This is a genomic window from uncultured Thiohalocapsa sp. (assembly GCF_913063425.1).
GTDB lineage: Bacteria > Pseudomonadota > Gammaproteobacteria > Chromatiales > Chromatiaceae > Thiohalocapsa.
In genome coordinates this window covers 1-57,671 of the sequence record NZ_CAJXYK010000014.1, presented here as the reverse complement: position 1 = coordinate 57,671, position 57,671 = coordinate 1, and the positions used below count along the sequence as shown (strand labels likewise).

The window sequence follows — 57,671 nt, the reverse complement described above, 5'->3', positions numbered from 1 at the left end:
TGTCGTGCACGATGTTGTCGTACCAGCTGTAGGCGTACTCCACCTCGCGGGCGAGGGCGAAGTCCGGTGCGTCCGACGGCGTGAGGCCGCCTGCGCCTTCGACACCGGCGATGGTGGTGCCGTCCTCGCTCAACCGGTACACGGCAGCGACGGAAATGCCGTAATCCTTGCCGATGATGCTGTAGCAGGTGTTGACGTAGGAGGGCACGCCGGGCTCCTCGCCGTTCAGCAGGGCCACCACGGCGGCGGCGGCCACCTTGCCCTGGCTGTTGGCGGAATAGCCGGACTTGGGCATGGCTGTGGCGATGGCGGCGTCGCCGATGACGTGGATGCCCGCATGCTGGGTGGACTCGAAGGTCTTCATGTCCACCGGGCACCAGCCGCTGTCGTCCGCCAGACCAGCGTCCAGCGCGATCTGCCCTGCCGCCTGCGGCGGGATCACGTTGACCACTGCGGCCTTGTACTCGTCGAAGTTGGTGTAGACGGTCATGGTCTCCGGGTCCACCCGGTTGACGCCGGCGTCCGGCCCGGGCTGCCATTCGATCATGCTGTTGTCGGTGCCGAAGCCGTACAGGCGCTCCCAGCCCTGGGTGAACAGGCCCTGCTTGGAGAACTTCTGCTTGCTGTCGAGGATCATGACCTTCGACTTTGGCTTGGCCTCCTTCAGGTACAGCGCGATCTGGCTCGCGCGCTCGTAGGGTCCGGGCGGGCAGCGGAAGGGGTTCTGCGGCGCGGCGATGATCACCAGGCCGCCGTCGTCCATGGCCTCCAGCTGGCTGCGCAGGAGCTTGGTCTGCTCGCCGGCCTTCCAGGCGTGCGGCATCTTCTGCGCCGCGTCCTTGCTGTAGCCCTCGATCTTGTCGTAGAGGATGGAGATGCCCGGGGAGACGATGCAGCGGTCGTACGGAAACTCACCGGAGGCGGTCTTGACGACCTTGGCCTCGGGATCGATGGCGGTGGCGGCCTCGTGGACGACCTTGATGCCGCGGGCCTTGAGGCCGTCGTAACCGTGCTTGATGTCATCCAGCTGGCGGACGCCGCTGATGACCTCGTTGCTCATGTAGCAGGTGTAGTAGTCCTTGTTCGGCTCGATGATGGTGACGTCGATGCTGTCGTCCGCCATCTTGATGTACTTGGCCGCGGTGGCTCCACCGGTGCCGCCGCCGACCACCACGACCTTCTTGCCCTGGCCCAGGGCAATGGTCGGCGCGCCGAGGGCGCCCACCGCCGCGACGGCGCCGGTGGCTTTGACGAAATCACGTCTGTTCATGCTCATGTGGCTGGTCCTCCTGCTCGCTTATTCGTCGTCGTCATCGTCGCCGGCGCCGAAGCTCTCGAAGTCCGTGTACGCGGCGTAGAAGGCGTAGAGGGCGGCGAGACTCTCTTCGCCCTCCGCTTCCAGCATGCGCTCCAGCTTACGGCCCATCTTCTTCGGCAGGATGCGCCGGTCTTCGCGGAAGTCGCTCATGGCGTACTCGACGTAGGGCGTCCACTGACCGGCGAGGATGTAGTAATCCTCTTCATCCGGCACCGGCTTGCCGCCCTCGATGTGGCACCTTTCGCAATACTTGTCATGCAGCTCGGCACCCTTGTCCACCAGGGCTTGGTCGAACTCCTGCTCCGCCGGCTGGAACTGCTGGCTGTGCAGGTACTCGCCCATCAGCTCGTACTCTTCTTCGGTGTAGCCGCGGGCGATGCGGCCCATGATGGTGGAGTAGGTGTCCTCCTCGGCGAAGGCGACCATCATGTCCACGAAAACGTAGGGGTCCATGGCGGCGATGGTGGGCGAGGCCGGGCCGACACTGTTGCCGTTGGTGCCGTGGCAGCCGGCGCAGGTGTCCACCAGCATCTTGCCCGTGGGCATGTCGTCGTCGGCCATGGCGCCGGCGGACAGGCCCAGGGCCAGTGCGCCGCTCACAAGGGCCGTTATCATCGTTGCTTTGGCCATACTTCCTCCTTCACGGAATGATCAGGCTTTGCGGATCGGGCGGAGGTGCGACGCTCCGCCATGCCGGACTGCGGAACCGCTCGCGGTCGCATGATCCGTGCATCTGGGCACCGGTGCAGCCCCGGCTGGGGCTGAGCCACTGGTGCTGCACCATTTGGGCTGAGCCATTGGTGGGCTGAGCCATTGGTGGGCTGAGCCATTGGGGCTGAGCCATTGGGGCTGAGCCATTGGGGCTGAGCTTAGGGTTGAGCCTAGGGTTGAATCAGGGCGGTTACGGCCTCGTCGTTACCGCTCACCCGTGCCAGGTCCGCGGCGGTCCTGCCCTCGGCGTCGGTGAGCTCGGGGTCGGCGCGGTGCTCCAGCAGTGGGGCGATGAGGTCGTTGTGTCGGGTGGCGACGGCTTCGCGCAGCGCGAAGTTGCCGTCGTGATCTTTGATGTTCGGGTCGGCGCCGTGGGCAAGCAGGGTCCTTGCCACAGCCGCATCACCGCGGTTGGCGGCCCAGATGAGCGCCGTGGCGCCGAGGGCGTCGCGGGCGTTCACGTCGGCGCCGTAGGCGAGCAGCGTCTCCACCGTGTCCACGTGGCCGGCGTCGGCGGCGATGATAAGCGCGGTGGCCGCCTCGTTGTCGCGGGCGTCCACGTCGGCGCCGGCGTTGAGCAGCAGCTGCACCACGTCCGTGTGGCCCCGGACGGCGGCCTGCATCAGCGCTGTGCGGCCATCCTTGTCGGCGGCCTTGGGGTCTGCGCCCCGGAAGAGGAGCTGCTGCACCATCTGCGCGATGCCGTAACGCGCGGCGATCATCAGCGAGTCCCAGCCGGCGCGGGTACGGTCGTGCACGTTGGCGCCGCGCTCGATGAGCAGCGCCGTCAGGCCGATGTGGCCGTTCTCGGCGGCGAAGGTGAGTGCCGTGCAGCCGGCGGCGGTGCGCGCGTTGACGTCGGCGCCGTGATTGAGCAGCTGCGCGGTGGTGTTCAGGTTGCCGCCCTCCACGGCGAACATCAGCGCCGTCTTGCCGAAGCGGCTCGCGGCATTCACGTCGGCGCCGGTGGCGAGCAGCGTTTCCACCTGGTGCGCGTCGTCGATCATTGCGGCGATGCGCAGGTCCTTGCCGAGGTCGCCGTCGTGATCCCCAGCGATATCGCTCCGTGCCGCCTCCGGTGAACGGACCCGGCTCCCGGCCTGCACACCGTCGTCAGCGCTCGTCGCCGGTGCCTCGGCGAGCGCGGGGCCGGTGCCGAGGGCAAGGGTCAGTGCCAGTCCCGGGGCCAGCTTGCTCAGGCCGTGACGCAGGCCGTGGCGAGCACGTCGCGTGATCGACGCGCGGGGGCCGGTGGCGGCATCGGTGGCGGCGCTCATGCGTCGTCGTCCGGCTCAAAGGGCTCCAGGTGCACGACACCGGTGTGGCAGTCGATGCAGGTCTGTCCCTTCTCCTCCGCCCGGGAATGGCGGCTGCGGGCGGAGCGCCCCTGCTCGGAGAGGTCCATGTTGCCGAACTCGTGACAGGAGCGACACTCGCGGGAGTCGGACCGGCGCATCTTGTCCCAGACCCGCGTGGCCATGTCCCAGCGGTGGGCTTCGAACTTCTCCGGCGTGTCGATGGTGCCGATGATCTCGTGGTAGACGTCCTTCGCCGCGATGACCTTGGTGATCATCTTCGGCACGAAGGGCTTCGGCACATGGCAATCGGCGCAGGTGGCCTGAACGCCGGACTGGTTCTTGTAGTGAAGACTTTCCTTATATTCGTTGTAATTGATTTCCATGGTGTGGCACGAGACGCAGAATTCCATCTCGTTGGTGTAGGCCATACCGGCGTTGAAGGCGCCGGCAAAGGCCACGCCGAAGACGAACAACAGGACAACTGCAATGAGCTTGCCTAGGCGACCCCGGGTGCTGCTGCGGCCGCGCCGGCCTTCTTGCGCAGACATGCGAATCCTCACTTTGGCGGTGGTGACCTCGGCGATGCTGCCGTGGTGGTGTAATGCCGGGCTCGATGGGGCGGGGAGCTGCGGCTGACCCGTGATACCTTGTCGTCGGGTTCTTTGTTGTCAGTCGCCGTGGATACTATGACATCCTGCGGCCGTTGCCAACCTGGCTTGTGGTGGCCCTTCAGGCCGCCCCGGGCTTTTGCTCAAGACCCCAGAGCCCCTCCCGGGAGCCGTCCACAGGCACCATTTCAGGCGCCGCAAGCGTGAGGTCGGCGGCGCCGCGCCGGCTCCGGAGCCGCCTGCGGATTCGGCCCATGACCGGCCGGGCCCCCGGGGGCAGGGAACCCCTGCGGTCCCGGACCCAGGGCCTGACCTGAGTGGCCGCGGCGCCGGCCCGGAGCACCCGTCCCCAGCCTGCCGACTTGTACCGACCCGCCGTTCCGAGAGGCCCAGATGTCGTCCCTCGAAGCCCTGCAGCGCCGCTTTGCCGCGCTTAAAGACAACAAGCTCTTCGAAACCTTCGTCGTCGTCGTGATCGTCGTCTCGGCGCTGGTCATCGGCGCCAGCACCTATGACGTAAAGCCCCGCGTGCTCGCGGTGTTCAACGTCCTCGACGTGGCGGTGACGCTGTTCTTCCTCGCGGAGATCACGGTGCGGATGCTCGCCGAGGGCAATCTGCGCCGGTTCTTCTCGCAGGGCTGGAACGTCTTCGATTTCATCATCGTGGTGGCCAGCCTGATCCCGGTGGAAGAGAGCCAGATGGCGCTGCTCGGCCGGCTGCTGCGTATTTTCCGGGTATTGCGCTTGGTTTCCATCATCCCGGAGCTGCGCGTGCTGCTGAACGCCTTCGTCAGCGCCGTGCCGCGCATGGGCTATGTGTCGTTGCTCATGTTCATCATCTTCTACATCTATGCGGCGGTGGGCAGCATCCTGTTTCACGGCATCAATGAAACGCTCTGGGGCAACATCTCCATTGCCATGCTGACGCTCTTTCGCGTGGCCACCTTCGAGGACTGGACCGATGTCATGTACGAGACCATGGCGGTCTACCCGCTGAGCTGGGCCTACTACCTGAGCTTCATCTTCGTCATCGCCTTCATCTTCCTGAACATGATGATCGGTATCGTGCTGGAGACACTTCAGAAGGAGCACGAGCGCATGGACCGGCTCAACGGCACGGGCGAGGCGGGGGAGGTGCACTGGATCCGCGAGCACACGGAGGCCATGGAGGGGCGGCTCGCGCGCATCGAGCAGCTGCTGCGCGCACAGCAGCGCGGTGGGGACGGAGCGGCGACGACGCGCGGGAGCTCGGATGCCGAGCCCGGCTGACCCGGCCTCAGTCGGCCCAGAGCTGCAGGGCGTTGCGCAGGCCGAGCCGGTCGAAGGCCGCCCGCCCGACGCCGGCGGCGCGGGCCTGCGTCAGCATGCGGTCGATCTGCGCCTCGGCGCGCAGCCAGTCGGCCTCGGCGCCCCCGGGGGCGAAGCGGCGCCGCTCGGCGAGGTAGTACGCGGCGACGGCGATCATCTCGGCGCGCTCGGCGGGTGTGGGGTCGAGGGGCGGTGCGCCATTGTCGGCGCGTGCGGCTGGGTGCTGGCCCATGGAACATCGGGTCGGCAGTTCGGATAGACAGGCGCGATTATGCCAGCGCCGGCGTCCTCGGTTTCCCTGTCATCAGCGCCGGCATCCCCCGGGCGCGGTGCGCGCGCAGATGAAGACCCTGCGCCTGCGCGGTAAGATGCGCGGCTGCGCGGCCCGGCGCGCCGATCCCGACCGCCCGGTACCGCCGCCCAGGCCGGCGGCGCCGCAGTATCCGCATCCTGCCCCGAGGGTCCGATTGCATGACTGAACCGACGTCGTCCATTGCGGAGCGCCTCAAGCCCGTGCGCGCGAGGGTCAAGATCTGGCTCGGCATCGCCTGGCACTGGCTCGGCGTTGCCGCGCGCAAGACCTGGATCGTGCTGAAGCGCCTGCCCATCGCCGCCTACAGCTTCGCGCGGGCGCTGGCGGATGCGCAGTACGCGCGCCTGCTGACGGATCTCTACGTGGACGGCGCCAGCTCCCTGCCCGGCCCCCTGCCCGGCCGCGGTGCGGGCGCGCGGCCGCCGCCGCTGCCGCAGCCCGCGGCCAAGCTTCAGGAGGCCCCGCCGGACTCGGCGCTGGTGCTGCTGGGGCTGCTGCAGAAGGAGGGCCGCTTCGTGGATTTCCTGCAGGAAGAAATCACCCACTATTCGGACCAGGAGATCGGCACCGCCGCCCGGGTGGTGCACGATGGCTGCCACAAGGTGTTGAAGGACTATCTCAGCATCGCCCCGGTGCGCACCGAGGCCGAGGGCAGCCAGGTGACGCTGGAGCGCGGCTTCGACCCGTCCGCCGTGCGCCCCATCGGCAATGTCGTGGGTGAGCCCCCCTTCACCGGTGCGCTCATGCACCGCGGCTGGCGCGCCACCGAGGTGCGGCTGCCCAAGGTGACGGGCAGCCGTGACGTGCGCATCCTGGCACCCGCGGAGGTGGAGCTGTGAGCAGTCGCTTCGCCATCGGTATCGACCTCGGCACCACCCATTCGGCGCTGTCCTTCGTCGAGATCGCCAAGTGCGAGGGCGAGGAGGTGGAGCAGCAGCTGATGCCCATCCCGCAGCTGGTGGACCCGGGCTCGGTGGAGGAGCGGCCCATGCTGCCGTCCTTCCTCTACCTGCCGCACCCGGAGGAGTTCCGGCCCGGCGACCTCGGCCTGCCCTGGCCGGCACCGGCGGAGCAGGTCATCGGCGAGCTCGCGCGCAAGCAGGGCTCGAGCACGCCCATCCGGCTGGTCTCCAGCGCCAAGAGCTGGCTGTGTCATCCGGACGTGGACCGCAAGGCGCCCATCCTGCCGCCGGAGGTGCCGGAGGAGATCCCGCAGGTGTCGCCGCTGGAGGCGAGCGTCGCTTTTCTCACTCACCTGCGGGAGTCCTGGAACGGCCTGCACGGCTTCGACCCACTGGGTGAGCAGGAGGTGACGGTGACGGTGCCGGCCTCCTTCGACCCCGCCGCGCGGGAGCTCACCGCCGAGGCCGCCCGCGCCATCGGCATCGAGCACCTGGTGCTCCTGGAGGAGCCGCAGGCGGCCCTGTACAGCTGGGTCAACGACAGCCGGGGCCGCTGGCGGCACGACGTCAAGGTGGGCGACATCATCCTGGTGGTGGATGTCGGCGGCGGCACCAGCGACTTCTCCCTCATTGCCGTCACCGAGCAGGACGGCACCCTGGAGCTGACCCGCGTCGCCGTCGGCGAGCACATCCTGCTCGGCGGCGACAACATGGACCTGACGCTGGCGCACCTGGTGAAGCAGAAGCTCAAGGCCCAGGGTGTGGAGCTGGACCGTTGGCAGCTCCAGGCCCTGACCCACGGCTGCCGCCAGGCCAAGGAGATGCTGCTCGCGGACGACAGTCTGGAGGCCGTGCCGGTGGTGGTGCCGAGCCGCGGCGCCAAGCTCATCGGCGGCAGCATCCGCACCGAGCTCACCCGGGCCGAGGTGGCCGCCGTGCTCATCGACGGCTTCTTCCCGGAGGTCGCCGTCACCGAGCATCCGACCCAGCGTGCCCGCGGCGCGCTCACCAAGGTCGGGCTGCCCTTCGCCCAGGACCCGGCCGTGACCCGCCATCTGGCGGCCTTCCTGTCCAGGCAGGCGGGCGCCACGGAGGACCTGGAGGGCTTCGTCGAGCACGCGCACTGGGCCACCTTCCTGCACCCCACCGCCATCCTCTTCAACGGCGGCGTGTTCAACGCCGGCGTGCTGCGCGAGCGGGTGCTGGACGTCATCAACAACTGGCTCGCCGCCGAGGACGCCCCGCCCGCACGGCTGCTGGAGGCGCGGGACCTGGACCTCGCCGTGGCCCGCGGCGCCGCCTTCTATGCCTATGTGCGCAAGCACGGCGGCGTACGTATCCGCGGCGGCACGTCGCACTCCTACTACGTCGGTGTCGAGCGCAGCATGCCCGCCATCCCCGGCATGGAGCCGGAGCTCCAGGCGCTCTGCGTCGTGCCCTTCGGGCTGGAGGAGGGCTCCGAGCCCGTCTCCGCGCCCCAGGAATTCGGGCTGGTGGTGGGCGAGCCGGTGCGCTTTCGCTTCTTCGGCTCCAGCGTGCGCCGCGAGGACCAGGTGGGCGACCTCCTGGAGGAATGGCCCGAGGACGAGCTGGAAGAGCTGGAAGAGATCCAGACCAACCTGCCGGCGGAGGGCCGCAAGCGCGGCGAGGTGGTACCGGTGCGCCTGCGGGCCTCCGTCAGCGAGGTCGGCACCCTGGAGCTCACCGCCCTCCCGCTGGTGGGGGACGAGGGGCCCTGGCAGGTGGCCTTCAATACCCGCGGCCAGTCGGGGGAGTAGGGCAGTGCGCTGTTGGCGGGCGGCGGGTCTGCCGGCGCGCCAACCTCTTGTCGGCGCCGGGCGCGGCCCTGCATTGGCGGGCTTCCCATGACCATCCTCGTCGTCGGCGGCACCGGGGCCACCGGGCGCCTGCTGCTTGCCGAGCTGCTGTCCCGTGGCGAGCGCGTCCGGGCCATCGTCCGCTCGGCGGACGCGCTGCCCGACGGACTCCGCCGCCATACGGGCCTGGAACTGGCGGTGGCGAGCCTGTTGGACCTCTCGGACGCGGCACTCGCCGAGCGGGTGGCGGGCTGCCGGGCGGTCGCCTCCTGTCTCGGCCACCGGATGACCTTGCGCGGCGTCTTCGGGCCACCGCGCCGGCTGGTGACCGACGCGGTCCGGCGCCTCTGTCGGGCCATCGAGGCCGGCGACCCGTCTGTGCCGGTGCGCTTCGTGCTCATGTCCTCCGCCGGTGTCGCCCACCGCGATCTCGACGAGCCCCGCGGCGCCCGCGAGCGCCTCGTCCTCGCGCTGCTGCGGGCGCTGGTACCGCCCCATGCCGACAATGAGCAGGCGGCGGAGCGCCTGCGCACCGACATCGGCCCACAGCATCCCCGCATCGAGTGGGTCGCGCTGCGTCCGGACAGTCTCGTCGATCGGGACGCCGTCAGCCCCTACGACCTCCACCCCGCGCCGACCCGCAGCCCGTTGTTCGACGCCGGCGCCACGTCCCGCATCAACGTCGCCCATTGCATGGCCGCGCTGATCACCGACGATGCCTTGTGGGCCACCTGGCGGGGACGGATGCCGGTGCTCTACAACCGCGATGCGGCAGCCGTCCCTGGAACAGGTTGAGCCTGCCTGCGCTGAAGCAACTCAGGCCCGGGTTCCGCGCCCGCCTGTCGTGCGATGTCCCGAGAATTGGCTATGGTTGTTCAGGCGTCTGCAACCACTGCCCCGGAGCCCCCTGCCATGTACAGCTCGATTCGCCGCTACCAGCTCGTCAAAGGGCATCCGGACCTCCTGCGCGAGAAAGCGGATGCTGTTCTCATGCCCAAGCTCAGTGCCCTTGACGGCTTCGTCAGCTATCAGGTCATCGTCACCGGTCTCGGCGGCGACGGTCTGCCGGGCGTCGTCACCGTGAGCGTGTTCGAGGATGAAGCTCAGGCCAAGGCCTCCAGCCGGCTCGCCGCCGACTGGGCACGGGAGATGAGCGGGGTGTTTGCGCTTCAGAAGCTCGGCGAGGAGTCCGGCCGGATCATCAGCCGCACCGGTCCGAACTAGCGACCTGGGCCGCAGAGACGCTTTGTAGGCTGGGTAGAGCGCAGCGAAACCCATTCGGGGTGTTGGAGCGACCGCAGTCGGCTCCGACGCGGGGGCGTCGGAGCCGAATGTGGGGATTGGTCGGTCCGCCGGCGCCCTCAGAAGGCCGCGCCGGGGCTCGCTCCATCGCGGCAGGCGCTCTGAATGGCGCCGGCGGCGCTCACCCCCGCAGCACAGTCGGCGGACGGCGGCAGCGCCAAGGGCACGCCGATGAGCGTCAGCGCCAGCCCGCCGCCGAGGTAGGCAAAGCCGAGGGCCAGGGCGTTCAGCGCTCGCCGGCGTTCCTCCGCATCGGGCGCACTCGCCTCTGGGCCGCGGAAGAGGCCACCGCGGGCGATGAGGTGCAGCAGGCCGCGGCGCGATGCCCTGAGGCGCATGGCGCCGAAGAGCATCAGGCCAAGGCCGCCGAACATGAGGATCTTGCCAAGTGTCTCCATGGGCCAAGCCGCGGTCGCTCAGAGTGCTGCCGGGATATTGTGTCGCCGGCGCCGGATGCTGTCTATTCGGGCTCAAGCCGCCGGCCGGCGCTTGCGTGCCGAGAGAAGCCGGCGGGCAACGCGCTCGGCGCACCGGCGGCGGCTGAGGCGGGTGGTGCGGTCGCGGGCGCGAAAGTCGGGCGCGCCGACGGCATCGTTCAGCAGGCCGAAGTGGTTGACGCCGTCGAGCCATTCGATCTCGGTGGCGAAGGCCTGTGCGAGCCGGCTCAGGGCCGCGCTGTCGATGACGCCGTCTTCGGTGCCTGCCAGCAGGCGCACGCGCTGGCGGCGGCGGTTGGGCGGCTGCCAGGGCTCGCGCAGGGTGGAGGCGCCGAGCAGGGCGATCTCCAGCGACCGGCCGTGCGTCGGCGCGTCGAAGCCCGCGGCGAGCGCCCAGCCGCCCAGGCTGTAGCCGAGGATGCGGATCGGTGGGACCTTCGCGCCGCCGCGGCTGCGCGGCGGTGGCGGCAGGCTGTTCCGGGCGAGACCCCGCGCCGGCAGCCGGCCGCTTCGCAGGCGCCGGACGGTGCGCATGGGCTTGCCCAGCTCGGCGGCGTCGCCGGCGAAGAGCCTGGGCCAGTGGTAGTCCAGCGTCAGCACCGCGGCGCCGGCGGCGGTGAGGGCGGCCAGCAGCTGCGGATAGTCGCCAGGGCGGGTGAGGGCGCCGGGGCTGAAAATGATCCAGGGCGGCGCGCGCCTCGGGGTGTGCAGTGCCGCCCCAGGCGCGCTGTCCGCACCGGCCGTGCGTGGGCTCCGCAGCGCGCGGTGACTGATCAGCATACGCCCCAGGCCGGGCAGGCGCAGGCGCCGGTGGCGGACCATGCCGCGGCCCGGTGCCGGGTTGGGGCGTCCGAATCTGCCGGTCATGGCGCGGGGCGCGGCTGGGCTGGGTGGGGCGACATCGGGTGAATATAGACCGCTCGGGAATAGACTGCTCGGGGCTGTACCAGCGCTTGGCCTTGACCAAGAGGCGACATCCTTCGAGGTTGCCGGCGGCGCAGACCAGGGGGCGGAAGGCGCCCGCCGTCGATGCTGTCGTTGGGTAAGCACGGCGACACGGGATCGCGTTAGTATCTGCGCCCGAGATGACCATCCGGAGAAGCCCGATGCAGTCCGCCCGACAGACGGCCTAATGCGCGGACGCCCGACGCGCTCGGTGCCAAAGCGCGCTGGGTGGGCTTGCCACCCATGACTCGCTCATGTAAGCGGCTGATTGCCAGGCTTGGCTGCAGGCGTGGCTGGCCGTTACCCGATGGACCGAAACACTCGGCGTGGTCCGGCCGCGGACACGGCTGCCTGCGCCACCGCGCCGGGGGCGTCAGCGGCCGGCACAGTCGGAACGGGACCTCACACATGAGAGGCTCCGCTGGTTCCCAAGCTCTGCTTGGGAACCGGGTCGGGAAGCTCTGCTTCCCGGGCTCAAGCAGAGCTTCGTGACCGCATTCCCAAGCAGAGCTTCGGAACGAGTTGAACGCGCTCGGCACGCTCGCGGGTCAGCAGCAGGGCGCGGTTGCGGGCGGGGTCGGCGGTGGGGCCAGGCATCGGTCGGTTGCTCCGCGAATCGGCGCTCCAGCTCGGCAAGGTCGCCGATCTGGTCCCGGCCGGCCTGTTGCCAGGCCTGCCGGGGCTGGGTCTGGGTTGCGGCATTGGCGGCTCGCAGGATCCGCAGGAAGCTGCCGAGCGCGATGCCCAGGCTGTGTCGGTCGTTGACCCCCGCGAGGCCGCCGATCGCCTTCAAGGCCCATGCTCCGGCAGCGGCAAAGTCGCGCTGTGCCTTGGCGATCATGCCGAGCTGGTGGTAGGCGCCGGCCAGCAAGTCCTGATCATCTCGCGCCTCGCAGTGGTCCTTGAACGCCTCGAAGAGCCGCCCGGCGGCGGCGAGGTCCCGGAGGTTCTGGGCATGGGCGGCGAGGGATTGGGTCAGCGCCGCGACGTCCCGGTCCATGCCGAGGGCCGCCGCCAGCGCCAGCGCCAGGGCCTGGTGGAAGCTCCCGCCGTGGACCGCGAAGGGGCCACGCTGCTCGTACAGCTTCTTCGGCGCCAGCCGATCGGCATAGCGGCCCATGAAGTCCACGAAGGCCCGCCGCGCTGGCTCCGGCGGCGGATAACCCTCGGCGAGGAAGCCGCTCAGCGCTGGGTGTAGCTGGTGGATGCCCTGGCCCTGGTGCTGCAGCAGCCCGCCGGCCTCCAGTGCGGCGATGCATTGCTCCAGCGTCGCCCGCGGCAGCGGCGTGCCAGCGGCCTTGGCCATCTGTTCCAGATCATCGATGTCCAGAAACCGCCGGTGCGGCCCGATCAGCGCCAGCAGCGGGGCGTAGGCGTCCGGCAGCCCGGCGTCCAGCAGGTGCAGCGCCGCGAAGATGCGCCGCGTGCTGTCGTCGCCGTCGGCGCCGGTGAAGGCGGCCTCGAGTTCGGCGTGCAGTTGCTTGGGCGGCGTGTCGGCCAGGCGCAGCAGCACGGCACGAATGCCCAGCGGGTGGCCGTCCAGGGCGTCGAGGACCTGCTGGAAGTCCGTGTCGGCGCGGTCGGGCGACGGACGCGAAGGGGTCATCGGCGCGGGCGTCGATGCGCGCGGACTGGCAGGCGTTGAGCACCATGATGGGGAGGCGGTGCTCGCCGAGCAGGGCGGTGAGCTTGGCGGCGGGGATGGGGTCCGGCGCGGCCGCCGCGTCCTCAAAGATGAGCCGGCCCTCGACGCCGCGGAAGCTGTGGGGTGTGCCGCCGTGCCCGGTCGTGCCGGAGGCCGGGCCATAGCCGCCGTGGCCGTCGAAGTGGACGATGTGGTGGCGGCCGGGGTGGCGGCGCAGGTGCGCCTGGAGCTGCGCGAAGGTGGGCGGGCGCAGCACGTCCACGCGCACCGGCAGGCCGCGGGCCTGCACCTGTTCCACCAGCGGGCGGGCCAGGGCGTGGTAGCCGACGTCGTCCTCGCCGCAGGGGCGGGCGATGACCAGCAGGATGTGGTAGTCCAGGAACTGCTCCAGGTACCAGGTGAGGTCCGCGAGCAGGTGGCTGTTCGGCCGGCCCGGCACCTGCACCTGGTCCGGGGCGGCCAGCTCGGCCTCGGCGCCGGCCTCGCCGTCGGGGCGCAGGACCCGGGAGCGGTGGTCGGCGCTGTGGCGGGTGATGAGGGTGTGCATCGTTGGGCGTCCCTGTGTTCTGCTGTGCTTGGCGGTATCGGGTGCTTCGGCGCGGTGATGATCGATGTCGGTGGCGAGGGCGGCGGAGAGCTGGCTGAGCGCGGCTGGGTCGATGACGCCGTCCTCGGTGCCGGCGAGCAGGCGGATGCGCTGCCGGCGGCGGTTGGGCGCCCGCCAGGGCTCGCGAAGGCTCGAGGTGCCAAGCAGGGCGATCTCCAGCGCCCGGCCGCGGACGGGCGCATCGAAGCCGGCGGACAGCACCCAGCCGCCGAGGCTGTAGCCGAGGATGCGGATCGGCGGGCCCTGTGCACTGCCGCGGCGCCGCGGTGCCGACGGCAGTCCGTGCCTGGCGATGCCCCGCGCCGGCAGCCGGGCGCTGTCAAGGCGCCAGACCGCGCGCAGGGGGTTGGCGAGCTCGGCAGCATCGCCGGCGAAGAGCCTGGGCCACTGGTAGTCCAGCGTCAGCACGACGGCGCCGGCGGCGGTGAGGGCGCCGAGCAGCGCCGGGTAGTCGCCGGGGCGGGTGAGGGCGCCCGGGCTGAAGATGATCCAGGGCTGCGCGCGCCCAAGAGTGCGCAGGACAGCGGCGGGCGGTGGCTGATCAGTACACGGCCGAGCCCGGGGAGCTTGAGGCTGCGGTGGCGCACGGGGGCGCGGCTGCAAGCAGGGCTTAAGCCTCTGAATCTGCCTGTCATGGGGCGTGGCGCTGGGGTGCTGCGTGTCGCGACATCCCCGGAATCGTATACTGGAGTGGAGCGTCTGCATGGCTGGCGGCGACCCCTTTGCGGGTGAGTGAGTCCCGGACGCCGTCCCGCGCACGCCCTGCGGAACATCCATCATCGTGGAAAGGCCATGACCGCCGCGACATTCTTTGCAGTAGTGATCTTCGTGGGGATCGGCTTTGCGATCCTGTTCATTCTGCTGTTTAAAGACTACCGCAAGGGGTCCGGCATGTTGCGGGCCTGGCCTCCCGAAGTCCGGATCGAGTTCGACCGGGACTGGAGGCGCGGCGCCCTCAGCCCTGCACAGAATCGCCCCGCGGCCGGCAGCGCGCCGCGTCGCCGTTGGCTGGAGGCGAAGGGCATGCGCTGGTACTACCCGCTGGACGGCCGGAGCCTCATCTATCTCGGGCGCCACCAGGACAACCAGGTGGTGCTCAAGGACAAGGCCGCGGATGGGCGTCAGGCTGTCATCTATTGGGAAGACGGCCGCTACAAGATCAACAACCTCTCTGTACGGAGCCACACCCGCGTGAACGGTCGGCCGATCACCAAACAGAATCTCGGCGACGGCAACAGCATCACCATGGGCGGCACCGTCTTGGTCTTTCGCGATTGCGGCGACGCCGGCGGCCGGCGCAAGCCGGCACGGCGCTGATTCGCGCTGCACCGGGAGCCGCTATAATCCGCGCCTGTATCGGCAGGAGCCGTCGCGAAGCCCGCTGCGCGCAGGCGGGCCGACGGGCTGTGACCGGGAGCGGCTGCGGTAGGAGGCAAGGGCGTTGGAGCGGAGCAAAGACAAGTTCACCATCGGGCGCGACCGCGGCTGTGATATCGCCATCGCGGACGAGACGGTCAGCACATGGCATGCAGAGCTCAGCTTCCTCGGTGACGGCAAGCTGCTGCTCACGGACTGCAAGAGCCGCAACGGCACCTACCGTGTGCTCACGGACGGCAGCGAGGTACCGCTGCGGCAGGAGCTGGTCTCGCCGCTCGATCGCATCCGCTTCGGTAACGTCAGCATCGGCATGCGTGAGCTGCTGGAGTCTCTGCGCATGAAGTACCCGCAGCTCGGCCAGCCTGTCGGCAACGCGGCAGCGCCGCGGCCACCGCCCGCCGCCGGGCACCGGGAGCTGGAGCGCTGCGAGTGCGGACGGGTCAAGGTCGTAGGCTCGCCGTGCCCGGGCTGCGGCGCATGAGCGATCTCTGGGAGAAGCCGGACCGCCTGCTGGTGCTGCCGCTCGCCTTGCTGGCGGGTGTGCTCTTCGTCACTGCGCTGTCGCTGGCACTGCCGGCCGGCAGTGGCCCCGCGGTGTTGCTGCTGGATCGGCATGCGGTGCCGCCCGCGCATTCGCCCTTCGTGTATCCGTTCACGGTGCAAAACCTGATGCACCTGCTCTTCTTCGTCGGCCTCGGTGAGCTCTTCGTGCGCTGGCGCATCGCCGAGCGCGAGCTGGCGCTCACCCATGCCGGGCTGCTGCCGCAGGAGTACCGCACCGTGCTCGGCGTGCACAACCTCGCGCCCATCCGTGCCGCGGTGAAGCATCGCTACGACGAGGAGCACGGTTTTCTGCCGAGCCTGGTGGATCTCTGCATCCTGCAGTTCATGGCCAGCCGCTCCGTGGACCAGACCGTGAGCGTGCTGAACAGCAGCCTGGAGCTGATCCAGCACCGCCTCGACCTGCGCTACGCCCTGCTGCGCTATCTGGTGTGGGTGATTCCCACGATCGGCTTCATCGGCACCGTGGTGGGTATCGCGCTGGCTCTGAGCCAGATCGACCCGACCGCCACCGAGCAGCCGCTGGCCGACATCGCGGCGGCGCTCGGCATCAGCTTCTACACGACGCTGGTGGCCCTGATGGAGAGCGCCGTGCTGGTGCTGCTGCTGAACCTGGTGCAGGCGCGCGAGGAGTCCGCCCTGAACCGCGCCGGCAACCAGACGCTGACCAACCTGATCAACCGACTGCACGTGGGCGACGCAACCGCCTGAGGGAGCGCTGTCCCCGGACTGGGCGACAACGGGCGGGGCGACAAATTACTGGGCTCGATCTAATGACCGCGCCCGATGAATGGGCGATAATCCCGACGGACAAGGAATGACAGGGAGCTTCCGCATGTCACCAGTTGACCCCGCCATCCTCTGTCCCGGCTGTTTCGTCGCGCCGCTTTCGGCGGGTGTCTGCGGGTACTGCGGCTTTGATCCACGCGAGCCGCGACCGCCGAGTGCCATCGGTCTGGGTGCGCTGGTGGGCAATCAGTTCCTGCTGGGGCGGGTGCTCGGCAAGCCGGGCGGCTTCGGCATCACCTATCTCGCCTTCGACCGTGAGGATGGCCAACGCGTGGCGCTCAAGGAGTATATGCCGCGCGATCTGGTCGTACGTGCCGCGGACGGCAGCACGATCCTGCCGCAGAGCCAGGAGGAGGGCGATCTGTTCCGCCACGGGCTCGGCCAGTTCGTGCGCGAGGCCCGCACGCTCGCGCAGCTGCATCATCCGAACATCGTCGGCGTGCGCCGGTTCCTGGAGGCCAACGGCACCGCCTACCTGGCCATGGACTACTATCGTGGTGTGTCCCTCGCGGAGTATCTTGGGGCGCAGCCTGACGGCCGTGTCCCCGAGCACACCGCGCTGGCATTGATGCAGCCGGTGCTGGACGGGCTGCGTGCCGTACATGCCCAGGGCTTTCTGCACCGCGACATCAAGCCCGCCAATATCTATCTGGCCAAGATCGAGGGTGGCGGCGTCAACCCGATCCTGATCGACTTCGGCGCCGCGCGCACGGCCATCGGCGAGCGCTCGCGCTCCCTGTCGGTGGTGGTTACCGACGGTTACGCCCCCTTCGAGCAGTACCATCGGCGCGGTCGCCAGGGGCCGGCCACCGACCTCTACGCCGCCGGTGCCGTGCTCTACCGCATGCTCACCGGCCGCACGCCGCCGCCCGCACCGGAGCGCATGAGCCGGGATACCCTCGAGCCCGCCAGCCGCTACGGCATCTCTGCCCCCGTGAGCGATGCCATTGGGCATGCGCTGCAAGTCGAGGCGTATCAGCGCCCGCAGACCGTGCAGCTGTTCCAGCAGGCCCTCGCCGGTGCGGCACCGCCGCCGCCGGTACGGCACGATCCGCCGGCTGCCGCGTTCCGGTCAGAGGACACCGCCGATGCCGGCGCCGGCGGCAGCCAGCGCTCGCAGGCGTTCTTTCCCCGCTTGTGGCGGGGCGACTTTGGCCTGGCGAAGACCTTCTGGCTCTACCTGGTGCTGGTGTCGGTGCTCGTGGGGTTCGCACTGAACCTCGTCGAATCCCTACCGGTCCTGCTGCTCGTACTCCTGCTGTTCACTGCCTACCGCGTCGTCGCATTGGTCGGCACCTGGCGGGCCGCGGACCGTTTCACGGGCAGCAAGGTCTGGGGCGTGCTCTCCAAGCTCGTTGTCGTCGGCGATGTCGCCATGACGCTCTGGGGCTGGGTCGCGGTGCTCACGCTGCTGGGCGAGCTCTGAGGCCCCGAGCATGTTCGAGTCCTGCACCGCCGACCTCTGTCCGGGCTGCTTCGACGCCTCGCGCGGCGACGCACCCCGTGCCGTCTGCGGCTTCGACGCTGCGGTGACGCGAGCGCCCAATGTGCTGCGCCCCGGTACCCTGCTGCATGGGCAGTTCATCATCGGCCGGCTGCTCGGCCGGCTGCTCGGCCGGCTGCTCGGCCGGCTGCTCGGCAGGCCCGGCGGCTTCGGCATCACTTACCTCGGCTTCGATCGCCACCTCGAGACCCGGGTCGCCATCAAGGAGTATCTGCCGCGGGCTCTGGCCGTGCGTGCCGCTGACGCTGCAACGATCGTCGCCCACAGCGCCGACGAGCCGAAACGGCTGCGGCACAGCGCGCAGAGGCGCAACGCCTGCGTGCGCTGCGTGCAGAGATGGAGGCCTCCGCAGCTGAGCTGCGCGCCGAGGCCGCGGCGCGAGAGCGCGAGCCCGCCGAGCGCCGCGCTGCCGAAGCAGCGCCCCTCGCTGCCCTCGCCCGTGAGCACGAGGCCGAGGAGGCGCGCCTGCGCCGACTGCGCGAGCAGCGTGGGGCGGAGGAGCGTGCAGGTCAACACGCCGGCGACGATCCTGCTGCGTTGCGGTGCGCTCGTCGCCGAGCTCGTCAAGCGGACGGCGTGTGGCGAAGCTCGCGCCGGGGGAGGTGGTGCAGTGCGATCGCCTGCTGGAGGGAGAACGCCTTACTTCGGGCAGACACTGGCTGCACTGCCCGGACGCGAGTGGATATATCTATGCTTCCCTCCTCATTGCGGACTGAGTTGGGCGTTCGCCCGTCCCCACGCACCGCGGAGAGATGCACACGCACCGCGCTGCGGTGCCCATCAGCCGAGGACCTGACCGATGACCGAACAGGAGCTTGCAGAGATCTGCCCCGGCTGCTTCACGCCGCGTGACGCAGCCGTATCCGATAACGGCCCATGCGCGCGCTGCGGCTACGATCCCGCCACCGATCGGCCCGGCAACGCGCTGGCACCCGGGACCCAGTTAGCTGGCCAGTTCGTCATCGGCCGCGTGCTCGGCAAGCCGGGCGGCTTCGGCATCACCTATCTGGGTCTCGACCGGCACCTGCAGACGCGGGTGGCGGTGAAGGAGTATCTGCCGCGGGATCTGGCCATGCGGGGCGCCGACAGCAGCACCATCATGGCCCACACGGTCGAGGAGCAGACGCTGTTCGGCTTTGGGCTGGCGCAGTTTCTGACCGAGGCTCGTACGCTGGCGCAGCTGGATCACCCCAACATCGTCCGGGTACGCCAGTTTTTCGAGGCGAACAACAGTGCCTACCTGGTCATGGACTACTACGAGGGCGTGTCGCTCGCCGAGCACCTGGCAGCCCAGCCGGGAGGGCGTATGGCCGAGCCGGCAGCGCTGGCGCTGATCCAGCCGGTCCTCGATGGCCTGCGGGCGGTGCATGCGAAGGGTTTCCTGCACCGCGACATCAAGCCGGCGAACATCTACCTGGCAAAGAGCGATTCCGGTGGCGTGCGGCCGATCCTGCTCGACTTCGGCGCCGCGCGTCAGGCGATGGGCGAGCGCTCCCGCTCGCTGTCGGTGGTGGTGAGTGACGGCTATGCGCCCTTCGAGCAATACCACCGCAAGGGTCGGCAGGGCCCATGGACGGATATTTATGCCGGCGCTGCGGTGCTCTACCGGGCGCTCACCGGCCAGGCCCCACCGCCGGCCAACGAGCGCATGGCCGAGGACGAGCTGAAGCCGGCCAGCGACTACGGCGTCTCCTCTGGTGTGAGCAGCGCGCTGGCGCGCGCGCTGGCGATGCAGGCAGACGCCCGCCCGCAGACGGTGACCGAGCTCCAGCAACTGCTGCGCGGCATGCCGCCGGCGGATGAGTGGATTGAGCTGCCGTTTCCGCCGCCGGAGCCGGCGCAGAAGGGCGCAGCCGCAGGCGGCGCACAGCGGACCACCGCGGCGGCAACGCGCCCGAACCGGGCGCCGCGGGCAAGCGGTGATGCGCGCCCGGTGGTCGGCGCCGCCGCGGCGGCGGACCGCTCCCGGCGCTCGCCCTGGCTCGTGGCGCTGCCGCTGCTGGCCCTGGCGTTGGCGCTGGCGACGCTGCTCGCGTTGCAGCAAGCGCAGCATCCGGGGGCGCTGACACCCGCAACCGCACGCTCGGCCGACGTTGCGGTGCCGGACCTGGCAGCGGCGTCCGACACCCCGCCGTCGCCCGTGCCCGGGCGGCGCGCGCCGGTTGACGAGCCTGCCGAAGTGGCCGCGCTGCGCCGGCGGGCGGAAGCGGGGGATGCGGGCGCGCAGAACGATTTGGGCGTGCATTACGGGCGCGGTGACCGCGTGCCCAGGGACGACGCGGAGGCGGCGTACTGGTATCGGCGCGCAGCGGAGCAGGGCGACGCGACCGCACAGTACAACCTGGGCCTGATGTACGCGAACGGCCGGGGCGTCGTTCAGGATGATGTCGAAGCCGTCCGTCTGTACCGGCTGGCCGCCGAGCAGGGCGACGCACAGGCGCAGAACAACCTCGGCTGGATGTATGAGATGGGTCGCGGTGTCGCCGCGGATCCGGCCCAGGCGGTCGCTTGGTATCGGCGCGCCGCCGACGGCGGCGATCTGGACGCGCGGACCAACCTCGGCTGGATGTACGAGTCCGGCCGCGGTGTCCGCGAGGATATGGAAACGGCGGTCAGACACTACCGGCTTGCCGCCGGGCAGGGGCATGCCCGCGGCCAGTACCTGCTCGGTGAAGCCTACTTTTATGGCGCCGGCGTAACGAAAGACCGCGCCGAGGCGGTGCGCTGGTACCGGGCCTCTGCTGAGCAGGACCACCTCGACGCCCAGTTTTCCCTGGGCTACGTCTATGAGCGTGGCGAAGGCGTCGCAGAGGATGAGGCGGCAGCGGCGACCTGGTACCGCCGCGCCGCGGAGCAGGGCCACGCGGATGCCCAGGACAGCCTGGGCAGCCTGTACAGGTACGGGCGGGGTGTCCCACAGGACGCCCGAACGGCTGTCAGCTGGTATCGCCGGGCCGCCGATCAGGGCAATGCCTGGGGGCAGTACAACCTGGCGGTCATGTACGAGCTGGGTTCGGGCGTGGCCCAGGATTATCGTCGCGCCTTCGAGCTGCACCGACAGGCCGCGCAGCAGGGTCTCGCGCACGCACAGGACAGCCTCGGCACGCTCTATCGGGACGGTGACGGCGTCGCCGCCGACGACGCCGAAGCGGTTGTCTGGTATCGGCGTGCGGCGGCGCAGGGAAACGATTGGGGGCAGCTCAATCTGGGCCTGATGTACAAAGCCGGACGGGGCGTTGCGCAGGACGACGCCGCGGCTGCGGACTGGCTGCGCCGGGCGGCGGAGCAGGGTCTCGCGCTGGCGCAGCGCGAGCTGGGCGTCATGTACTATTTCGGCCGGGGGGTCGCAGAGGACGAGGGGACCGCGGCGACCTGGTTCCGGCGCGCCGCGGAACAGGATGACGCCACGGCGCAGTTCAATCTCGGTGTCCTGCTGGAGCGCGGTCGCGGCGTCCCTGAAAGCGACGCGGAAGCGGCGGCATGGTACCGGCGCGCCGCGGAGCAGGGGCATGCGGGCGCACAGTACAACCTCGGTGTGCTGTACGAGAATGGTGAGGGGGTGCGCCGGGACCGTCAGGCCGCTCTCGACTGGTACCGCCTCGCAGCCGCACAGGGTGATGCCGACGCGCGCCGGGCCGTCGCTGCAATGGAGTCCCCGTAGCCGTGGCCGTAATGGGCAGTCGGGTGCGCGACGACGCGCCGCTCCGCACAGGCCGGGAACAGGTGAAAAATCCGATGCAGACTTGGCGTCTCCGCAGGGACCGGCAGGGCATCGCCGCTGGATGGCGGTCTCGGTGCCGGGCGGGCTGGATGCGATGGATCGTGCTCGGCGCCTGCGCGCTGAGTGCCGCGCCGGTGCCGGCGACCAGCGACCGCGTCCTGGCCCACATGGATGCCGCGACCGTGCGCGTCATCTGCGTGCAGCCGCAACGTGGCGGTATCGGCACGGGCTCGGGCTTCGTCATCGGACAGCGCGGCGGGCGCAGCCGACACGCCGCGACCAACTGGCACGTGGTGGAATGCACCGCCGACGGCGGGCGGGCGGCGGTACTGGTGGGGCCGGGCCGGGAGAACATCATCGACGCACGGGTGCTTGCCCATGATGCGCAGCGCGACATCGCGCTGCTGGAGACGGCGCAACCCCTCGGTCGCCCGCCGGTGCGCTTTGCTTCCGCGGACACCGCGCGCAAGCTCGACCCGGTGCGGGCGTACGGGTTTCCTGGCGCTGCCGACGACTCGGAGGGGGTGCGCGGTGCAGACTTCTTCGATCCCACCGCCGACACCGGTGTCGTGAGCCGCGTCTATCCGCCGTCCACCGACCCGCGCGCGGCCCGGCTGCTTCAGCACAGCGCCGGCATCAACCCCGGCAACTCCGGCGGGCCGCTGTTCGATGCCTACGGGCGCGTCCTCGGCATCAACACGCAGAAGGCGCTGACCGCCGTGGTGATGGTCGGCAATGACGGCGAGCCGGAGCTCGGCCGGGTGCCGCTGGGCGATAACATCGGCTGGGCAGTGGCGGCCGATGAGCTGTTCGGTCTCCTGGACCGCCATGCGATTCCGTACCAGGTGATCTACGGCCGTGCCGGGGCGCTGACGGACCTATGGCACCGCGAGCCCCTGGTGGTGGTCGCGCTTGCGCTGCTGCTGGTGCTCTCGGGTGCTGCCGTGGGGCTCGCCGCCACCCGCCGCGGGCGCGCGGTGGTGCGCGAGGGCGTGACCCGGGCGCTGTCGGGCACCTCGCGCGCACTCCGCAAGCCCCCGTCCGGGCGGGATCGGCCGGCCGCCGCCGCTGCGGTGCCCGCCCCCGGCAGCGGCGCCCCGGTGCTGCGCGGCGTGAACGGCCCCTATGCCGGTGTCGCCCTGCCGCTCAGCCGAGGACCCATCGCCATCGGCCGCGACCCGGCGCTCGTGCAATTGGTGATGCCGCCGGAGCGCACCCTTGTCAGCAAGCGCCATGCGCTGGTCCGTTACGATGCCGGGCGCCGCGTCTTCAGCGTCGAGGACTGTTGGTCATCCCACGGCACGCTCATCAACGGCAAGCCGATCCCGTCCGGCCAGCCGGTGATCCTGCGCCCGGGGGAGCGCTTTCACCTGGCCACGGCCGAAATCGTCTTCGAGGTAGGCTTCGCATGAGCAGACTGGCCTTCACCACCGCCCGCATCAGCCATGCGGGTGGGCGCGAGTACAACGAGGATTGCTGCGCTTACCGCGGTGCCTGCTGGGTGCTCGCCGACGGCCTGGGCGGTCATGGTGGCGGTGAGGTGGCCTCGCGGCTCGCGGTGCAGAGTGTCCTCGGCACGCTCGCCGATACGCCGCCGTTGGCGGGCAGCATCGAGCAGGCCGTGCAGGCGGCAAATCGGGCGCTGCACGCCGAGCAGCAGAAGAGCCCGGCCCTGGAGCGGATGCGCACCACCCTGGTGATCCTCGTGAGCGACGGCAGCGCGGCACGTTGGGGGCACGTCGGCGACAGTCGGCTGTATTACTTCCGGGGCGGTCGTCTGGCGGCCCAGACGGAAGATCACAGCGTGCCCCAGGCGATGGTGAAGGCGGGCGAGATACGCGCCGCAGACATCCGCCACCACGAAGACCGCAATCGCCTGCTGCGCACGCTCGGCAACGACGAAGAGCCGCGCCCGACTTTGGTTCCCGCGCCGGTGCCGCTCGCCCCGGGCGATGCCTTCCTGCTCTGCACAGACGGTTTCTGGGAATATGTCACGGAGACGCAGATGGAGATCGAGCTGGCCAAGGCCGCCGACCCTGATACCTGGCTGCGCAACATGACGCGGCGCCTGGTGAAGCAAGCCGAGCCGGAGCATGACAATTACACGGCGCTTGCCGTGTTCGTGCACTGAGCGCCGGGTCATGCGTGCGCGCAACCGCGACATCAGCATCTTCAATCTGTCGATGCTGGATGTGATCACCGGCGCGATGGCCGCCTTCTTGATCATCATGGTCGTGCTGCTGCCCTACTACCGCAAAGAGCACATCGACTATCAAGCCATCATCGCCGACCTGGAGCGCCAGCTCGCCACCACCGGCGCCGAGGCGGCGCAGCTGCGCCGCCAGCTGGCGCAGGCCGAGGCGCGCAACGCAGAGCTGGCGCGCAGGCTGGCCAAGACCTTCCTGGTGCTGTACGTGCGCTGGAGCACGCGGGACGACGTGGATCTGCACGTCATCGACCCGAGCGGAGCGCGCTTCTATTTCGAGCGCAAGATCATCGCCGGCCGGCCGGGGGTGCTCAGCGAGGACACGCTGGTGGGCCCCGGCAACGAGGTCTGGGAGGTGCGGGATGCGCCCCCCGGCGATTACCGGATCGAGGTGCAGCTGTTCGAGGTCAATGATCCAGGCCGGGTCGCGCTGGTGCAGGGGCGGGTGTTCCACCGTGACGGCAGCAACGCCTTTCCGGAAGTGCGTCTGTCCCGGGAAAAGCAGATGAAGGTGGTCGCCACCATCAACATCGCGGCAGACGGCTCGGTGACCCTGCGCTGACGAAGGGCATCGATATTGACAAGCCGCAAAGGCGCCGCGCGTCGCATCGATTCGGGCTTTCATTAAACCGGCTGACGCAATACCATTCCACACACAAAGTGTCGCAATCACACGGAGTACGCATCATGGCGCAAGTTGCCTGCGGTAAGGGCCATTTCTACGACGACCAGAATCACTCGAGCTGTCCGTTCTGTGGTGTGGACGGCGTCGAGCTGAACATCCCCCCCACGGTCCGCTCGCCCAATGTAGCACCGACGGCGCCGGCCGGTGGTGTCGCCCGGCCCGCCGCCGGCACCGCACCCATGCCCGACAACGCCCGCACGCGCGCGGCCCGCGACATCGGCGAGCCACCGAGTGACGACACCGAGCCGACGCGGGCGGTCTGGAACAAGCGCCTGGGCGGCATCGACCCCGTGGTCGGCTGGCTCGTCTGCATCGAAGGGCCGGATAAGGGCCGGGATTTCCGCATCCACACCGAGCGCAACTTCATCGGCCGGGATCCGTCCATGGACATCGCCATCGGCGGTGATGCGAGCATCAGCCGCCTGAACCACACCGTGGTCAGCTACAACCCCAAGAAGCACAGCTTCAGCATCGCGCCGGGCGATGCACGGGGGCTCACCTACGTCAACGAGGATGAGCTCCTCGCGGCGCAGGCACTGACGGCGTACGACGTCATCGAGCTCGGCGCCAGCAAGCTGCTGTTCGTGCCGTTCTGCGGAGATCGCTTCACCTGGCCGGTGGCCGACGACACCTCCAGCTGACCCATCCAGCGCCGGCGCGCCAATGCGCCGCCGGCGATGCGCCGTTCCAAAGGGAGCTTGTGATGCCGGCGATCAACGCTGCCGCCGACCTCTGCCCCGGCTGCTTTGCCGCCCCCGCGACCGCGGGTGCCTTTGCCGTCTGCGGGCACGACCCGCGCGCGCCGCGGCCCGTTGCTGCGCTGCCGGCGCAGGCGGTGCTGAACGGGCAGTTCATCGTCGGGCGCGTGCTCGGCAAGCCCGGCGGCTTCGGCATCACCTATCTCGGCCTCGACCAGCAGCTGCGCACCGCCGTCGCCATCAAGGAATATCTGCCGCGGGATCTGGCTATGCGCGGCGCGGACGGCACCACGGTCGTGCCGCAGAGCGCCGAGGAGGACCAGCTCTTTCGCTATGGGCTCGCGCAGTTCCTCGAAGAGGCACGTACCCTGGCCAAGCTCGACCACCCGAACATCGTCCGGGTACGGCAATTCTTTGCGGCGAACGGCAGCGCCTATCTGGTGATGGACTACTATCACGGCCTGTCGCTCGCCGAGTACCTGGCCCGCCAGCGCGACGGGCGCCTGCCCGAGCAGACCGCACTGGAGCTGATTCAGCCGATACTGGATGGCCTGCGCACGGTGCACGCCAAGGGCTTCCTGCACCGCGACATCAAGCCCGGCAACATCTATCTGGCGCGCACCGATGCCGGCGGCGTGCGCCCGATACTGCTCGATTTCGGCGCCGCGCGCAGCGCCGTGGGCGAGCGCAGTCACTCCCTGTCGGTGGTGCTCTCGGAGGGTTACGCCCCGTTCGAGCAATATCACCGCAAGGGCGCGCAGGGGCCCTGGTCGGACGTCTACGCCACCGCCGCGGTGCTGTATCGGACCATCACCGGCACGACCCCGCCCAGTGCCACCGAGCGCATGTCGGCCGACACCCTGGCGGACCCGGCCACGCTCGGCGTCTCGCCGGGGGTGGCGGCGACGCTGCGCCGCGCCCTGGCATTGACCCCAACGGAGCGCCCGCAGAGTGCGCAGGAGCTTCAGCAGAGCCTGCGTGGTGAGCGCGACGGACACGGCGGCGGCGACTCCGGGCAGGCGGGCGAGTCGCCCCGGGGGCTGGACGGTCCGCCGATCCAGGCGAGCGATCACAGCCCGGCGAACCGCGCGCGGCTGCGCAAGGCCTATGCGGCGGTGATCGGGCCGCAGAGCACCGAGCACTACCTGGAGCGCTTCGAGCGCTTCGAGCACCAGCCGCCCCTGGCGCGCATCCGCTGGCACTGGCCCGCCTTCTTCTTCAACGTCTTCTGGCTGCTCTATCGCAGGATGTGGCTCACGGCGCTGGTGCTGGTCTTCGTCGCCCTGACCGTGGTCGGCTTCGCGATGGAGATCGCCGCTGCTTTCACGAGCCTCAGTGTTGAGCAGACCGGCACGGTCGCGTATCTCACGTCGTCGGTCATCTTCAACCTCGTCCTGCCGATGTATGCGCACGCGCTCTACTACGACCACGCGCGGCGGCAGATCGCGCGCAGCGCAAGGCGCCACGCCGGCGCCAAGGCCCAGCTGAAGGCACTCCGGGCCAAGGGCGGCACCAACATGATCGTCGTCTGGCTGATCATCGTGGTGCCCATCATCGGCTTCATCGGCGCGACAGCGATCCTCTCCTATCTCGACTATCAGCAGCAGGCGCGGTTTTCGTACGCCCTGCCCAGGCACGGAGCGACATCATGACCCCACACCCACCCAAGCGCACATGGACCCGCCTGGCCGCCTGCTGGCTGATCGGGCTGCTTGCCGTCGGCGCGGCGGCGCAGGCAACCGGGCAAACCCCCTCGAATCCGGCGGCGCCTGCTGAGATGGGCATCTCCCAGGCGACCTCCCTCGGGCCGGACATCACCCTGTATCTGGACGTGCGCGCACAGAACGGCCGCTTCGTGCGCGGCGTCAGCGCCGACCGACTCAGTGCCAGCGTGGGTGAGCACCCGGCCGCGGTGGGCAACGTGGAGGCGTTCGACACCACCACCGGCGGGGTCTTCTACCTGTTCCTGGTGGACATCTCGAAATCCCTGACAGAGAACGAGTTCGCCAAGATTCGGCAGGCGCTCAGCGACTGGGTCAATCGGCTGCGCCCGCAGGACCGTGTCGGACTCATGACCTTCGGTGAGGCCGTGGAGGTGGTGGTCAGCCCAACTGCCGACCGGGCCACGCTGCGGGACGCCATCGGGTCGCTCGCCCCCACCGACAACAAGACCGCCCTGCATCACGGCCTCGCCGAGGGCATCAAGCTGGCTGCGCGCCGCCACGGCGCGGACCTGCCCGAGCGGCGGGTCATCGTGACCCTCACCGACGGCGTCGACGACGCGCCGGATGGCCTCGGCAGCCCAGGTGTGCTGTTCGACCTCCTCGACGAGGAGCACATCCCGATCTACGCCGTCTTCTATGCCACGCGCTCGCACGGGTCCGATGAGGTCACCGAGGGCCTCAACGCCCTGGGCGAGTTCTCACAGCGCTCCGGCGGCGAAATCATCGACGGTCGCGGCACCACGGATCTGCCAGCCGCCTTCAGTGACCTGAATCAGCGCATCATGGAGGTCTACAAGGTCGCGCTGCGCTGTGGCGAGTGCCCGCTGGACAACGAGCCGAGGCCGCTCTTGTTGACACTCCAGAGCGACGGGTTCGAGCTGCAGGACCGCATCGATCTGCGTCTGACGCCGGATCCGAATCCGCCCATGGAGGCAGAGCCCCCGCCGCCCCCGCCACCCACATGGCTTGAGCTGTACTGGCCCTATCTCGCCGCGGCTGTTGTGGTGCTCCTGCTGCTGCTGATCTGGCTGGTGCTACTCCTGCGTCGCCGCAAGGCCGCCGCCGCAGACGGCTCGGAGGATGACGACCTGGCCTACGACCGGAGCCCCGACGGCGGTGCAGGCCATGGCCCGGATCTGCCCGCCGACGCCTTCGATCTCGGTCCCGCGCCACCGCCGGTACCGCCGGCGCCCTTCCAGCCGCCGGCGCAGACGCCGACGCCGCAGCCCCCACCACCGCCTCAGCCGCAGCGGCCGGCGAATCCGCCGTACCGAGGCCCCACCGCGAGCGTGTCCCTCGCCATCATCGGCGGGCCACGCAGCGGCGAGCGGGTAACGCTGCGCCTCGCACCGGATGCCGTCATCGGCCGCGCGCCGAGCTGTGCCCTGTCCCTCGGCGACGACCCCGAGGCCTCCAGCCGGCACGCACGCATCGAGGTCCTGGCCATGGAGAAGCAGCGCATCGTGCTGCGCGACCTCGACTCCACCAATGGCACCCGCCTGAACGGCGTCAATGTGCAGGGCGCGCAGCCGCTCAGCAGCGGCGACCTCATCGGCATCGGCCAGAGCGAGCTGCGTGTCAGCCTGTGACCAGGCGCAACCTCAATCCAGTGACACCGCGGAGAGAACATGGACATCAGACCCGGTAACGCCTGGTGGCAGGGCCGCCGCCAGGAGCAGCAGGACGCCTTCGGCTTCGCCGGCTTCGACGATGCCGTCCTGCGTACCCATGGCGGCGTCCTGATGGTGCTCGCCGACGGCATGGGCGGCATGAGCGGCGGTCGCGAGGCGAGCCGCATTGCCGTCGAGCACTTCATGGCCGCCTACCGGCAAAAGCCGGCGCAGGAGGATATTCCGACGGCGCTGGAGCGCGCCCTGGCGGCCGCCAACCGGGCGGTGTACGAGCTGGCCCTGACCCGCGAGGGGGAGGGCGAGGTGGGCACGACCCTGGTGGCCGCCGTCGTGCACGAGGGCAGCGTGCACTGGATCAGCGTCGGCGACAGCCGGCTCTATCTCTACCAGGCCGCCGGTGACACCCTGACGCTGTGCACCGAGGACCACACCCAGGGCAACGAGCTGCTCGAGCAGGTGGCCCGTGGTGCCCTGACCCGGGCCGCGGCCGAGGCCGACCCCGACTTTCACGCGCTGGTGAGCTTCCTTGGCCTGCGTGATATCCCGAAGGTGGACCGCAGCGTCCGCCCGCTGCCCCTCACGGCCGGCGACCGCCTGCTGCTGGTGAGCGACGGCGTCTACGGCACCCTCGCCGAAAGCGACATCGGCATGCTGCTGCGCGACGAGGCCCAGCACGCCGCGGAGGCCCTGATCCGCGCTGTCAAGGAGCGCGCCGGAGCAGGTCAGGACAACGCCACCGCGACCGTCATCGCCTTCGGCGACGCGCTCCCGCCGACGCGCATCGCGCATGCGCCGGCGCTATCTGCCGGCACGCGCAGCACCGCCGCCCCGGCTCCGACGCAGCGGCGCCGACGCATCGGCAAGGGCCTCACCCGAGGCATTGCGGCGCTGGCGTTGTTGTTGATTGGCATCGGTATCGGTTTGTATCTGAGCATGCCGCTGGCGCCGCCGCCTGAGCCTGCTGTCGGTGAAGTTGATGAAATGGAGGCGGGCACCGTGCCCGAGCCGCCGACAGAGACTTTCTATCTGGATCCGCCGGATGAAGATGAGGCCGGGGAGGCGCCGCAGCAGGCCGAGGGTCCACCAGCGGAAGAAGAGGCAGGGACTGACTCGCAGTCGAGAGACGCCCAGCCGGAAGGACCGCAGTCGCCGCCGCGCGAAGCTTTGGACACACCACCCGGCGCACTGACGTTGGATCAGCCCGAGCATGACCAACAGACGCCTTCCGAGCGGGAGTCAACCGCGGCGCCGCGAGGACAGCCGTCCCATCGCCGCGACGTGCCCGTGACGCCGGCGGCTCAAGCGCCGGAGCCGCCCAAGCCGCCGGCACAGTCCGTCGACGGCAAGACCGAATCGGGTGGTCCGCCGGTCGAAGACCGGCGCCCGCTGGAACAGTCCGATCAGCCGAAAACGGAATCCGCCGCTGAGTCCGAGCGCAAGCGCCGCTGGTGGTGGCCGTTCGGGGGTAGGAACAGCGACAAGGAAGGCAACCCGCCAGACGACGGCTCAGGCAGCGACAGTGATGCGGCGGACTCCCCATGGATGGAGAACTTCTAACGTTGATCCGCCATGCCGGGGAAGAGCCGCACCGCCCTGTGGGTCGGTCGCTCCTTCGGGCCGCGTCGGAACGCCGCGGTACCGCGCTGCGGTGCATCGGGCCGAAGTAGGGGGCGCAGCGCGCCCGGGTAGGGCTTCACGCAGCGCGCGGGAACCAGGAGGACGCACGAGATGACGCACAGGGCCTTTGCAAATCTCTGCCCGGCCTGCTTCCGCAACACGGGGTCGGCCAGCCCCTGCACGCATTGCGGCTTTGATACCCACACGCCCCGGCCGGCCAATGCGCTGCCGGCGGGCAGCCTGGTCAACGGGCATCTCATCATCGGCCGCGTGCTGGGCAAGCCGGGCGGCTTTGGCATCACCTACCTGGGGCTGGACCAGGGCCTGCGCACGCGGGTGGCCGTCAAGGAATACCTGCCGCGGGACCTGGTCACGCGGGGCCCGGACCGGACCACGATTCTCCCCCACAGCCGTGACGATGCGGGCCTGTTCCGCTACGGCCTCAAGCAGTTCCTGATCGAGGCGCAGACCCTGGCCCAGCTTGACCACCCGAACATCGTCCGCGTACGCCAGTTCTTCGAGGCCAACGGCAGTGCCTATCTGCTGATGGACTACTACCGCGGGCTGACCCTGGAGGATTATCTGGCACACCAGCCGGACGAGCGCATGCCGGAGCCTAAGGCGCTGGCGCTGATGCAGCCGATCCTGGACGGGCTGCGCGCGGTTCACGCCCAAGGCTTCCTGCACCGGGACATCAAGCCGGCGAACATCTATCTGGCCAGGATGGAGGGCGGCGGTGCCCGGCCGATCCTCCTGGACTTCGGCGCCGCCCGGCAGGCGGTGGGCGAGCGCAGCCGCTCGCTGTCCGTGGTGCTCACGGCCGGCTATGCGCCCTTCGAGCAGTACAGCCGACGCGGACGGCAGGGCGCCTGGACCGATGTCTATGCCGCCGCGGCCGTCCTCTATCGCATGGTCACGGGCCGCGCGCCCGCCGAGGCCGCAGAGCGGCTGCCGGACGACACCCTGATCCCGGCGGCACAGCTTGGTGTGTCGCGGCCGGTCAGCGCTGCGCTGGCCCTGGGGCTCGCGGTGCGCGCCGAAGACCGGCCGCAGACGGTTGAGGACTTGCGGCGCCTACTGCGCGATGCCGGGCACGGGGTGTCACCGGCGCCGCCGGCACGATACACCGCGCCCGCGGGTCTTTCAGCGGCAGCAGGGCAGGGCGCGGATCTGGCGCTGGCGGACCCGCCGCCCCCCGGCCCGGCGCAGCAGCCGGTCAGTGCCCTGGCCGGGCCGCATCCGAGTCTGCCCCAGGCGCAGGTGGTACAGCGTGTCGATCCCTATGCGCCTCCAGCGGCGGATCTGGTGGGAGGCGGCTCCGGCGCGGCGGTGCGGCTGCGCCGCGAATACCTCTCGCACGAGGCCTCGGTGCGGTCCGTGCGGCTGTTGTACTACCTCGGCGGCGGTCTGATGGTCCTCACCGCCCTCATGATGCTGATGGCCGGTGCGGTGGACGGGGAAGGCGCGGGCGTCGTCGCCGCCCTCTTCTTCGGTGCACTGGCGATGCTGGATTTCTACATCGCCTCGGGCATCGATCAACTGCGGCCCTGGGCGCGCAATGTCGCGACCATCTTCTCCGTCATCGGGCTGTTGTCCTTCCCCGTGGGCACACTGCTGAACGGGTACATCCTCTATCTGTTCTACTCGGACAAGGGCCAGTGCGTCTTCTCCGAGCGGTATCGGCGCGCGGTAGCGGCGACACCGCAGATCAAGTATGAAACACCGCTGCTGGTGAAGGTGATCGGCGCGCTGCTGCTGGGTGTGCTGATCCTTGGGATCATCGCCGCGGCGCTGGCGTGACGGGGTCAGACGGAGAGCGAGCGACCATGAGTGATACGGAGCAGGAGACCCGCTGCTTCGGCTGTTTCGCGGAGAAGGCTGGGGTCAATCCCTGCCCGCAGTGCGGCTTCGACGAGACTGCGCCACGCGCGGCCAATGCGCTGCCGCTCGGCACAGTGCTCGCGGATCAATACAGCGTCGGGCGCGTGCTCGGCAAGCCGGGCGGCTTCGGCATCACCTATCTCGGCTTCGACCGGCATCTGCAGACCACAGTCGCCATCAAGGAGTATCTGCCGCGCGATCTGGCCACCCGCGGCGGCGACGGCAGCACGGTGCTGCCGCACACCCTGGACGAGCAGAGCCTGTTCGACTATGGCCTGAAGCAGTTTCTCGCCGAGGCGCAGACACTGGCGCAGCTTGACCATCCGAACATCGTCCGGGTGCGCCAGTTCTTCGCGTCCAACCGCAGCGCCTATCTGGTCATGGACTACTACCGCGGTGTCTCGTTGGCCGAGCACCTCGACAGCCAGCCCGCCACCGACGGCCGTCGCCGGTTGCCGGAGGCGGCGGCGCTGGCGCTGATGCAGCCCATCCTCGACGGCCTGCGCGCGGTGCACGACAAGGGCTTTCTGCACCGCGACATCAAGCCGCAGAACATCTATCTGGCGCAGACCGACAGCGGCGGCGTGCGGCCCATCCTGCTGGACTTCGGCACCGCGCGGCTGGCCATGGGCGAGCGCTCGCGCTCCATGTCCGTCGTCATCAGCCCGGGCTTCGCGCCCTTCGAGCAGTACCACCGCAGCGGCAGGCAGGGCCCGTTCACGGACATTTACGGTGCCGCGGCAGTGCTCTACTGGATGCTGACGGGGCTCACTCCGCCGGAGGCCACCGAGCGGGTGCATGCCGACGATCTGGCGCCCGCCGCCAGCTTCGGCGTGTCCGCCGCGGTGAGCACCGCGCTTGCCCGCGCACTCGCGATGGATCCGGCGGCGCGCCCGCAGACGGTGGTGGCGCTTCAGGCCCAGCTGCGCGGGGCGACGCACGCGGACACGGCCGGTGCCGGCACCGTACACGCGGCTGATGTCGGGGCAGAGGGGATGCCGCCGCCGGAGCACTTCGCGCAGCTCGCCGCAAAGGCGTCCCAAGCATCGCCCGAGCCACCGCGCTCCAGCAGCACACAGCGCGACGCCGCGGCGCCCGCCGGGCCGCGGCGCGGTGCCGACGCTGCCAGGCGCATCGCCGCCGCCGCCGTGGTCGCCGCGCTCCTTGCCGGCGGCGGCTTTGCTGTCTGGCAGGGGTATCAGGAGAGCCGGGCCAACACGGATGCCGCAGCCTTCGCGGCGGCGCAGCGTGAGGACACCGCGGCCGCCTACCGCGCCTACCTCGAGCGTTGTGCGGCTGGGGGGTGCGGCCATCACGCCGCCGCGCGCGCGCGGCTTGCGGCGCTGGAGGCGCAGGCCGACCGCGACCAACAGGATGCCGCGGCCTATGCGACGGCCCGCGCCGCCGACAATGCCGCGACCTACCGCGCCTATCTGGAGGGCTGCGAGGCGTACGGCTGTGGCCACCGGGACGCCGCCCAGGCGCGGATTGCGGCCCTCGCCGATGCCGCCCGCGAGCGCCGCGATCGTACCGCCTTCGGCGCGGCGCGCGCGGTGGGCACAGCGGCTGCCTATCGTGCTTATCTGCGCGGCTGCGCCGCGGACGGCTGCGGCCACCGTGCGGATGCGGAGCAGCAGCTCGACAAGCGCCTTCGCGAGGACCGGGACGACGCCGACTATGCGCGCGCCCGGGCCGATGACAGCGTCCCCGCCTACCGGCGCTACCTCGAGGCCTGTGCGGCCAACGGCTGCGCTCACCGGGTCGACGCGGAGCGCCGGCTTGAGCGCCTGATCGCGGCCGCGGCGACGAGCCGCTGCCGCGGCGGCTACCTGAGCGCAGCCCAGCTGCGCGCATTGCTGAGCGGCCGTACGGCGTACGGGCGGCGCATCGATGTCGCCGAGCCCTATGGCTGGAAGGAGTATCAGGCCGACAATGGCACCGCATACTTCCAGCGCGACGGGAAGCACTATATCCGGGGGCGCTGGAAGACCGCAGGGGATCTGGTGTGCTGGTGCTACGGCACTTGCCGGGAGTACCAGTGCAAGCGCGTCTACGCAAACAGCGATTGCTCGGCGCTGTACTACGAAGATCCGGACACGGGCGCGCGCAAGAGCCGGGTAGACTCCCTGCGCCAGGGCGACCACACCAACTGATCTCAGGCCGCGCTGTCGCCCGACGTGCACAGCGGCGGTGCGTCCCGCGGTCTATTCGGGCGATTCCAGCACCGTCTCTGCCACCGCCTCGCCTTCAGTGGCGATACGCTCCACCAGAGACCGGCTGGGCCGGGCTACCGGCGCCTGACCGCGGTCGCTGAGGTAGGCGTTCAGTGCCGTGCGCGTGCGCGTGCCCATGAGGCCGTCGCTCGGACCCGGGTCGTAGCCGAGCCGTTCCAGCCCGCGCTGGAGCGCGCGCACCGATGTGCGGTCCGTCGCCGGCAGGGCGCCTGGCGCCTCGCCCCTGGCTTCGGCCCGGATGCGCGCAATCAGCGCCGGCGTGGGATAGGCGTCCGCCGTCAGCCCGGCCCCGGCCTGATACCTGCGCAGTGCCTGGCGCGTTTGGGCGCCCACCATGCCGTCCGGCTCGCCCGCGTCCAGCCCGAGGGCGTTCAGCGCCTCCTGCAACCGCATCACCTCGGTGCGGCTGAGCGCCTGCTCGCCCGGCGGCGCCCGCCCCACCAGCGTGGGACCGCCCGCCAGCCGCTGCGCCAGATAGCCGACGGACAGCGCGTAGAAGATCGAGCGGTTCCATTCCAGGATCGCATCGAAGTTGTCGAACACCAGGAACGCCGGCCCCTCGATGCCCGAGGGCAGCACCACGGCGCCGCGCGCGGGCAGGCGCCCCAGGGCATCAGCCAGCGCACCTCCCCGGGCGAGGCGCAGGCCCTGTTCTGCCCAGTCTGCCGTGTCGCGGCGCACGTTCAGCTCCGCGGAATAGGGGTCGAAATCCGGCGGCAGAGTCACCTCGATGCCCCAGGGCTGATCCGCTCGCCAACCAATGCGTGTCAGGTAGTTGGCTGCCGAGGTCAGCGCATCGGTGGTGGAGCCCCAGAGATCCCGGCGGCCGTCGCCGTCGGCGTCCAGGGCATGGGCGACGAAGGTGGTCGGCATGAACTGCACCTGGCCCATGGCGCCTGCCCAGGAGCCCCGCAGCTGCACAGGGGCGACGTCGCCGGCGTCGAGCAGCCTGAGCGCCGCCAGCAGCTGTCGCTGGTACAACTCCCGCCGGCGCCCGTCGTAGGCGAGGGTCGCCAGGGCAGCGAGCACGGGTGTATCGCCCTGGTTGGCGCCGAAGCCCGACTCCAGCCCCCACAGGGCCACCAGCACCTCGGGCGCAACGCCGTAGCGCGCTTCGATGCCGCGCAGCAGGGTGGCGTGCCGTTGCAGGCGCGCGCGGCCCTGTTGCACCAGTACATCGCTGACGCGCCGATGCAGGTAGCCCATGAAGGTGCTGTTGTATTCCGCCTGGCGTTGGTCGAGCCGCGCAATGGCCGGGTCCAGTCGGGCCGCCTGTAAGGCTGCGGCGGCGACGCGCGGGCGGATGCCGCAGGTGACGGCGGCCCGCTCGAAGGCGGCGCGCCAGGCGGCGAAGGATCGCTGCCCCGGCGGCTGGCCCGGCAGCCCGGTGCCCGTGGTAATGGGGCATGCGGAGCGCGCTGCCGCAGCGGTCCCAGGCAGCCGCTCGCCCTGCGCAGGCAGCGCGAGCCCCGCGATCAGGCCGAGGAGCACGGCGCGGGCGGTCGCGCGCGACGCCGGTTCGCGAGCAAAGCGGCCCGGTGTCGCCCTTCTGCGAGCGGCGCCACGGGCCGCGGTGCGTCGAAGCTGGATGCTGGGCATGTTCACAGCCTCCCTGTCGGTGTGGTCGAACGGCGCTTGCGGAGATGTCCGGGGTGGGTCGGTGGGTTCCTGCGCAATCATTCAGTCGCCGGCGGGAGGCAGGTCGCGGTACTGCAGGGGACGCGCGGGCATCTCCGCAGCTCCGGCCGCCGGGGTAGCCTGATTCGTCTGCGCCGGCGGCGACCGTTGCGCCCGCGCCGCTGGCGCAGGTGTGGTGTCGGCAGCCGAAGGTGCCGGCGCAGTGTCGGCGGGCATGGGTCGCGCGCCCAGGTGTACGAGCAGGGCGATGAGGCCCAGCACCACGGCGAGGGCCGTCGCTGCCAGCGCGGCGAGCCAGACGGGGTCGCGCGGCAGCGGCAGCCTGCTGCGTGGCACAACGGCTGAGGCGAGCTGTTGCGCGCGCGCGCCCCGGTCTGCACTCCGGTTTGCGCCCCGGTTTGCGCCCTGGGGGTGCACGACGGCAGGAGCGGCCGGCAGTGCCGGTGGGGTGGCGATCACCAGCACCCGTGCCCGGCCCGGCGCCGCCGGGGCCGTCAGGGCCACCAGCTCCTGTGCCGCCGGCTGTGCATCGAAGCGCAGCGCACTGGCGATGTCGCGCGGCTGCAAGTGCCGGGCGACAGCCGGGCTGCTGAGCAGCAGTCTGTCGCCGGGTCGCAGGGGCAGTGGGCGCAGGCTTTGATCGAGCGCCGGCGGCCGTTCCATGCCCAGATAGGCACAGCCTGCAACAGTCGCCGGGAAGCCAGGCTCGATGAGCGATACCAGCTCGTCATCCCGCAGCAGGAACAGCCCGTTGTCGCCCGCGGACACCCAGTCGAGCCCCTCCCAGTCGAGTCGGCCCCAGTCGAGTCGGCCCCGGTGCAGCGCGAGCAGGGTGAGCGAGATCCGGGCCGGCGCAGCGCCCGCCGCCTGGGCGGCCACCTGACGCACCAGATCGTTAGCCTGATCCAAGGCATCGACGAGCGCCTCGGCGCCGAGGGCCACGGGCGGACCGGCTCGCCAGCCCTGGCGCAGTGCATCCAGGGCGAGCTGCCCTGCTTTGCGCTCGTCCGCCTGGCCATGCACGCTGTCTGCGACCGCGCCGAGCAGGCCGGCGCCGCCGGGCAACGCCCAGTGCACCACCAAGGGCCGTGGGTCCGGCTCGTCGCCGGAGCGGTCCTCGGCGGCGCCCACCGTGAGGCCGGCGCCCGGCAGCGATCCGGCGAACCTGGCGGTCACGGATGGTCCTCCACGCCGGGGCGATGGTTGCCGAGGTGCCGGCGCAGCAGCAGCTCGTCGGCGTCCGTGGCGATCAGCTGCGGCAGGCGCGCTGCCTCGACAAAGCCGTTGCGGCGATAGAAGGCGTGGGCGCGCGGATTGGTACTGCTCACGGAGGTCCAGAGATTCGCGCCGAGGCCGGCGGCGCGCGTCGCCAGCCAGTCGATGATCCGCCGGCCCACGCCCTGCCCCTGGGCCTGCGGGAGCAGGCAGAGCAGTTCCAGAAAGGGGCCGCACAGCCAGCGGGGTCTTACGCACAGCGCGCCGGCGCAACGCGCGTTCAGCCGGACTTCGATGCGGCAGGCGCCCACATCGGGGCGCTGCCAGTAGTGCGCGAGGGCCGCGGGCTGGTAACCGAGGGCGCGCCAAGGCTCCAGCGCAGCCATAGCGGTGGCAAGTCCGGCGATCTCGCCGTCGCGGAGTGTGCCGAGCACCAGGCCGCCGCCGAGGTTGTCGGAGGCATCCGCCGCGCAGCCGGCCGCGTCAATCAGAGAACCGGTCGTCATAGTCCAGGTTGTCTCCCGGGCGGTGCTCGAAGCAGGCGGGGTAGGCAACGGGCTCGCCCGCGCTGAGCAGGGTCGAGACCGTCACCGGCTGGTAGCCGTCGGCGCTCAGGTCGGCGAGCAGCAGGCGCACGACCGCGGCCGTGTGCCTCCCGCGACCGTCGGCGTGCCCGACGACGATGAGCCCGGGGCCGCGGCGGGCGAGGTCATCGCGGACCCGCGTACGCATGGATTCAATGCTGGACCCATGCGCGATGTCGTCGAGCACCAGGCTCCATTGCACGATGGGCAGGCCCGCGGTGGCGGCCACGGCCAGGGCGGAGCGGTCGCAGCGCCCGTATGGGAAGCGCAGCAGAGTGGGCAGGGCGGGGATGTGCGCCATCTCCTCCCGGCCGCGGGCATCAGCGGTGCAGCGGCGGTGCGAGAGATCCCAGCGCAGCTGATGGTAGACGGCATCGGCCAGGCGCCATTGGCGCAGCGCTTCGTTGGGCTCCGGAAAGATCATGTTGCGATGGTCCCAGCCGAGGCTGCCGAGCTCGAACAAGGGGTCGGCCATCAGCTGGCGCGTGCGCTCCGGATGACTCTGCATCCAGCGCCCGCTGGCGAAGAGCGTAGCCGGCGCGCGGGCCGAGCGCAGCGCCTGCACGAGGTCCGTGTCGTAGCCCGCAACTTCGCCGGGGCGCTCGATCAGATTGAAGGTCAGCGCGACGAGGCGCGCACCCCCCGCGGGCCGCACGAAACGCAGGTTCATGAACGGTGGCTGGGCCGTGCCGCTCCAGCGGTCCACGGCAGGCTGCCGCCGCAGCGGCGGCAGCGGCGCCGTGGCGGTGGTGAGCTCTGCTTCATGGGGCAGGGCGGCGAGGTCCGCGTCGGTCCAGCAGCGCGCCAGCAGGTACGGCGACCCAACGGTCACCGTGCCATGTGCCACGGCGGCGGGCGCCGGATCCGGCACCGGCGGCGCCTCGGGCGAGGCGACTACGTCCGCGGCAGCCGGAACCGGCACCGTACTGGCGCAGAAATCGGTGGAGTGATCCAGGCTGCCGTTCAGAAAGCGCTCAGTGAAGTCGCTGCCGCCCGCATTGGAGAAGGCCCAGCTCGGGACATACCACTGATCGCCGCATCGGCGCATCCCGACCTGCCCGTTGAAACGCTGTGTTGGGCCGTCGCGCTTGTCCACTGTAACGCTCAGCGACAGCACGGCACGCCCGGCCTCGCGGGCAATGATCGTTGCGGCGAGCACGCGGGTGCCGGCAATGGCGGCGCAGGCGGATTGGGCATAGCCTGGGCGCAGCGCTGCGGCGCGTGCGCAGTCGCCGCTGTCGACGGCGGCATAATAGTCCAGCAGCGCCGCCCGCGGCTCCGGCACGCCGGCGACCGGCGGCGGCAGCAGCAGAACCGCCGAGGCCAGGGCAACGGGGCCGATCCGGGGTGGGCAGTGCGCCATGGCCCGGCACTCAGCGGGGCCAGGGCTTTTCGGTGCCCTTGCCGTATCTGCCGTCGACATAGTCATTGTCGCCGGGTCGGCTCCAGAAGCATTGGTTGACGATATGGGGCCTGCCGGCGGTGATCAGCTCGGACACGGTGGCGAACGCGTAGCCCGCCTGCCGCAACCGCGGCACGAACAGATCCAGGGACTCCGCCGTGCTCCAGCCGCGGCCATTGGCGTGGGCGATGACGATGGAGCCGGGGCGGGCGTTATTCAGGATGCGCCGGGCGATGTCCTTTGCCGATGTTCTGCGGGTCGGGTCACCGGTGACGATGTCCCACTGCACCGCGGGCAGACCGGCCTGCGCGAGCTGCCGCAGGGCGGAGTCATTGCAGGTGCCGAAGGGGAAGCGAAAGGACAGGAGCCGATGCGGAATGGCAGTGAGCTCCGCCGCGGGCAGCCGCCGCACGCAGGCGGAGGCGGCGAGCTCCTCCCGCAGCAGCTCGTACTGGGCCTGCGTCCAGAGAATCTGCTCCGCGGCCTCGTCGGTTGCCAGGTAGCGGAGGTTACCGTGGGTCCAGGCGTGGTTGCCGAGTTCGAACAAGGGGTCTGCCATCAGCTGCTTGGTCTTCTCGGGATGGCTGCGCATCCATTTGCCGCCGGCGTAGAACGTGGCGCGTACCCGGTGCCGCCGCAGGTAATTGACCAGCTCCGCATCATAGCCGGTGACATCGCTCGCCATCTCGCAGAGGTCGAAGGTCAGTGCGATGCGCTTGTCCCCCGGCGGCAGGGCGACGCTGCGGATGGAGCCGCGGAGCTCGGCGGGCAAGGGTTGGGCGGGCACCAGCGGCCTGGTGCGCGCCGGCGGTGCGCGGTTGAACAGCGCTGCGTCTTCGAGCTCCAGCAGTATCTGGTCCCGTGCCGTGCCCCGGAGCTGTGCGGACGACCAGCAGTGCTCCAGAATCGCCTGCGATCCCACGGAGGTGTGCGGGGGGCTCGCCAGTGCGGGTGCTGCGGTGATCATGGCCGCGAACAGCATCGCCGGTGCCGCGCTGCCGGCGAGTACGGTGCGTGTGGGATGCGGACTGTCACGGAGCAGAGCGCTCATCAGGTCGAGGCAGAGGCTCAGGGGCTCAAAGGTTCAACAGGTACGGGCGTCGGGACTTATGGGCAGGCGCGCTTGCGCAGTCCCTTCATGGTTTCGATCTTCCACGCGCCGCCGAACTTGTTCATGGCAATGGGGCCGACCCAGCATTCCGTGCGGCCGTCCGCGCCGGTGACCCGCACGAGCACCGGCACGTCGGCGCTCAACAGTGACCGGTCCAGACGAATACGGTCGATCCTCAGGACCTCGGCGTTGCGTGTGCCGCTGATGAGGCCGCGCAGGCTGTCCGGATTGTTGACCTCGTGCCACAGCGCCATGGCCGCCGACGTACTACCGTTGTCCACGTGCCGGTAGTAGCTGCGCACGGCCGCCGCAGCCGCGGTGGCTGCACGGTCCACGGCCGCCTGACGCGCCTGCTCCCGCTCCTGTTCCTGCTCCCGGCGCCGACGTTCCAGCTCGGCCTGGCGCTGGCGTTCGGCCTGCGCTTCGCGCCGCCGTTCGGCCTGGACTTGTCGCTGACGCTCCAGCTCTGCTTCACGCGCGGCCTCGGCGAGCAGGTCCGCGGCGCTGGGGCCGTCGTCTGCCACCGCGAACGGCGCCTCATCCCGCCCCGCTTGCGCTGCGCCCGGCGGCTGAGCAGGCGGTCGCGTCAGCGACCAGCCGAGCCCGGCGGCGAGCACCGCGATCAGCAGGATCAGCACCGGTACCATCCAGCGTGTGCCGCCGGTGTCCCGTGCGGTGCGGGCGCCCGGCGGCGGTGTGGCTCGCGCACCATACGGCTCCTGTGGCGGCGATGGCGACGGCTGGGCTGGCGGCTGGGCTGGCGGCTGGGCTGACGGTTGGGGCGCTGTCGCGAACAGGGCCGCCTGGAAGGACCGTACATCCTGAAAACGCGCCGGCGCGCGCACCGCGAGCGCCTTCGTCAGAGCAGCCTCCTGGTCGGGTGCCAGGATCACGCCCAGGCGCGATGGGGGCTCGAGGGTGTCCTGCGCGAGCCGTTCCATCGCATCCGGCGGTGTCTTGCCGGTGAGCATGCGATACAGCGTGGCGGCGGCGGCGTAGATGTCGGTCCAGGGCCCCTGGTGACCGCTGACCCGGTATTGCTCTTCCGGAGAGAACCCTTCCTTGTGAACCATCGCGAGGCTGCGGCTGTGGCTGCCCAGGGCATCGCGCGCCGCACCGAAGTCCAGGATCATGACGCGGCTCGTGCGGGTGATGTAGATGTTGTCCGGGCTCAGGTCGCGGTGCAGCAGGCCTGCGTCGTGCACCGCACGCAGCGCGTCGAGCACCGGCGACATGATGCCGAGGCCGGCCTGTGTCGGCAGGTGCCCGCCGACCTGGGAAAGGTAGGCCTTGAGGTCCAGGCCGTCGATGTACTGCATCACCATGTAGGCGGTGCCATGGGCCTCGAAGAAGCCGAGGACCGTCACGATGCCGGGATGCTCGGTGAAGCGCGCGAGGTTGCGGGCCTCTTCCAGGAACTTGCTCAGCCCATAGGAGAACTGCTCGGCAGCCTCGCCGTGAAAGACGGCGACCGAGCGACCGTCCTTGGCACGTGTGACCTGATCCCGCGGCATGTACTCCTTGACCGCGACCCGCGTGTTGAGGCGTTGGTCCCACGCGAGGTAGGTGATGCCGAAGCCGCCGTGACCGAGCATACGACCCACAACGTATTGCTCGTTCAGCACATCGCCCAGCGGCAGTGCGAGCGGTGATGCCTGCGCGCCCGTCTCATCCCAGCCGCAGTGCGGGCAGACCTGCGCTGCGCGCTTCTCCTCCATGCAGCCCAAGCACCGGTCTGTGCCGTTGATATCCATGGCTCAAGCTCCTGTGCTGCGGTGACCGGTCTACTCGAGTTTGCGTCTTTCAGCGCGTCGCATTCTACCCTATGTCATGCAGTTGAATCGCTGTACCAGCAGTGGCCGCTGCCGGCGCAATGCCTGGCGCTTGGCTGTCCGGTGGTGTGCCAAGCCGGCGCGCGCCGGATCGGTCACCTCCGCGAGGACCGCCCGCCCCGCACATCATCCCGATGCCGGATCATCTGGGCTTGTCTTCCTTGCGGCTGGGTCAGTGTCGCCGGCGTCGGCGGTCAACGCCGAGCCCGGCGAGGCCCAGTAGGACGACAGCGGCGGTGCCGGGCGCGGGGACGTCGCTGCTGACGCTGCTGCCGATGTCGAAGGGGTCGCCGCTTTGGGCGATGCCCTGGCCGCAGCCGGGGCCGGTGGGGCGCTCGACGGGCTCGTCGCCCTGGTTGCCGGGGTCGCCGCCGTCGCCGGCGTCGGTGCAGCCGGTGCCGGCGAGATTGGACTCGCTGTAGGTGTAGAGGTCGTATTCCAGCAGGAAGGTATCCCCCCGGGCGCGAAGCTGCCGAGCCCGACGTTGCCGTCGGTGATACCGTCGAGGGTCCAGGCGACGTCGGCCTTGACGGCCATGGCGGCGGCCTCCGGCGCGGTGACTACAGCGGTGGCCAGGGCGGTGATGCCGAGGGCGGCAGCCAACGCACGCTGCGCCGGCAAGGCGGGCCTGGGCGGGGCGGCTTGGGGCGTTGAGGCTGATCCGCAGCGGACATGGGCAGCAGAGGGCATGGCGATTCTCCCAATCTTGATGTGGTTGTGCCGCCGCGATGGTGCGACCGGCTGCCGCGAACAGCGGCACCGGGTTACCGTGCGATGACGTGCACTGACGCTGCGCCGGCGATCTTCGCGGCGCGCTTTGGTGGAGTGTTTTCGTCAGGCTTGCTGGGGCAAGCACGCGGGCAAGGCAGGAAATGCGACCTGGGTCGCACTTGGCGGGCTTGCCGCTGGCATGCTCAGCCGGTGCGCAATTGCCCACGGGCGAGCCGATGATCACCGCGCGGAACCGCGGGAGGGTTAACAACACGCGATCGCGCCAGCAGCCGCCATCCGCGGCCGAGACAGCCATCAGGAGAACCACGATGCCGTCTACCCTCACCGACACCCATGCCCTGGCCGGCGCCCGCGAGGCGCGGGTGATCTGGGACATCAACGCCACCGACGCCAAGCGGCTCACCCGGCAGATGGGCGTCATCGCCCGCACCTACGACGACCTGCTCTCGGCGGGCGCCACCCCGCATATGGTGTTCGCCTTCCGCGGACCGGCGGTGACCTTCATCGCCGCCGGCCACCCGCAGTTCGAGGCACTGGCGGAGCGGCTGCGCCCGCTCATGGCAAAGCCCAATGTGCGCATGGAGATCTGCGGCATCGCCGCCGGCAACAACGGCGTCGACCTGGCGACCGTGCTCGACGGCATCGAGCCCGTGAACAACACCTTCGTCTCCCTCATCGGCTGGCAGCAGCAGGGCTACACGCTCATTCCCATCGGCTGACTCCAAAAAAAGGGGACAAAAAAGGGGACGGTATATCGAATTCTGCTTCTTCCGCGGCGCGTGAAGCCGCGGACTGGGCAGCCGGCGCCCTGCTTGATCGATAAATTGCGTATACCGTCACCGTATTCTCGGTGCTCACCAGCCGGTGTCGGCCATGATCTGTTGCTGCTCGGCGGTCAGGGCGGCGCGCTGCGCTGGGGTGAGGGCGGCCTTCCAGGCGTCGGTGGTGTTGCGCAGCTCGACGCCGAGGAGCGGGAGCTTGGCGGGCGAGATCATCGGCACCTGCTGCGGCGGCAGGGCGGTGAGCAAGCTCCATTGGTTGAACGCGGCGATCTGCGTGGGCGTCAGCGCGAGCTGTTGTGCCAGGCTGAGCCGCCCCACCCAGTAGCGGCTGTCCGGGGCGCTCAGGGCGGCGATCTGGTCCGGGGTGAGGGCCGCGATGTGGGCGTCTGAGGCGTCCAGCGCCGCCGCGCCGAAGGCGGCGATCTGCGCCGGGGTGACCAGGGGCACGTCGGCCACCGGCAGGTCGCCCAGGCGGTACAGGGTGGTGGAGCCGCCGGCGCCCGGGGTCCAGGCGTAAGTGCCGGCGGGCTCGGGCAGGGCGGTGGCGTCGCGCACCAGCCCGAAGGCCACGGCCACCGCCGCCCATTCCCGCACCGTGGTCTCGTTCATGGCGATCAGCTCATGGTCGTCGATCCAGCGGCGCTGTACCGGGTAGGCGCCCGCGTAGTCGGGCTCGCCGTCGGAGCTCAGTTCCGGCTGCGCCGGCGGCCAGTAGGCGGCGTTGACGCTGATGAAGGGCTCGCGGCTCGCGTTCAGGTGCCAGGTGGGGCCGCCCACGGCGAGGCCCGCCAGGGGCTCGGCATTGGCGTCGTTCAGCGAGATGCGATCCAGCGGGTCCTGCACCGGGTCGGCGCCGATGCCGGTGAGATACACCCGGGACTGGGGGTTGGCGCCGAGGATGATGTCGAGGGCCTGCAGAGCCGCATCCAGGTAGACGGGCTCACCGCTCAGGTGATGCCCCTGGAGCAGCGCCAGGGCGTCGATGGGGGAGATGGCGAAGTTGCCCCAGCCGGTGAGCTCGATGGCCGGGTGCTTGGGCGAGCGGTAGGCGTCCTGCGCGGCGCGCGCGAGCTTGGTGTCGGCGGCGATCATCACGGCGCGGCGGGCGGACTCCACCAGCAGGATGTCGCGCGCGGTATGCCCGGCCTGGGTCATGGCCCAGTGCGCAAAGGTGCCGTAGGGGGCGGCGCTCAGGTCCACCGATACCTCGCCCAGCAGGTCGCGATAGGCGTCCTGATAGTCCGGGAGGCCCGTGCTGCGATACAGCTCCGCGGCGGCCCAGAGCAGGTCCGGCTTGGCGCTGCGCACGGCATAGGTGCCGCCGCCCGGGTAGTCGGTCGGGTTCTGGTACAGCTCGCCCTCGGGCGGGTAGGCGGGCGCCGCGTCGGCGTAGTCCCAGGCCCGCTCGGCGGCGGCGAGCGCGGCATTGGCGTCGGCCTGGTCATAGGGCGCGATGAGCCGGGCATAGATGGCCGCCATGGCCGCGAACTGCGCCGTGGCGCGGGTGGTCTTCTCGTACAGGAACCTGGGCTCGCTCACGTCCGCCGGCAGGCCCATGTCCCAGCTCGCGCTGGATACCCGCCAGTAGACACCGCCGTCGCTGTCCTGCATCTGCATGGCCCAGTCCATGCCCCAGCGCAGCTCATCGAGGATGTCCGGGATGCCGTTGCCGCTCTCGGGGATGCCGAGCTCGCCGTCGGTGAAGTGGCCGGCGGGTGCGAGGTCCATGGCGAGGCCGATGAGCCCCCAGACGGGTGCTGCGTTGTGGATGTACTGGCCATAGTCGCCGGCGTCGAACCAGCCGCCGGTGACGGGGCGCCGATCAAAGGGGGCCTCGCCCGCGCTCAACGGATACGCCGCCAGGATGGGGTGGTGCACGGCGTCCAGCAGCGGGTCGATGCCCGCGCGCTCGAAGCCCGGGTCCGCATAGGGCGCCGTCAGGTCCGTGTTCCGCTTGTGGTAGAAGACGCGCATGGTGGTGCGCCAGACATCGGCATAGACGTCGTCGCCGATGCGGAAGGCATGGGACACACCGAGGCCCGGCACCCGCAGGCGATAGTGCCCGGGCGTCGTCAATGCGCTGAAGTCCGCGGTGTAGACATCCTCGCCGCTTTTCACGTCGTCCGCGGCGCGCAGCACGAGGCCGCCCGAGAGCACGACGGTGCCCGTGTCCGCGTCCACCACCTCGAAGTCCGGTGCATCCACCGGCATGGGGCCGAGGTCCCCCAGCCAGTTGCCGACGACGCCGAGCTTGGTCGCCGCCGGCAGATAGCCAATCTGGTTGACCTTGAGACTGCTGCTGACGGCGGTGTCATCGAAGTGCACGCTGACCATCGGCTCGGCGAGACCGACCCCGGATGGCGCGGCGAGGGTGCTCAGGTCCAATTGGTAGTCATGCCCCGGCAGCAGCGGCTGCGGCAGGAGCAGGTGCAGCCGGGATTCCACGACGGCGCCGCGGCCCGATTCGGTCACGGCCACGGCAGCGCGGTCCACGCCCGCCGCCGGCACCGGCACCGGCGCCGCGAAGGCCGGGTCCGTGGGGCTGCTGAGGCCGAGGGTGGCGGCGTCCACACTGGTGTGGTCGAGGTGCTCGAAGCGCAGGCTCAGCACCCGCGCGGACGGCGTGGACCAGCCGAGCAGCGCCGGCGCGGTCCTGTCCACCAGCCGGATGTCGTCCACGTGGAAAGGCGCCGGGTCGTCCTGGGGCAGGAAGGCGATGAGATAGACGCTGTCCAGCGCGAAGTCCTCGTCCGCGAGCCCGGCCATCGGGATCACCGCCTCCCGCCAGGTGGTATCCACGATGCCGCCGTCCACGTGCTCGGCGACGCGCACGGCGCTGCCCCAGGTCTGGTCGGCGAGGGCGATCTCCGGGTCGACGCTGCCGCCTTCGGCGCGAATGCGAAAGCGGATGGCGCTGTAGCCGCGAAAATCCATGCGTCCGGCGGCGAGGCGCAGGAACTGGTTGTGCCAATGCGTGGGCGTCACGCGCAGACCGAAGCCGCCGGTGTGGGCCGCCTCGGCGACCTCGGCGACGCGCTCCATCTGGCTGAAGGACGCCGCCGCGTCGTCGTCGTACAGGTCGAGCGCCGTCGCCTGGCCCGAGAACAGCAGCGCGCAGCAAAGCAAGGCGGCGTAGGCGTGCTGTGCCGGAGCGGGGCGGCGCGGAGCCGATGTGCGCGGCCCGGCGGCGGCCGGGGCGGATGCATTAAGCGGCGGGCGGTGGCCGGCCTGGGGGTCTGCGTCGCGAGACATGCTGAACTCCGTCTCTGTCTGCGCCCCGTGGCTTCCGCAGGGGCTTGATTTTGTGAGTTGTGCTGCCCCAGACATTAGTGCCGTCAATGATCCCGGCCGTGATGCCCGCCGCAGAACCGCGGTTGCCGCAGCGGCGCGCATGGCGATTCGTGCACCAGGTCGCAGTTCTATGCGCCCCCACCCGGTGTGCTGAAAGGTTGCGGGCTGTGCCCGTCGCTGTTGGGCGGCCGCTGCCCAGTGCCCAGTGCCCAGTGCCCAGAGCCGGCCTATGCGTCATGGCCCTGATGGGGAATGCGCGCGAACAGCAGCCTTCCGACAGCCCCATCCGCAAACGGGCTGGTCTAAGATGCCGGGGCGCCCCGCTCCGACTCGCCGTTGCGCCGACCACGCTGCCCGCCCTGCCCATGGACCCCCAACTCGCCCTGCTGCTCGCCGCGGTGCTGCTGGATGCGCTGCTCGGGGACCCGAACTATCGGCTCCATCCCATCCGCGTGCTGGGGCATGGCAGCATCGCGCTGGAGCACGGGCTGTTCGCCCGGGGCTGGGCCGGACGCCTCGCCGGGGTGCTGCACGGGCTGGCGGTGACCCTGGGTGCGCTCGGTGCCTGGTGGCTGGTGCACCTGGGGCTGGATGCGCTGCACCCGTTGCTCGGCTGGCTGTGGGATGTCTACATCGCCTACAGCCTGCTCTGCACCCGGGACCTGCTGGAGCACGGGCGCCGCGTGCTGGCGGTGCTGGATGACCTGCCCGCGGCGCGTGAGCGGCTGCGCTGGCTGGTGAGCCGGGATACGGAGGGGCTCGACCGGGGTGCGGTGGTGCGGGCCACCATCGAGAGTCTTGCGGAGAACCTCACCGACGGCGTGCTCACGCCGCTCTGGGCGCTGGCCCTGCTCGGCATACCTGGGCTCATCATGGCCAAGGCCATCTCCAGCCTCGACTCCATGGTGGGCTACCGCACCGAGCGCTACCGCCGCTTCGGCTGGGCCGCCGCCCGGGCGGACGACCTGCTGCACTGGCTGCCTGCGCGCTTGTCGGTGCCGCTGCTCGCCGTCGCCGCCGCCCTGACGGGTCAGCACTGGCGGGCGGTCTTGCCGGCGGCGCGGTGCTGGCACGGGGCGCTGGCGAGCCCGAATTCCGGCTGGAGCGAGGCCGCCGCCGCCGGGGCGCTGCACGTGCGCCTCGCCGGCCCCGTCAGCTACCACGGCGCATGGCAGGACAAGCCCTGGATGGGCGACGCCGCCTGGCCCGAGGACCTTGCGGCAGATGATCTGCGCCGGGCGCTGCGGCTGGTGGCGGTGGCTGCGGCGCTGGCGGTGGTGGTGGCGCTTGGGATGTTCCTGGTGGTGCGGGGGTGATGCCGCCGGGGCGTGCATCGCATTAGATATACCCCCACCGTATTGGATAGACCGTCATCGTCTTTTTGGATGGGCGCGCAGGCGCGGACAAAGCGAATGAAGGGCCTGGATTGTCTGCGCTCGCGTCGGGATTGATGGGCGCTGCTCCCCGGGCATCATGCATTGCATTAAGTATACCGTCACCATGATTTTGGGCGGAAAATGCGGGGACGGTGTACTGAGCTTGCGCGTTATCGCACCGCGAATCTTCCTGTCCAAGGGAATCCTCGCGTGAGCCTGTCTCATCACGGCAGAATCGAGCGTTCTGTCCCCGAAAGTGTCTGTCCCCGAAAGTGTCCGTCCCCGCAAGTGTCCGTCCCCGCAAGTGTCCGTGAATCTCCTGCCCGGGGTCTAGGCAGCGCCGGCCAATCCCCGCGCCAGCTCCACCAGGCTCAGTGGTGAGGAGCCCTCGGCCTTGTTGTTGACGATGATGAAGACCTCCCGGCCGCGGGCGAGCGCGGCGGCGGCGAGGGACAGGATGGCGGTGCGGGTGTCCGGGTCCGGCTCGGCGAGCTGGTCGAAGGGGGCGTAGCGCTCCCGGGCCTCGTCGTAGCCGCGGTTGCGGCGCAGCAGCCAGCGGATCACCAGTGGGCCGTCGGCGTCGTCCGGAAAGAGCTTCATCTGTTCCGGCAGCGGCGGCACGCGCGGGTGCGCGGCAAACGAGGGCACGGCGCCGCCGTGGTGCAGCGCGGCGGCGAAGTCCGGCGTCAGCAAGTGGGCATCGCGCAGCTCGACGGCATAGCTCGGCCCCGTCGGCAGCCGCTTCAGGAAGCGGTACAGGTCCTCGGCGAAGCGGCGCGGGTCGATGCGCCGGCCCTGGGGTGGGAACTGGAACAGCAGCACGCCGGCGCGCCCGCCCAGGCCCTGCATGTACGGCTCCACCGCTTGGCGCAGCGCGGTGTCGACGCAGAGAAACCCCGGATTGTGCCGGAAGCCGCCGTCGCGCTCGCGCCGGCTGCGCTGGGTGACGGCGGCGGGGGCCTTGACCAGAAAGCGAAAGTCCGCCGGCACCTGGGCCGCCCAACGGGCGAGGCGGCGGGCGTCCAGCGGGGCGTAGAAGCCGCTGTCCACGCCGACGGTGCCGAAGAGCGGATGGCGGGCATAGGCCGTGAGCCCGTCGCGGGAGAGCACGGCCTTGGGCTCGGGGCCGGCGTAGACGAGCCCGCGCCAGCCCGGGAAGGACCAGCTGGAGGTGCCGAGCCGCAGCCCCGCCGGCAGGCGGCGGGCGAGGGTGGTGAGCGCTGCCGGCGGGTCGGCGGCGGCGACTGTCTGCGCCTTGTCCTGCCCGCTGTCGCCGGGCGCAGCCCCGTTGTCCGCGCGGGGCTCGCCGGCCGCCGTCGCGGGCTGCGCATCGGGCAGGTCGTCGAACAGGCTCAGCTGGCTCATGGCAGGCCAGGTGAGGGCGGCCTCAGCGCCGTGCCAGCAGCAGCAGCTGGCCGTCGCGCACCACCCGCAGGCTGTCGAGGCCGGGTTGAAGCGCGCGGCGCAGGGTGTCGAGGGAGCCGATTTCGTAGCCGTTGGCACCGAGCAGGATGTCGCCTTCGCGCAGGCCCGAGAGCCATGCGGCGCTGCCCGGGCGCAGCGGCCCCACCTGCACCACCCGCCGGCGGCCGTGCGGCGAGACGCGGATGCGCTCGCCGAGCAGGGCGCCCTCCAGCCGCGGGTGCAGCTGCTCGCCCTGGACGAAGTCCGCGAAGGGGTCCTCCACCTCGCCCCTGAGCTCAAGGCGCCGGCCCTTGCGCAGCACGCTCAGGCTGAGCGGACTGCCCGCCCGCAGCAGGCCGATGCGGGTGCGCAGGTCGGCGGCGCTGCTGACGGGCTTGCCGTCCAGCGCCAGCACCAGGTCACCGGGCTTGAGCCCGGCGCGCTCGGCGGCGGAGTCGGGCTCCAGGCTCGAGATCACGGCGCCGCGGGTGGCGTCGGTGCCCAGGGCTTCCGCCAGCTCCGGCGTCAGGTCCTGGGCGGCGGCGCCGAAGAGCCCGCGGCGCACGGTGCCGTGCGCCAGGATCTGCTCGATGACGGCGCGTGCCATGTTGGTGGGGATGGCGAAGCCGATGCCGACATTGCCGCCGCCCGGGGCCAGGATGGCCGTGTTGATGCCTACCAGCTCGCCGTTCAGATTCACCAGCGGCCCGCCGGAATTGCCGGGATTGATGGAGGCGTCGGTCTGGATGAAGCTCTCGTAGCCCTCGATGCCGAGCCCGGTGCGACCGAGTGCGCTGACGATGCCCGAGGTCACGGTCTGGGCGAGGCCGAAGGGGCTGCCGATGGCCACCACGAAGTCCCCCACCCTGAGCGCATCCGAGTCCGCCAGCGGCACCGCGGTGAGTGCGTCCGACTTGGCCTGGAGCACGGCGATATCCGTCTCCGGGTCGGAGCCGATGAGCCGCGCATCCACCCGGCGGCCGTCGTGCAGGGTCACGCGGATGGCGTCGGCACCCTGCACCACGTGGTGGTTGGTGGCGATGATGCCGCGCGCGCCGTCGATGACCACGCCGGAGCCGAGGCTCTGGCTCTCGCGCTCGCGCTGCCGTCCGGGGATGTCGAAGAAGCGGCGGAAGAAGGGGTCCTGAAGCAGCGGGTGATCGGCAATGGCGCTGCGGGTGACGGTGGCGACGTTCACGACGCCCGGCATCACCTGCTCCAGCATGGGCGCCAGGCTCGGCAGCTTCTGCCCGTCCACGGCGGTGGGCAGGGCGGCCTGGGCAGCGGGTGTGAGGAGCAGCGCGCACAGGCTGAGCACGGCTGCGCCCAGGCCGGGCCGGCGCCGCCGCCGGCTGTGCGGGGACGTGGCCTGCTGTGACTCGATGGGCTGGGAAGTGGTGCGTCGGCTCATCATCGTTCGGTTCAGCGTCGTTGCGTGTTGCTCGGCAGGGGCTCGCCCGGCTTGGGCGCGCACGGCAGCCACGACCCAGGCCCGCCGGGCGTGAAGCTCAAGGTTTCTACTGCAACCACTGCGGGAAACCATGACTATACTCAACCAAGGGTTTTGCGCCGCATGACCATCCGGTGAGGCTTTGCGGCGCCTTCGAGCAGGCGGGAGGTCGCATGAGCCCAGGTTATGATCCAGCGATGGCCCATGGCGGCGGCGCCGCGGAGTCTGAGCGCATCGAGCGGGTGCTGCGCGGCTCGCTGGCGGCCCTGGGGCAGGGCCCGGATACGGTGCTTCAGCATCTGATTGCCCAGCAACAGGTCTTCTCGCATGTGCCCGAGCCCGCCATCGACCGGCTGGTGGCCGCGCTCGGCGTCACCCGCGCCCAGATCCTCGCCGCCATCGACTTCTATGCCTTCCTGCACCTGACGCCGCGCGGGCGCTTCGACATCCGCGTCAGCGACAACATCACCGACCGCATGCTCGGCAACGCGGCGCTGATGACGCAGCTGTGCGCGGCGCTCGGCGTGCGCCCCGGCGAGCCGCGGGCGGACGGCCGGGTGACGGTGGACTTCACCTCCTGCACCGGCATGTGCGACCAGGGCCCGGCGGCGCTGGTGAACGGCCTGGCGCTGACCCGGCTGGACGCCGGGCGCATCCGGGACATCGCGGCGCTGGTGGAAGCGGGCACGCCCCTCGCCCATTGGCCGCAGGGGTTCTTTGCCGTGTCCAACAATGTGCAGCGCCCGGGGCTGCTGCTCGCGGATCTGGAGGCGCGGGAGGCGGGCCTCGCCCGGCTCTTCGCCCAGGGCGGCCCGGCGGTGCTGGCCGAAGTCGAGCGGGCCGGGCTGCGCGGGCGTGGCGGAGCGGGCTTCACCACGGCGCTGAAATGGCGCTTCTGCCGCGAGGCCCCAAGTGAGCCCGGGCACCCCGACAAGGTCATCGTCTGCAACGCCGACGAGGGCGAGCCCGGCACCTTCAAGGACCGGGTGCTGCTCACGGCCTATGCGGACCTGGTCTTCGAGGGCATGACCATCGCCGCCGGTGTGGTCGGCGCGAGCACCGGCTTCCTGTACCTGCGCGGCGAGTACCGCTGCCTGCTGGACCACCTGGAGGCCGTGCTCGCCCGCCGGCGCGCCCGCGGGCTGCTCGGCACCGGCATCGGCGCCGGTGCGGGTCCGGGCGGCGGCTTCGACTTCGACATCCGCGTTCACCTCGGCGCCGGCGCTTACATCTGCGGCGAGGAGTCCGCGCTCATCGAATCCCTCGAGGGCAAGCGCGGCATCACCCGCAAGCGCCCACCCTTCCCGGTGACGGAAGGGTATCTGGACCGGCCCACGGTGGTGAACAACGTCGAGACCTTCCTCGCCGCCGCCCGCATCGCCGAGCACGGCGGCTACTGGTTCCGCAGCGAGGGCACCGACCGCTCCGCCGGCAGCAAGATCCTGAGCGTCAGCGGCGACTGCGCGCGCCCCGGCATCTACGAGGTGCCCTTCGGCACGCCGGTGGCGGAGGTGCTGGCGGACTGCGGCGCCCGCGACACCCAATGCGTGCAGGTCTCGGGCGCCGCCGGCGTCACCCTCACCCCCGATGAGTTTCACCGCGTGCTGGCCTTCGAGGACCTGCCCACGGCGGGCTCCTTCATGGTCTTTGACCGCAGCCGGGACCTGCTGGAGATGGTGCGTAACTTCGCCGCCTTCTTCGCCCACGAGAGCTGTGGCTTCTGCACCCCCTGCCGTGTCGGCGGACGCCTGGTGCAGGACCTGGTGGAGAAGGTGGCCGCGGGCGCCGCGGGCAGCCACGACCTCGACGAGCTGCACGACATCGCGCAGGTGTTGCGCCGGGCGAGCCATTGCGGGCTCGGCCACACGGCGGCGAACCATGTCCTGAACACCCTGGAGAAGTTTCCGCACATCTACCGGGAGCGCCTGCGGCGGACGGATTACACGCCGTCCTTCGACCTGGATGCGGCGCTCGCCGAGGCGCGTGCGCTGACCCACCGCGACGACGCCGGGTCCCACCTGCCGGCGGACGCATGACGGCCGCACCGGAGCATTGGCCATGAGCAACGAGCAAGCGCAATCCACCTTCACGCTGGACGGCCGGCGCATCCCCTTCGAGCCCGGGCAGACCATCATGGACGCGGCGCTGGCGGCGGGGGTCTACATCCCGCATCTGTGCCACAAGCCCGGCTATGCACCCCATGGCAGCTGCCGGGTCTGCGTGGTGCGCGCCGACGGCCGTGAGCTCTCCGCCTGCACGGCGCCGGCGGCGGCGGACATGAGCGTCGAGAGCGAGGTGCCGGACATCCGCGCCCTGCGCGTGGCCGTGCTGCAGATGCTCTTCGCCGAGGGCAACCACGTCTGCCCGGCCTGCGAGGCCTCCGGCAACTGCACCCTGCAGGCCGTCGCCTACCACTGCGGCATGCTCACGCCGCGCTTCCCGCAGCGCTTCCCGCGCCGGGCGGTGGATGCGTCCCACCCGGATGTCATCCTCGATCACAACCGCTGCATCCTTTGCGAGCTCTGCGTGCGCGCCAGCCGGGACCACGACGGTAAGCGTGTCTTCGCCGTCAGCGGCCGCGGCATTGCCAGCAAGCTCATTGTCGATGCCCCGAGCGGGCAGCTCGGCGACACGGATTTCAGTGCCGACGACGCCGCGGCCCGGGTCTGCCCAGTGGGCGCCATCCTGCCGCGGGACGCCGCCTTCCGGGCGCCCATCGGGCGGCGGCGCTTCGATGTGGCGCCGGTGAGCCGGGTGGGGGATGTCACGCCCGACCCGGATGCGCAGTGGCCGGCGGTGGACGCGCTGGAGGAGGTGACGGCATGAACGCCCGCAACGAGCCCGCAGCCGGCGGCAAGGTGCGCGTCGCCACGGCGTCGCTCGCCGGCTGCTTCGGCTGCCACATGTCCCTGCTCGACATCGACGAGCGGATTCTGGATCTGGTGGAGCTGGTCGAATTCGACCGCACGCCGCTCACCGACATCAAGACCCTCGGCCCCTGCGACCTCGGGCTCATCGAGGGCGGCGTCGCCAATGCCGAGAACGTGCAGGTGCTGCGCGAATTCCGGCGGCAATGCAAGGTCCTGGTGGCCCTGGGCGCCTGCGCCGTCACCGGCGGCATCCCGGCCATGCGCAACAGCGTGCCGCTCGCCGAGTGTCTGGACGAGGCCTTCGTCCATGGCATGGGCCTGGCCAACGCCGGCATTCCCGACGACCCGGAGCTGCCGCTGCTGCTCTCGCAGGTGCACCCGATCCACGAGGTGGTGCAGGTGGATTATTTCCTGCCCGGCTGTCCGCCGAGCGCGGAGGCCATCTGGAGCCTGCTGACGGCGGTGCTGGAGGGACGGGCGCTGCATCTGCCGTTGGCGCAGCTGCACTATGACTGACGCGTCGGCGACGCGGAACGGACCATCACAACGGAGGGCGACCCGATGTCGACCCCACTTGAGACCGCCACCCATCCCGAGCACCTGCGCCGCGTCTGCATCGAGCCCCTGACCCGGGTGGAGGGCCACGGCAAGGTGACGCTGCTGCTGGACGAGCACGATCAGGTCCAGCAGGCGCGGCTGCACATCGTCGAATTCCGCGGCTTCGAGCGCTTCATCCAGGGCCGGCCCTTCTGGGAGCTGCCGGTGACGGTGCAGCGCCTGTGCGGCATCTGTCCCGTGAGCCATCACCTGGCGGCGGCCAAGGCCTGTGACCGGCTGGTGGGCGCACCGGCGCTGAGCCCGACGGCGGAGAAGGTGCGCAGGCTGATGCACTTCGGCCAGGTGCTGCAGTCCCACGCGCTGCATTTCTTTCATTTGTCTTCCCCGGACCTGCTGTTCGGCCCCGACGACCACCCGGCGCATCGCAACATCGTCGGCGTCATCCAGGACGAGCCGGAGCTCGCCCGCCGCGGCGTGCTGCTGCGCCGCTATGGCCAGGAGGTCATCCGCGTCTGCGCCGGCAAGCGCATCCACGGCAGCGGCGCCATCCCGGGCGGGGTCAACAAGGCGCTCGACAACGCCGACCGCGAGCTGCTCGCCGCCGACATCGCCCAGGTCATCGACTGGGCCGAGGACGCGGTGGCGCTGATGCAGGGGCTGTTCGCGGCCGGCGGCGACGCCTACCGCCGCTTCGCCTCGGTGCCGGCCAACAGCTTGAGCCTGGTGCGCCCCGACGGCGCGCTGGAGCTCTACGACGGCGGCCTGCGCGCCCGCGACCCGGACGGCGAGCCCATCTTCGACCACGCATCGGACCAGGACTATGCCGACCTGCTTCAGGAGCAGGTGAAGCCCTGGAGCTACATGAAGTTCCCGTTCATCGCGGCGCTGGGCCCTGCGGCCGGCTGGTACCGGGTCGGGCCCCTGGCGCGCGTCAACAACTGCGACTTCATCGACACGCCGCGGGCCGAAGCCGCCCGGCGGACCTTCGCCGCGGCGGGGCAGGGCAGACCGGTGCAGGCGGTGCTCGCCACCCACTGGGCCCGGCTCATCGAGCTGCTGCACTGCGCCGAGGCCATCGCCCGGCTGCTGGCGGACCCGGACCTCACCGGCGATGACCTGCTGCGCGAGGGCACACCCGCCCGCGCCGGCATCGGCGTCATCGAGGCGCCCCGCGGCACCCTGTTCCACCACTACGAGATCGACGCGGACGGCCTGGTGACCCGCGCCAATCTCATCGTCTCCACGACGAGCAACAACCAGGCCATGAACGCCGCCATCCGCCGTGTCGCGCAGGACGAGCTGGACGGTCACGTGCTCACGGAGGGGCTCCTGAACCGTGTCGAGGTGGCCATCCGCGCCTACGACCCCTGCCTGTCCTGCGCCACCCATGCGCTGGGGCAGATGCCGCTCGCGCTCACGCTGACCCGCGCCGACGGCACGGTGCTCGACCTGCTGCGCCGGGATGCGGACGGCGGCATCCGCCGCGCTCCGCCGGGCAGCGGGGGCGCCATGGCCAACGCCCGGCCGTGAGCCTGCTGGACCCGGAGCCCGACCCCGGACAGGCCGGCGCGCGGGCGCCGCGGCTTGTCATCGGCGTCGGCAACCCGGCCCGTGGCGACGACGCCATCGGCCCGCTGCTGCTTCAGCGCCTGCGCGACCAACTGGCGGGCGACCCCTGCGCCGGCGAGGTGGCGCTGCTGGACGCCTATCAGCTCCAGCCGGAGCATGCCCTGGACCTGCGCGGACGCCGGGAGACCATCATCGTCGACGCCGCGGCCGCCGGCACCGCCCCTTTCACCCACACCCGCGTCGTACCCGAGCCGACCCCCACCATCACCACGCACAGCCTGAGCCCCGCCGCGCTGGCCGGCATGCACCAACGCCTCTTCGGCAGCGCGCCGGCGCTGACGGTGCTCGCCGTGCGGGGCGAGCGCTTCGAGCTCGGTGCACCGCTCAGCGCCCACGCGACCCGTCACTTGGCGGCTGCCCTGGACTGGCTGAGCGCATTGCTCCACCGCCGCTGACGATTGTTGGAGCTGCAGAGGACCTGGCCTGCATCGGCATCGGCATCGGCATCGGCACTGGTGCTGGCGACATCTTGCTCGGCGGTCACGGCGCCGTAAGCCGGCGCGCCGCCGCCGTCCACTGCAATGAGCCGACGCCGGCCCGGACCTTTTGTTGGAGGCGCCGAGTGGCAGCGTCGCGAGCGCCGCCACCAAAGCAGGGGGTTGCACGGCCGACGACGGCACGGCGACTGCGCAGGGCCTCGCCGCCTGGTAGGCTTCGGCTTTCAGCCGATGCGTGAATCAGGGGTCCGTCGGGCAAGCCCACGGCGGCAGCGAGGACACACCGATTCGCCGGCACCCGCCGCGGCCACCGGCCTGCTCCTGCTGGCGGGCGTCCCGGCGTTGGGGCTGCTGCGGCGTCGGGGGCCTGCCCTGCGTACCGCCGCCTGCCGCCCGGCACCTGCACACTGAACGAACCGACCATTGCACAGGAGACCACTGTCCATGTCCGCCCAACTGCTCTTCTACAGCCACGCCGTCCCCGTCAACAGCAATCAGCACGCCGACCTGTCGGTCAAGCAGGGCGGGGACTTCTCCTTCGCCGCCAAGGTCAACTCGGTGCCCCTCACCGCGGTGGAATTCCGGCCCGCCACCCGCGAGCATGTCTTGGTGTTCGCCGGCGAGGGCGAGAACATCGTGCCCGTGGCCGTGCTCGGCACCACCGCCGACGAGAACCTCTTCATCGGCGACGACGGCGCCTGGACCGGCGACTATGTGCCGGCCTTCATCCGCCGCTATCCCTTTGTCTTCGCGAGCAGCGACGACGGCAAGACTTTTACCCTCTGCATCGACGACAGCTTCAGCGGCTGCAACACCGAGGGGCGCGGCGAGCGGCTGTTCGATGCCGACGGCAACCGCACCCAGTACCTGAGCACGGTGCTCAACTTCGTGCAGGAATACCAGGCACAGTTCAACCGCACCCGGGCCTTCTGCGCCCACCTCAATGAGCTGGGGCTGCTGGAGCCCATGCAGGCCACCTTCACGCAGCCGGACGGCGAGCGCCGCAGCCTGACGGGCTTCATGGCCGTCAACCGCGCCAAGCTCAAGGACTTGGACGACGCAACCCTGGCGCAGATGGCCAAGCGCGACGAGCTGGAGCTCATCTACCTGCACCTGCATTCCCTTGGCAACTTCAACGCCCTGCTCAAGCGCGCAGGCGCCACCCCGGCCGCCGCCGCCAAGGCAGAAGGCGACACCGCCGCACCCGACGACCAGGAAGACGCCGCACCGGGTCTGCACTGAGCCCCCGCAGCCGGGCCGCCCGCGGTTGCGGGCGCCCGGGCGGCGTCGCGCGCCGCGGTTGTCGGCGAGACGGCCGATTGCGTCGTCAACCCGGCGGAGCTGGCTTCGCTCAAAGAGCCGGAGGCCCGGGATGTCCTCGATGCCGATGTCCTCACCTCTCGCATGGGACTGCTGCTGAATGGATGCCGACTGTGTTGAGATCAGCCGGGGGTCGAACGGCGACCTGATCCTGTATCCGGTTCGGCCTGGCCTTCAAGCTCGCCGATGAAGCAGGCCTTG

45 protein-coding genes and 1 pseudogene (1 of these 46 running past the window's edge) are annotated in these 57,671 nt (G+C 70.5%); 28 read left to right on the top strand and 18 right to left on the bottom strand.

What is annotated here, in order from left to right:
- The 4 genes from QZ607_RS10000 to QZ607_RS09985 all read right to left on the bottom strand — a co-directional run.
- Positions 1-1,276 carry the 5' portion of an NAD(P)/FAD-dependent oxidoreductase gene (locus QZ607_RS10000; protein WP_295882347.1) on the bottom strand. The gene continues 11 nt to the left of window position 1, outside the view, so only the first 1,276 of its 1,287 coding nucleotides appear in the window; its start codon is at positions 1,274-1,276; its stop codon lies off the left edge, out of view.
- A 21-nt stretch (positions 1,277-1,297) separates the two neighbouring features.
- On the bottom strand, positions 1,298-1,948 hold the full coding sequence (locus tag QZ607_RS09995; protein ID WP_295882345.1) for a c-type cytochrome: 651 nt from the start codon (positions 1,946-1,948) through the stop codon (positions 1,298-1,300).
- 251 nt (positions 1,949-2,199) lie between these two features.
- On the bottom strand, positions 2,200-3,306 hold the full coding sequence (locus QZ607_RS09990; protein ID WP_295882343.1) for an ankyrin repeat domain-containing protein: 1,107 nt from the start codon (positions 3,304-3,306) through the stop codon (positions 2,200-2,202).
- Complete coding sequence (locus QZ607_RS09985) at positions 3,303-3,875, bottom strand: NapC/NirT family cytochrome c (protein WP_295882342.1); 573 nt, start codon at positions 3,873-3,875, stop codon at positions 3,303-3,305. Before QZ607_RS09985 ends, QZ607_RS09990 begins: the two co-directional genes overlap by 4 nt.
- Before the next feature lie 453 nt (positions 3,876-4,328).
- On the opposite strand from QZ607_RS09985, the gene QZ607_RS09980 reads away from it, so the two are divergent.
- Positions 4,329-5,204, top strand: coding sequence for an ion transporter (locus tag QZ607_RS09980; protein WP_295882341.1), 876 nt, complete (start codon positions 4,329-4,331; stop codon positions 5,202-5,204).
- Between the two features lie 7 nt (positions 5,205-5,211).
- Here QZ607_RS09980 and QZ607_RS09975 read toward each other — a convergent pair whose 3' ends face one another.
- A complete protein-coding gene (locus tag QZ607_RS09975; RefSeq protein ID WP_295882340.1) occupies positions 5,212-5,475 on the bottom strand; it encodes a DUF2934 domain-containing protein in 264 nt (87 codons plus the stop codon).
- Positions 5,476-5,714: 239 nt separating this feature from the next.
- Between QZ607_RS09975 and QZ607_RS09970 the strand changes: the two genes are divergently transcribed.
- The 4 genes from QZ607_RS09970 (at position 5,715) to QZ607_RS09955 (ending at position 9,499) form a co-directional block, all read left to right on the top strand.
- Complete coding sequence (locus QZ607_RS09970; RefSeq protein ID WP_295882338.1) at positions 5,715-6,395, top strand: DUF2760 domain-containing protein; 681 nt, start codon at positions 5,715-5,717, stop codon at positions 6,393-6,395.
- Entirely contained in the window at positions 6,392-8,236 is a 1,845-nt protein-coding gene (locus QZ607_RS09965) for an Hsp70 family protein (RefSeq protein ID WP_295882336.1), read from the top strand. The genes QZ607_RS09970 and QZ607_RS09965 overlap by 4 nt, the downstream gene beginning before the upstream one ends.
- 87 nt (positions 8,237-8,323) lie before the next feature.
- Positions 8,324-9,070: an NAD(P)-dependent oxidoreductase gene (locus tag QZ607_RS09960; protein ID WP_295882334.1), complete on the top strand. Its 747-nt coding sequence runs from the start codon at positions 8,324-8,326 to the stop codon at positions 9,068-9,070.
- A 117-nt stretch (positions 9,071-9,187) separates the two neighbouring features.
- On the top strand, positions 9,188-9,499 hold the full coding sequence (locus tag QZ607_RS09955; RefSeq protein WP_295882332.1) for a hypothetical protein: 312 nt from the start codon (positions 9,188-9,190) through the stop codon (positions 9,497-9,499).
- Between the two features lie 137 nt (positions 9,500-9,636).
- Here the strand turns inward: QZ607_RS09955 and QZ607_RS09950 are convergent, their stop codons facing one another.
- From QZ607_RS09950 to QZ607_RS09940, 3 genes are all read right to left on the bottom strand, one after another.
- Positions 9,637-9,975: a hypothetical protein gene (locus tag QZ607_RS09950; protein ID WP_295882331.1), complete on the bottom strand. Its 339-nt coding sequence runs from the start codon at positions 9,973-9,975 to the stop codon at positions 9,637-9,639.
- A 72-nt stretch (positions 9,976-10,047) separates the two neighbouring features.
- Positions 10,048-10,881: a hypothetical protein gene (locus QZ607_RS09945; RefSeq protein ID WP_295882329.1), complete on the bottom strand. Its 834-nt coding sequence runs from the start codon at positions 10,879-10,881 to the stop codon at positions 10,048-10,050.
- Positions 10,882-12,275: 1,394 nt separating this feature from the next.
- Positions 12,276-13,814 carry a hypothetical protein gene (locus QZ607_RS09940; RefSeq protein ID WP_295882327.1) on the bottom strand — a complete coding sequence of 513 codons (1,539 nt, stop codon included), beginning with the start codon at positions 13,812-13,814 and terminating at the stop codon, positions 12,276-12,278.
- Between the two features lie 189 nt (positions 13,815-14,003).
- On the opposite strand from QZ607_RS09940, the gene QZ607_RS09935 reads away from it, so the two are divergent.
- From QZ607_RS09935 to QZ607_RS09865, 15 genes and pseudogenes are all read left to right on the top strand, one after another.
- Positions 14,004-14,528, top strand: a complete 525-nt coding sequence (locus QZ607_RS09935) for an FHA domain-containing protein (protein WP_295882326.1) — start codon at positions 14,004-14,006, stop codon at positions 14,526-14,528.
- 124 nt (positions 14,529-14,652) lie between these two features.
- Positions 14,653-15,069: an FHA domain-containing protein gene (locus QZ607_RS09930; protein ID WP_295882323.1), complete on the top strand. Its 417-nt coding sequence runs from the start codon at positions 14,653-14,655 to the stop codon at positions 15,067-15,069.
- On the top strand, positions 15,066-15,860 hold the full coding sequence (locus QZ607_RS09925; RefSeq protein WP_295882321.1) for a MotA/TolQ/ExbB proton channel family protein: 795 nt from the start codon (positions 15,066-15,068) through the stop codon (positions 15,858-15,860). The genes QZ607_RS09930 and QZ607_RS09925 overlap by 4 nt, the downstream gene beginning before the upstream one ends.
- A 124-nt stretch (positions 15,861-15,984) precedes the next feature.
- On the top strand, positions 15,985-17,364 hold the full coding sequence (locus QZ607_RS09920) for a serine/threonine-protein kinase (protein WP_295882319.1): 1,380 nt from the start codon (positions 15,985-15,987) through the stop codon (positions 17,362-17,364).
- 10 nt (positions 17,365-17,374) lie between these two features.
- On the top strand, positions 17,375-18,238 hold the full coding sequence (locus tag QZ607_RS09915) for a hypothetical protein (RefSeq protein ID WP_295882318.1): 864 nt from the start codon (positions 17,375-17,377) through the stop codon (positions 18,236-18,238).
- A gap of 3 nt (positions 18,239-18,241) precedes the next feature.
- Positions 18,242-21,103 carry a protein kinase gene (locus QZ607_RS09910; protein WP_295882317.1) on the top strand — a complete coding sequence of 954 codons (2,862 nt, stop codon included), beginning with the start codon at positions 18,242-18,244 and terminating at the stop codon, positions 21,101-21,103.
- Between the two features lie 299 nt (positions 21,104-21,402).
- A pseudogene (locus QZ607_RS09905) lies at positions 21,403-22,575 on the top strand (trypsin-like peptidase domain-containing protein); the annotation flags it as partial.
- Entirely contained in the window at positions 22,572-23,294 is a 723-nt protein-coding gene (locus QZ607_RS09900) for a protein phosphatase 2C domain-containing protein (RefSeq protein WP_295882315.1), read from the top strand. The pseudogene QZ607_RS09905 and the gene QZ607_RS09900, both read left to right, overlap by 4 nt.
- Before the next feature lie 10 nt (positions 23,295-23,304).
- Positions 23,305-23,931, top strand: coding sequence for a hypothetical protein (locus tag QZ607_RS09895; RefSeq protein WP_295882314.1), 627 nt, complete (start codon positions 23,305-23,307; stop codon positions 23,929-23,931).
- Between the two features lie 125 nt (positions 23,932-24,056).
- The gene (locus QZ607_RS09890; RefSeq protein ID WP_295882313.1) at positions 24,057-24,695 is read left to right on the top strand and encodes an FHA domain-containing protein; all 639 of its coding nucleotides are present in this window, start codon (positions 24,057-24,059) and stop codon (positions 24,693-24,695) included.
- Between the two features lie 62 nt (positions 24,696-24,757).
- Positions 24,758-26,404, top strand: coding sequence for a protein kinase (locus tag QZ607_RS09885; protein ID WP_295882312.1), 1,647 nt, complete (start codon positions 24,758-24,760; stop codon positions 26,402-26,404).
- A complete protein-coding gene (locus tag QZ607_RS09880) occupies positions 26,401-28,065 on the top strand; it encodes a VWA domain-containing protein (RefSeq protein ID WP_295882311.1) in 1,665 nt (554 codons plus the stop codon). Before QZ607_RS09885 ends, QZ607_RS09880 begins: the two co-directional genes overlap by 4 nt.
- Before the next feature lie 39 nt (positions 28,066-28,104).
- Entirely contained in the window at positions 28,105-29,664 is a 1,560-nt protein-coding gene (locus QZ607_RS09875) for a protein phosphatase 2C domain-containing protein (protein ID WP_295882310.1), read from the top strand.
- A 171-nt stretch (positions 29,665-29,835) separates the two neighbouring features.
- Positions 29,836-31,524 (top strand): serine/threonine-protein kinase, encoded by a 1,689-nt coding sequence (locus QZ607_RS09870; RefSeq protein WP_295882309.1) that lies wholly within the window; start codon positions 29,836-29,838, stop codon positions 31,522-31,524.
- Between the two features lie 26 nt (positions 31,525-31,550).
- Positions 31,551-33,758 (top strand): serine/threonine-protein kinase, encoded by a 2,208-nt coding sequence (locus QZ607_RS09865; protein WP_295882308.1) that lies wholly within the window; start codon positions 31,551-31,553, stop codon positions 33,756-33,758.
- Positions 33,759-33,809: 51 nt separating this feature from the next.
- Here QZ607_RS09865 and QZ607_RS09860 read toward each other — a convergent pair whose 3' ends face one another.
- The 7 genes from QZ607_RS09860 to QZ607_RS09830 form a co-directional block, all read right to left on the bottom strand.
- Positions 33,810-35,330, bottom strand: a complete 1,521-nt coding sequence (locus tag QZ607_RS09860) for a lytic murein transglycosylase (protein ID WP_295882306.1) — start codon at positions 35,328-35,330, stop codon at positions 33,810-33,812.
- A 189-nt stretch (positions 35,331-35,519) separates the two neighbouring features.
- Positions 35,520-36,653, bottom strand: a complete 1,134-nt coding sequence (locus tag QZ607_RS09855; protein WP_295882304.1) for a hypothetical protein — start codon at positions 36,651-36,653, stop codon at positions 35,520-35,522.
- Complete coding sequence (locus QZ607_RS09850; protein ID WP_295882302.1) at positions 36,650-37,198, bottom strand: N-acetyltransferase; 549 nt, start codon at positions 37,196-37,198, stop codon at positions 36,650-36,652. The genes QZ607_RS09855 and QZ607_RS09850 overlap by 4 nt, the downstream gene beginning before the upstream one ends.
- Positions 37,176-38,639: a polysaccharide deacetylase family protein gene (locus QZ607_RS09845; RefSeq protein ID WP_295882299.1), complete on the bottom strand. Its 1,464-nt coding sequence runs from the start codon at positions 38,637-38,639 to the stop codon at positions 37,176-37,178. The genes QZ607_RS09850 and QZ607_RS09845 overlap by 23 nt, the downstream gene beginning before the upstream one ends.
- 10 nt (positions 38,640-38,649) lie before the next feature.
- A complete protein-coding gene (locus tag QZ607_RS09840; protein ID WP_295882298.1) occupies positions 38,650-39,729 on the bottom strand; it encodes a polysaccharide deacetylase family protein in 1,080 nt (359 codons plus the stop codon).
- Positions 39,730-39,785: 56 nt separating this feature from the next.
- Positions 39,786-41,543 (bottom strand): serine/threonine-protein kinase, encoded by a 1,758-nt coding sequence (locus tag QZ607_RS09835; protein ID WP_295882296.1) that lies wholly within the window; start codon positions 41,541-41,543, stop codon positions 39,786-39,788.
- A gap of 250 nt (positions 41,544-41,793) precedes the next feature.
- Entirely contained in the window at positions 41,794-42,381 is a 588-nt protein-coding gene (locus tag QZ607_RS09830) for a hypothetical protein (protein ID WP_295882294.1), read from the bottom strand.
- A gap of 280 nt (positions 42,382-42,661) precedes the next feature.
- On the opposite strand from QZ607_RS09830, the gene QZ607_RS09825 reads away from it, so the two are divergent.
- The gene (locus QZ607_RS09825; protein ID WP_295882293.1) at positions 42,662-43,072 is read left to right on the top strand and encodes a DsrE family protein; all 411 of its coding nucleotides are present in this window, start codon (positions 42,662-42,664) and stop codon (positions 43,070-43,072) included.
- Between the two features lie 135 nt (positions 43,073-43,207).
- Here QZ607_RS09825 and QZ607_RS09820 read toward each other — a convergent pair whose 3' ends face one another.
- A complete protein-coding gene (locus tag QZ607_RS09820; protein WP_295882291.1) occupies positions 43,208-46,387 on the bottom strand; it encodes a glycoside hydrolase family 9 protein in 3,180 nt (1,059 codons plus the stop codon).
- Positions 46,388-46,791: 404 nt separating this feature from the next.
- Here QZ607_RS09820 and cbiB point away from each other — a divergent pair, with 404 nt between their 5' ends.
- Positions 46,792-47,742 (top strand): adenosylcobinamide-phosphate synthase CbiB, encoded by a 951-nt coding sequence (gene cbiB, locus QZ607_RS09815; RefSeq protein WP_295882289.1) that lies wholly within the window; start codon positions 46,792-46,794, stop codon positions 47,740-47,742.
- A gap of 390 nt (positions 47,743-48,132) precedes the next feature.
- Here cbiB and QZ607_RS09810 read toward each other — a convergent pair whose 3' ends face one another.
- Complete coding sequence (locus QZ607_RS09810; protein ID WP_295882286.1) at positions 48,133-49,167, bottom strand: DUF72 domain-containing protein; 1,035 nt, start codon at positions 49,165-49,167, stop codon at positions 48,133-48,135.
- Positions 49,168-49,189: 22 nt separating this feature from the next.
- Complete coding sequence (locus tag QZ607_RS09805; RefSeq protein WP_295882284.1) at positions 49,190-50,617, bottom strand: DegQ family serine endoprotease; 1,428 nt, start codon at positions 50,615-50,617, stop codon at positions 49,190-49,192.
- Between the two features lie 212 nt (positions 50,618-50,829).
- Between QZ607_RS09805 and QZ607_RS09800 the strand changes: the two genes are divergently transcribed.
- From QZ607_RS09800 to QZ607_RS09775, 6 genes are all read left to right on the top strand, one after another.
- Entirely contained in the window at positions 50,830-52,692 is a 1,863-nt protein-coding gene (locus tag QZ607_RS09800) for an NADH-ubiquinone oxidoreductase-F iron-sulfur binding region domain-containing protein (protein WP_295882283.1), read from the top strand.
- A 22-nt stretch (positions 52,693-52,714) separates the two neighbouring features.
- Complete coding sequence (locus QZ607_RS09795; RefSeq protein ID WP_295882281.1) at positions 52,715-53,482, top strand: 2Fe-2S iron-sulfur cluster-binding protein; 768 nt, start codon at positions 52,715-52,717, stop codon at positions 53,480-53,482.
- Positions 53,479-54,042: an NADP oxidoreductase gene (locus tag QZ607_RS09790; protein WP_295882279.1), complete on the top strand. Its 564-nt coding sequence runs from the start codon at positions 53,479-53,481 to the stop codon at positions 54,040-54,042. The genes QZ607_RS09795 and QZ607_RS09790 overlap by 4 nt, the downstream gene beginning before the upstream one ends.
- A gap of 45 nt (positions 54,043-54,087) precedes the next feature.
- Positions 54,088-55,614: a Ni/Fe hydrogenase subunit alpha gene (locus tag QZ607_RS09785; protein WP_295882278.1), complete on the top strand. Its 1,527-nt coding sequence runs from the start codon at positions 54,088-54,090 to the stop codon at positions 55,612-55,614.
- Positions 55,611-56,108 (top strand): hydrogenase maturation protease, encoded by a 498-nt coding sequence (locus tag QZ607_RS09780; protein WP_295882276.1) that lies wholly within the window; start codon positions 55,611-55,613, stop codon positions 56,106-56,108. The genes QZ607_RS09785 and QZ607_RS09780 overlap by 4 nt, the downstream gene beginning before the upstream one ends.
- A 486-nt stretch (positions 56,109-56,594) precedes the next feature.
- A complete protein-coding gene (locus QZ607_RS09775; protein ID WP_295882274.1) occupies positions 56,595-57,392 on the top strand; it encodes a SapC family protein in 798 nt (265 codons plus the stop codon).
- Positions 57,393-57,671: the final 279 nt, after the last annotated feature.

What these genes read in the sequence shown, in the direction of transcription:
- QZ607_RS09995 (WP_295882345.1), bottom strand. Translation starts at nt 1,948, where the DNA reads ATGGCCAAAGCAACGATGATAACGGCCCTTGTGAGCGGCGCACTGGCC.
- QZ607_RS09990 (WP_295882343.1), bottom strand. Translation starts at nt 3,306, where the DNA reads ATGAGCGCCGCCACCGATGCCGCCACCGGCCCCCGCGCGTCGATCACG.
- QZ607_RS09985 (WP_295882342.1), bottom strand. Translation starts at nt 3,875, where the DNA reads ATGTCTGCGCAAGAAGGCCGGCGCGGCCGCAGCAGCACCCGGGGTCGC.
- QZ607_RS09980 (WP_295882341.1), top strand. Translation starts at nt 4,329, where the DNA reads ATGTCGTCCCTCGAAGCCCTGCAGCGCCGCTTTGCCGCGCTTAAAGAC.
- QZ607_RS09975 (WP_295882340.1), bottom strand. Translation starts at nt 5,475, where the DNA reads ATGGGCCAGCACCCAGCCGCACGCGCCGACAATGGCGCACCGCCCCTC.
- QZ607_RS09970 (WP_295882338.1), top strand. Translation starts at nt 5,715, where the DNA reads ATGACTGAACCGACGTCGTCCATTGCGGAGCGCCTCAAGCCCGTGCGC.
- QZ607_RS09960 (WP_295882334.1), top strand. Translation starts at nt 8,324, where the DNA reads ATGACCATCCTCGTCGTCGGCGGCACCGGGGCCACCGGGCGCCTGCTG.
- QZ607_RS09955 (WP_295882332.1), top strand. Translation starts at nt 9,188, where the DNA reads ATGTACAGCTCGATTCGCCGCTACCAGCTCGTCAAAGGGCATCCGGAC.
- QZ607_RS09950 (WP_295882331.1), bottom strand. Translation starts at nt 9,975, where the DNA reads ATGGAGACACTTGGCAAGATCCTCATGTTCGGCGGCCTTGGCCTGATG.
- QZ607_RS09945 (WP_295882329.1), bottom strand. Translation starts at nt 10,881, where the DNA reads ATGACCGGCAGATTCGGACGCCCCAACCCGGCACCGGGCCGCGGCATG.
- QZ607_RS09935 (WP_295882326.1), top strand. Translation starts at nt 14,004, where the DNA reads ATGACCGCCGCGACATTCTTTGCAGTAGTGATCTTCGTGGGGATCGGC.
- QZ607_RS09925 (WP_295882321.1), top strand. Translation starts at nt 15,066, where the DNA reads ATGAGCGATCTCTGGGAGAAGCCGGACCGCCTGCTGGTGCTGCCGCTC.
- QZ607_RS09920 (WP_295882319.1), top strand. Translation starts at nt 15,985, where the DNA reads ATGTCACCAGTTGACCCCGCCATCCTCTGTCCCGGCTGTTTCGTCGCG.
- QZ607_RS09915 (WP_295882318.1), top strand. Translation starts at nt 17,375, where the DNA reads ATGTTCGAGTCCTGCACCGCCGACCTCTGTCCGGGCTGCTTCGACGCC.
- QZ607_RS09910 (WP_295882317.1), top strand. Translation starts at nt 18,242, where the DNA reads ATGACCGAACAGGAGCTTGCAGAGATCTGCCCCGGCTGCTTCACGCCG.
- QZ607_RS09900 (WP_295882315.1), top strand. Translation starts at nt 22,572, where the DNA reads ATGAGCAGACTGGCCTTCACCACCGCCCGCATCAGCCATGCGGGTGGG.
- QZ607_RS09895 (WP_295882314.1), top strand. Translation starts at nt 23,305, where the DNA reads ATGCGTGCGCGCAACCGCGACATCAGCATCTTCAATCTGTCGATGCTG.
- QZ607_RS09890 (WP_295882313.1), top strand. Translation starts at nt 24,057, where the DNA reads ATGGCGCAAGTTGCCTGCGGTAAGGGCCATTTCTACGACGACCAGAAT.
- QZ607_RS09885 (WP_295882312.1), top strand. Translation starts at nt 24,758, where the DNA reads ATGCCGGCGATCAACGCTGCCGCCGACCTCTGCCCCGGCTGCTTTGCC.
- QZ607_RS09880 (WP_295882311.1), top strand. Translation starts at nt 26,401, where the DNA reads ATGACCCCACACCCACCCAAGCGCACATGGACCCGCCTGGCCGCCTGC.
- QZ607_RS09875 (WP_295882310.1), top strand. Translation starts at nt 28,105, where the DNA reads ATGGACATCAGACCCGGTAACGCCTGGTGGCAGGGCCGCCGCCAGGAG.
- QZ607_RS09870 (WP_295882309.1), top strand. Translation starts at nt 29,836, where the DNA reads ATGACGCACAGGGCCTTTGCAAATCTCTGCCCGGCCTGCTTCCGCAAC.
- QZ607_RS09865 (WP_295882308.1), top strand. Translation starts at nt 31,551, where the DNA reads ATGAGTGATACGGAGCAGGAGACCCGCTGCTTCGGCTGTTTCGCGGAG.
- QZ607_RS09850 (WP_295882302.1), bottom strand. Translation starts at nt 37,198, where the DNA reads ATGACGACCGGTTCTCTGATTGACGCGGCCGGCTGCGCGGCGGATGCC.
- QZ607_RS09845 (WP_295882299.1), bottom strand. Translation starts at nt 38,639, where the DNA reads ATGGCGCACTGCCCACCCCGGATCGGCCCCGTTGCCCTGGCCTCGGCG.
- QZ607_RS09840 (WP_295882298.1), bottom strand. Translation starts at nt 39,729, where the DNA reads ATGAGCGCTCTGCTCCGTGACAGTCCGCATCCCACACGCACCGTACTC.
- QZ607_RS09835 (WP_295882296.1), bottom strand. Translation starts at nt 41,543, where the DNA reads ATGGATATCAACGGCACAGACCGGTGCTTGGGCTGCATGGAGGAGAAG.
- QZ607_RS09825 (WP_295882293.1), top strand. Translation starts at nt 42,662, where the DNA reads ATGCCGTCTACCCTCACCGACACCCATGCCCTGGCCGGCGCCCGCGAG.
- QZ607_RS09820 (WP_295882291.1), bottom strand. Translation starts at nt 46,387, where the DNA reads ATGTCTCGCGACGCAGACCCCCAGGCCGGCCACCGCCCGCCGCTTAAT.
- cbiB (WP_295882289.1), top strand. Translation starts at nt 46,792, where the DNA reads ATGGACCCCCAACTCGCCCTGCTGCTCGCCGCGGTGCTGCTGGATGCG.
- QZ607_RS09810 (WP_295882286.1), bottom strand. Translation starts at nt 49,167, where the DNA reads ATGAGCCAGCTGAGCCTGTTCGACGACCTGCCCGATGCGCAGCCCGCG.
- QZ607_RS09805 (WP_295882284.1), bottom strand. Translation starts at nt 50,617, where the DNA reads ATGAGCCGACGCACCACTTCCCAGCCCATCGAGTCACAGCAGGCCACG.
- QZ607_RS09800 (WP_295882283.1), top strand. Translation starts at nt 50,830, where the DNA reads ATGAGCCCAGGTTATGATCCAGCGATGGCCCATGGCGGCGGCGCCGCG.
- QZ607_RS09795 (WP_295882281.1), top strand. Translation starts at nt 52,715, where the DNA reads ATGAGCAACGAGCAAGCGCAATCCACCTTCACGCTGGACGGCCGGCGC.
- QZ607_RS09790 (WP_295882279.1), top strand. Translation starts at nt 53,479, where the DNA reads ATGAACGCCCGCAACGAGCCCGCAGCCGGCGGCAAGGTGCGCGTCGCC.
- QZ607_RS09785 (WP_295882278.1), top strand. Translation starts at nt 54,088, where the DNA reads ATGTCGACCCCACTTGAGACCGCCACCCATCCCGAGCACCTGCGCCGC.
- QZ607_RS09775 (WP_295882274.1), top strand. Translation starts at nt 56,595, where the DNA reads ATGTCCGCCCAACTGCTCTTCTACAGCCACGCCGTCCCCGTCAACAGC.